Source organism: Pseudomonas sp. GCM10022186 (assembly GCF_042656385.1).
Taxonomy (GTDB): domain Bacteria; phylum Pseudomonadota; class Gammaproteobacteria; order Pseudomonadales; family Pseudomonadaceae; genus Metapseudomonas.
Genome location: NZ_JBHSOU010000071.1, coordinates 1 through 42,421 on the forward strand (window position 1 = coordinate 1; position 42,421 = coordinate 42,421).

General features: G+C 64.9%; 43 protein-coding genes, 2 tRNA genes and 1 riboswitch. Of the genes, 22 read left to right on the forward strand and 23 right to left on the reverse strand.

The annotated features are described in order from the left end of the window. Positions 1-224 (reverse strand): transposase (locus ACFPU0_RS26395; protein ID WP_377696253.1); only part of this gene is annotated, 224 nt, incomplete at its 3' end. Between the two features lie 364 nt (positions 225-588). Between ACFPU0_RS26395 and ACFPU0_RS26400 the strand changes: the two genes are divergently transcribed. Further along, positions 589-1,599, forward strand: a complete 1,011-nt coding sequence (locus tag ACFPU0_RS26400) for an alpha/beta hydrolase (protein WP_377696254.1) — start codon at positions 589-591, stop codon at positions 1,597-1,599. A gap of 657 nt (positions 1,600-2,256) precedes the next feature. On the opposite strand, the gene ychF is transcribed toward ACFPU0_RS26400, so the two are convergent. The 9 genes from ychF to ACFPU0_RS26445 all read right to left on the reverse strand — a co-directional run bounded on the left by ychF (position 2,257) and on the right by ACFPU0_RS26445 (position 9,192). Further along, positions 2,257-3,357, reverse strand: a complete 1,101-nt coding sequence (gene ychF / locus ACFPU0_RS26405; RefSeq protein WP_377696255.1) for a redox-regulated ATPase YchF — start codon at positions 3,355-3,357, stop codon at positions 2,257-2,259. A 26-nt stretch (positions 3,358-3,383) separates the two neighbouring features. Further along, the gene (gene pth, locus ACFPU0_RS26410) at positions 3,384-3,968 is read right to left on the reverse strand and encodes an aminoacyl-tRNA hydrolase (RefSeq protein ID WP_377696256.1); all 585 of its coding nucleotides are present in this window, start codon (positions 3,966-3,968) and stop codon (positions 3,384-3,386) included. A gap of 38 nt (positions 3,969-4,006) precedes the next feature. Further along, positions 4,007-4,612, reverse strand: a complete 606-nt coding sequence (locus ACFPU0_RS26415) for a 50S ribosomal protein L25/general stress protein Ctc (protein WP_377696257.1) — start codon at positions 4,610-4,612, stop codon at positions 4,007-4,009. 105 nt (positions 4,613-4,717) lie between these two features. After that, the gene (locus tag ACFPU0_RS26420; RefSeq protein WP_028629917.1) at positions 4,718-5,659 is read right to left on the reverse strand and encodes a ribose-phosphate pyrophosphokinase; all 942 of its coding nucleotides are present in this window, start codon (positions 5,657-5,659) and stop codon (positions 4,718-4,720) included. 86 nt (positions 5,660-5,745) lie between these two features. Further along, positions 5,746-5,820 (reverse strand) — tRNA-Gln (locus tag ACFPU0_RS26425). Between the two features lie 60 nt (positions 5,821-5,880). Continuing rightward, positions 5,881-5,955 (reverse strand) — tRNA-Gln (locus ACFPU0_RS26430). Positions 5,956-5,987: 32 nt separating this feature from the next. Further along, the gene (ispE, locus tag ACFPU0_RS26435; protein WP_377696258.1) at positions 5,988-6,839 is read right to left on the reverse strand and encodes a 4-(cytidine 5'-diphospho)-2-C-methyl-D-erythritol kinase; all 852 of its coding nucleotides are present in this window, start codon (positions 6,837-6,839) and stop codon (positions 5,988-5,990) included. 1 nt (position 6,840) lies between these two features. Then, a complete protein-coding gene (gene lolB / locus ACFPU0_RS26440; protein ID WP_377696259.1) occupies positions 6,841-7,458 on the reverse strand; it encodes a lipoprotein insertase outer membrane protein LolB in 618 nt (205 codons plus the stop codon). Positions 7,459-7,461: 3 nt separating this feature from the next. Then, positions 7,462-9,192 carry a tetratricopeptide repeat protein gene (locus ACFPU0_RS26445; protein ID WP_377696260.1) on the reverse strand — a complete coding sequence of 577 codons (1,731 nt, stop codon included), beginning with the start codon at positions 9,190-9,192 and terminating at the stop codon, positions 7,462-7,464. A 184-nt stretch (positions 9,193-9,376) separates the two neighbouring features. Between ACFPU0_RS26445 and hemA the strand changes: the two genes are divergently transcribed. The 6 genes from hemA (at position 9,377) to ACFPU0_RS26475 (ending at position 14,715) form a co-directional block, all read left to right on the forward strand. After that, positions 9,377-10,651: a glutamyl-tRNA reductase gene (gene hemA, locus ACFPU0_RS26450; protein ID WP_377696261.1), complete on the forward strand. Its 1,275-nt coding sequence runs from the start codon at positions 9,377-9,379 to the stop codon at positions 10,649-10,651. Beyond that, the gene (gene prfA, locus ACFPU0_RS26455) at positions 10,648-11,730 is read left to right on the forward strand and encodes a peptide chain release factor 1 (RefSeq protein ID WP_377696262.1); all 1,083 of its coding nucleotides are present in this window, start codon (positions 10,648-10,650) and stop codon (positions 11,728-11,730) included. The genes hemA and prfA overlap by 4 nt, the downstream gene beginning before the upstream one ends. Position 11,731: 1 nt before the next feature. Continuing rightward, positions 11,732-12,562 (forward strand): peptide chain release factor N(5)-glutamine methyltransferase, encoded by an 831-nt coding sequence (prmC, locus tag ACFPU0_RS26460; RefSeq protein ID WP_377696263.1) that lies wholly within the window; start codon positions 11,732-11,734, stop codon positions 12,560-12,562. Further along, positions 12,556-13,311 carry a molybdopterin-synthase adenylyltransferase MoeB gene (locus ACFPU0_RS26465; RefSeq protein ID WP_377696264.1) on the forward strand — a complete coding sequence of 252 codons (756 nt, stop codon included), beginning with the start codon at positions 12,556-12,558 and terminating at the stop codon, positions 13,309-13,311. Before prmC ends, ACFPU0_RS26465 begins: the two co-directional genes overlap by 7 nt. Next, positions 13,304-14,098, forward strand: a complete 795-nt coding sequence (gene murI, locus ACFPU0_RS26470; RefSeq protein WP_377696265.1) for a glutamate racemase — start codon at positions 13,304-13,306, stop codon at positions 14,096-14,098. The genes ACFPU0_RS26465 and murI overlap by 8 nt, the downstream gene beginning before the upstream one ends. Before the next feature lie 101 nt (positions 14,099-14,199). Further along, positions 14,200-14,715 carry an acyloxyacyl hydrolase gene (locus ACFPU0_RS26475; protein WP_377696266.1) on the forward strand — a complete coding sequence of 172 codons (516 nt, stop codon included), beginning with the start codon at positions 14,200-14,202 and terminating at the stop codon, positions 14,713-14,715. Positions 14,716-15,189: 474 nt separating this feature from the next. Here ACFPU0_RS26475 and ACFPU0_RS26480 read toward each other — a convergent pair whose 3' ends face one another. After that, positions 15,190-16,173 carry an NAD(P)/FAD-dependent oxidoreductase gene (locus ACFPU0_RS26480; protein WP_377696267.1) on the reverse strand — a complete coding sequence of 328 codons (984 nt, stop codon included), beginning with the start codon at positions 16,171-16,173 and terminating at the stop codon, positions 15,190-15,192. A 197-nt stretch (positions 16,174-16,370) separates the two neighbouring features. Between ACFPU0_RS26480 and ACFPU0_RS26485 the strand changes: the two genes are divergently transcribed. The 3 genes from ACFPU0_RS26485 (at position 16,371) to ACFPU0_RS26495 (ending at position 19,821) form a co-directional block, all read left to right on the forward strand. Continuing rightward, a complete protein-coding gene (locus tag ACFPU0_RS26485; RefSeq protein WP_377696268.1) occupies positions 16,371-17,279 on the forward strand; it encodes a TIGR01777 family oxidoreductase in 909 nt (302 codons plus the stop codon). Further along, positions 17,279-18,307 carry a ferrochelatase gene (gene hemH, locus ACFPU0_RS26490; protein WP_377696269.1) on the forward strand — a complete coding sequence of 343 codons (1,029 nt, stop codon included), beginning with the start codon at positions 17,279-17,281 and terminating at the stop codon, positions 18,305-18,307. Before ACFPU0_RS26485 ends, hemH begins: the two co-directional genes overlap by 1 nt. A gap of 146 nt (positions 18,308-18,453) precedes the next feature. After that, positions 18,454-19,821, forward strand: coding sequence for a spinster family MFS transporter (locus tag ACFPU0_RS26495; protein WP_377696270.1), 1,368 nt, complete (start codon positions 18,454-18,456; stop codon positions 19,819-19,821). Positions 19,822-19,891: 70 nt separating this feature from the next. Here ACFPU0_RS26495 and ACFPU0_RS26500 read toward each other — a convergent pair whose 3' ends face one another. Beyond that, complete coding sequence (locus ACFPU0_RS26500; protein ID WP_377696271.1) at positions 19,892-21,169, reverse strand: uracil-xanthine permease family protein; 1,278 nt, start codon at positions 21,167-21,169, stop codon at positions 19,892-19,894. A gap of 3 nt (positions 21,170-21,172) precedes the next feature. Further along, a complete protein-coding gene (gene upp / locus ACFPU0_RS26505) occupies positions 21,173-21,811 on the reverse strand; it encodes a uracil phosphoribosyltransferase (RefSeq protein ID WP_377696272.1) in 639 nt (212 codons plus the stop codon). 279 nt (positions 21,812-22,090) lie between these two features. Between upp and ACFPU0_RS26510 the strand changes: the two genes are divergently transcribed. Together ACFPU0_RS26510 and ACFPU0_RS26515 are read left to right on the forward strand one after the other, a co-directional pair. Next, a complete protein-coding gene (locus ACFPU0_RS26510; RefSeq protein WP_377696273.1) occupies positions 22,091-22,648 on the forward strand; it encodes a hypoxanthine-guanine phosphoribosyltransferase in 558 nt (185 codons plus the stop codon). Between the two features lie 3 nt (positions 22,649-22,651). Further along, positions 22,652-23,125, forward strand: coding sequence for a WbuC family cupin fold metalloprotein (locus ACFPU0_RS26515; RefSeq protein ID WP_377696274.1), 474 nt, complete (start codon positions 22,652-22,654; stop codon positions 23,123-23,125). Here the strand turns inward: ACFPU0_RS26515 and dauA are convergent. Continuing rightward, positions 23,092-24,846 (reverse strand): C4-dicarboxylic acid transporter DauA, encoded by a 1,755-nt coding sequence (gene dauA / locus ACFPU0_RS26520; protein ID WP_377696275.1) that lies wholly within the window; start codon positions 24,844-24,846, stop codon positions 23,092-23,094. The genes ACFPU0_RS26515 and dauA overlap by 34 nt on opposite strands. 128 nt (positions 24,847-24,974) lie before the next feature. On the opposite strand from dauA, the gene ACFPU0_RS26525 reads away from it, so the two are divergent. Next, the gene (locus ACFPU0_RS26525; protein ID WP_377696276.1) at positions 24,975-25,463 is read left to right on the forward strand and encodes a hypothetical protein; all 489 of its coding nucleotides are present in this window, start codon (positions 24,975-24,977) and stop codon (positions 25,461-25,463) included. Between the two features lie 64 nt (positions 25,464-25,527). Continuing rightward, positions 25,528-25,815 carry a PA4642 family protein gene (locus tag ACFPU0_RS26530; protein ID WP_377696277.1) on the forward strand — a complete coding sequence of 96 codons (288 nt, stop codon included), beginning with the start codon at positions 25,528-25,530 and terminating at the stop codon, positions 25,813-25,815. Between the two features lie 232 nt (positions 25,816-26,047). Here the strand turns inward: ACFPU0_RS26530 and mqo are convergent, their stop codons facing one another. Together mqo and ACFPU0_RS26540 are read right to left on the reverse strand one after the other, a co-directional pair. Beyond that, the gene (gene mqo, locus ACFPU0_RS26535) at positions 26,048-27,565 is read right to left on the reverse strand and encodes a malate dehydrogenase (quinone) (protein WP_377696278.1); all 1,518 of its coding nucleotides are present in this window, start codon (positions 27,563-27,565) and stop codon (positions 26,048-26,050) included. A 349-nt stretch (positions 27,566-27,914) separates the two neighbouring features. Further along, entirely contained in the window at positions 27,915-28,148 is a 234-nt protein-coding gene (locus ACFPU0_RS26540) for a hypothetical protein (protein ID WP_377696279.1), read from the reverse strand. A 177-nt stretch (positions 28,149-28,325) separates the two neighbouring features. Here ACFPU0_RS26540 and ACFPU0_RS26545 point away from each other — a divergent pair, with 177 nt between their 5' ends. Together ACFPU0_RS26545 and ACFPU0_RS26550 are read left to right on the forward strand one after the other, a co-directional pair. Further along, on the forward strand, positions 28,326-28,907 hold the full coding sequence (locus ACFPU0_RS26545) for a YajG family lipoprotein (RefSeq protein ID WP_377696280.1): 582 nt from the start codon (positions 28,326-28,328) through the stop codon (positions 28,905-28,907). Positions 28,908-29,141: 234 nt separating this feature from the next. Next, on the forward strand, positions 29,142-29,426 hold the full coding sequence (locus ACFPU0_RS26550) for a hypothetical protein (protein WP_377696281.1): 285 nt from the start codon (positions 29,142-29,144) through the stop codon (positions 29,424-29,426). 63 nt (positions 29,427-29,489) lie between these two features. Here ACFPU0_RS26550 and ACFPU0_RS26555 read toward each other — a convergent pair whose 3' ends face one another. After that, complete coding sequence (locus ACFPU0_RS26555; protein WP_377696282.1) at positions 29,490-30,653, reverse strand: 1-acyl-sn-glycerol-3-phosphate acyltransferase; 1,164 nt, start codon at positions 30,651-30,653, stop codon at positions 29,490-29,492. 105 nt (positions 30,654-30,758) lie between these two features. Between ACFPU0_RS26555 and ACFPU0_RS26560 the strand changes: the two genes are divergently transcribed. From ACFPU0_RS26560 to ACFPU0_RS26570, 3 genes are read left to right on the forward strand one after another with little or no spacing between them, the layout of a single operon-like run. Further along, entirely contained in the window at positions 30,759-30,941 is a 183-nt protein-coding gene (locus ACFPU0_RS26560) for a CPXCG motif-containing cysteine-rich protein (protein ID WP_377696283.1), read from the forward strand. Continuing rightward, positions 30,941-31,201, forward strand: a complete 261-nt coding sequence (locus ACFPU0_RS26565) for a DUF2007 domain-containing protein (protein ID WP_377696284.1) — start codon at positions 30,941-30,943, stop codon at positions 31,199-31,201. Before ACFPU0_RS26560 ends, ACFPU0_RS26565 begins: the two co-directional genes overlap by 1 nt. Positions 31,202-31,225: 24 nt before the next feature. Then, positions 31,226-31,840 carry an SOS response-associated peptidase gene (locus tag ACFPU0_RS26570; RefSeq protein ID WP_377696285.1) on the forward strand — a complete coding sequence of 205 codons (615 nt, stop codon included), beginning with the start codon at positions 31,226-31,228 and terminating at the stop codon, positions 31,838-31,840. A gap of 146 nt (positions 31,841-31,986) precedes the next feature. Here the strand turns inward: ACFPU0_RS26570 and ACFPU0_RS26575 are convergent, their stop codons facing one another. Continuing rightward, positions 31,987-34,125, reverse strand: coding sequence for a methyl-accepting chemotaxis protein (locus tag ACFPU0_RS26575; RefSeq protein WP_377696286.1), 2,139 nt, complete (start codon positions 34,123-34,125; stop codon positions 31,987-31,989). 173 nt (positions 34,126-34,298) lie between these two features. Here ACFPU0_RS26575 and ACFPU0_RS26580 point away from each other — a divergent pair, with 173 nt between their 5' ends. Then, entirely contained in the window at positions 34,299-35,117 is an 819-nt protein-coding gene (locus ACFPU0_RS26580; protein ID WP_377696287.1) for a M48 family metallopeptidase, read from the forward strand. Positions 35,118-35,357: 240 nt separating this feature from the next. Continuing rightward, a complete protein-coding gene (locus ACFPU0_RS26585; RefSeq protein WP_377696288.1) occupies positions 35,358-36,341 on the forward strand; it encodes an NAD-dependent epimerase/dehydratase family protein in 984 nt (327 codons plus the stop codon). Here the strand turns inward: ACFPU0_RS26585 and ACFPU0_RS26590 are convergent, their stop codons facing one another. The 5 genes from ACFPU0_RS26590 to ACFPU0_RS26610 form a co-directional block, all read right to left on the reverse strand. Then, on the reverse strand, positions 36,342-36,785 hold the full coding sequence (locus ACFPU0_RS26590) for a ketosteroid isomerase-related protein (protein WP_377696289.1): 444 nt from the start codon (positions 36,783-36,785) through the stop codon (positions 36,342-36,344). Positions 36,786-36,968: 183 nt separating this feature from the next. Next, positions 36,969-37,550, reverse strand: a complete 582-nt coding sequence (locus tag ACFPU0_RS26595; RefSeq protein ID WP_377696445.1) for a TMEM165/GDT1 family protein — start codon at positions 37,548-37,550, stop codon at positions 36,969-36,971. Positions 37,551-37,631: 81 nt separating this feature from the next. Next, positions 37,632-37,764, reverse strand: a riboswitch (yybP-ykoY riboswitch). A gap of 48 nt (positions 37,765-37,812) precedes the next feature. Then, on the reverse strand, positions 37,813-39,273 hold the full coding sequence (locus ACFPU0_RS26600; protein ID WP_377696446.1) for an amino acid permease: 1,461 nt from the start codon (positions 39,271-39,273) through the stop codon (positions 37,813-37,815). Positions 39,274-39,363: 90 nt separating this feature from the next. Next, positions 39,364-40,362, reverse strand: a complete 999-nt coding sequence (locus ACFPU0_RS26605) for a methyltransferase (protein WP_377696290.1) — start codon at positions 40,360-40,362, stop codon at positions 39,364-39,366. A gap of 51 nt (positions 40,363-40,413) precedes the next feature. Beyond that, a complete protein-coding gene (locus ACFPU0_RS26610) occupies positions 40,414-41,376 on the reverse strand; it encodes a 2-hydroxyacid dehydrogenase (protein ID WP_377696291.1) in 963 nt (320 codons plus the stop codon). An 82-nt stretch (positions 41,377-41,458) separates the two neighbouring features. Here ACFPU0_RS26610 and ACFPU0_RS26615 point away from each other — a divergent pair, with 82 nt between their 5' ends. Continuing rightward, positions 41,459-42,088, forward strand: a complete 630-nt coding sequence (locus ACFPU0_RS26615; RefSeq protein ID WP_377696292.1) for a LysE family translocator — start codon at positions 41,459-41,461, stop codon at positions 42,086-42,088. The last annotated feature ends 333 nt before the right edge of the window (positions 42,089-42,421 follow it).

Here is a 42,421-nt window from a genome sequence, read left to right on the forward strand (position 1 = left end):
ATGCGCAGCTCGACGTCGCCGGCGCGGGTCTGCCACCGGCGATCCCGGTAGCCGTTGCGGCTGTTGCTGCGCTCGACGCTTTTGACGCCGAAACCGGCGCCACATAGCGCCTCGACATCCAGCTCCATCATGCGCTGGGCGACGAACTGGATCATGTGCTTGAGCAGATCAGCATCTGCCCCTTTCTCGGCAAGCTCGCTCAATGCGATAGTGCTCTGGGTCATCGTGGTTTCCTTGGTTGGGGGTTAGGTCTGCAAACTCAACCTTAACCAAGAACCACGATGGCCTTCCTCTCACGCCTGACGGCGCTTCGGCTAGACCTCAGTTACACCACTTCCCGGGACACGATCGTAAACCATCCTTGTGCAATTCAATTGCGAATGGCTGGGAGGGTGAGCAATGCAAGGCGGTTGCCAAGGGCCGGAAATGAACCCCCGCTGCGCGGGTGCAGAAAGCTGGGCTGGGGCTTCTATCTTCAGTCAGGCATCGTTGTATAAGGCAGCATGTTTTTCGTTTTGTTGTGAACGTGGCAGTGCTGGTAAACTTATGAAAAATCATGCAGCCACAAACGACTCCTACCGATAAAATATGACGATCAGAATTTCAGGAAGAACTGTTGCGGTGAGCATTTTTATGCTCACATTTTTTGGGATGGCTTGGTACCTGGTGGTTGAACAAGATTTAAGAAAAATAGATGCCACATTGGGTGAAAAGCCTTTGAAGTGTTTTTTAAATGCTGGCACAGAAACCAAAAGAGAGTCTATTGAAAATAATGATCATGGGACGGTCGATTTAGTAGAAATTTCATCTTGTGGGGGAAGCGTTCGATTTTATGAGGCTATTCCAAAAAACATTACGCCTAAAACTCCTCTAGTTGTGGCGCTGCATCAAACCACAAACTTCGGAAAAGGTGAAGTTATGGGGTATGCCGGTAATTCAGATCTTTTTTACGGTAGATCATTTTACGAAGATGGCTTCATTGTTATTGCGCCGGATATTTTTTTGGCGGGCGATAATTTCAGTGAAAGCGTCGGCTATGACACAAAAAATTTTTATAAAGAATATCCTGACTGGTCCGCAACGGGTCGAATGCTTGAAGATCATAAATCTGTTGTTAGGTACGCAAGAAAGTTTAATCCCCGCTGCATGGGGGTTGTTGGTCACTCTCTTGGGGGGCATAACGCGCTGTTCCTGGCAGCCTTTGACAAAGAGATCGACGTTGTAGTGTCAAGTGGGGGCTTTACAAGCATGGCTTCAGATAAAGATGCCATACGCTGGGCAAGAGAATCCTGGTTTGTTTATATGCCATTGCTGCGGCCTTACGTCAGCAAGGGTTCCCCAAGAGTTACACCGTGGGATTTTGATGATTTGCTAAAAGCGATTTTGCCTCGATCAGTCTTGATTATTCATGGGCGAAATGATGAATCCTGGTCAAACAATTCATCGGTGCCTGATCTTGTTGCCGCAGCAAACGCTGGCATTACCTCTAGCTCTCAGGCGAAGTTGATTTTTCATGAAGGCGGGCATGAGTTTGGATGGAGGTTTCAAGATATTGCAAAAGATTTCGTGTTGCAATCTTGTGCGCGTGGCCAATTCTAATTGGTCTACAAAAACGATATTTATCTGAAAATTAATACTCAGCCTGTGCGGTCACCAAGTCGGCATCATACTCGGCCAATTCATCCGGGGTGGGGGAGCGCATGGCGGCAACATGCAGCAGGCCGTCCGCGTCCGGTTTGGATAGGGTGGTGATCGGTTCCCCGCGTTGTCATCCGTTGCAGATCGTCACGGGAAAGCCCCTGAGCCTCTTTTGGGTTAGCAGTATCAAGTTGGACTACTTCGGCGCGTCAGGGGCCGTTTCTGCGCGTTCTGGGGTTGCTCAAGGCTTCCTTTACCATTCTCTCACGGGCCAGCTAGCGGTAACGCCAAACCTTCACTCCGTTGGGCTGCACTTCGCGATACAGGCCCTTTTCGTCGGTCAGCTTGTAAGGCTTGCCCTTGGGCCTAGCGGTGCGGCATTGGGTGGGCCTCGAGGTGATCCTCGGGAACCAGTTCGTCCAGCGTCGGTGGAAACAGGCTGCTCTGCTGGCGCCCCTCTCCCTGGATGTAGCCCATAAATGACAATGCCCGTATTGATCGATACGGGCATTGTCTTCAGCTCGGCCCCGGGCTGCCAGGTTTTCACATAGTCTGATTTGCGGGGCTTTGTGGTTATTTTTGTTGTCCTTGCTTGTCCGTGAAAATCCAAGCTCCGGGTCAGACGTTGAAGCGGAAGTGCATCACGTCGCCGTCCTTGACGATGTATTCCTTGCCTTCCAGGCGCCATTTGCCGGCTTCCTTGGCGCCGTTTTCGCCCTTGAACTGGATGAAGTCGTCATAGGCGACCACTTCGGCGCGGATGAAGCCTTTTTCGAAGTCGGTGTGGATAACCGCGGCGGCCTGGGGGGCGGTGGCGCCTACGCGCACGGTCCAGGCGCGGACTTCCTTCACGCCAGCGGTGAAGTAGGTCTGCAGGTTGAGCAGGTCGTAGCCGGCGCGGATCACGCGGTTCAGGCCCGGCTCTTCGAGGCCGAGGGCTTCGAGGAACATGTCTTTCTCTTCACCGTCGTCCAGCTCGGCGATCTCGGCTTCGATCTTGTTGCACACCGGCACCACGATCGCGCCTTCTTCTTCGGCGATGGCTTTCACCACGTCCAGGTGCGGGTTGTTCTCGAAGCCGTCTTCGGCGACGTTGGCGATGTACATCACCGGCTTGCTGGTGAGCAGGTGGAAGCCGCGGACAAGGCGCTTCTCCTCGTCGCCCAGGTTTTTCAGCAGGGAGCGCGCAGGCTTGCCTTCGCTGAAGTGGGGGATGAGTTTTTCCAGCAGGGCCTTCTGGGCCAGGGCGTCCTTGTCACCACCCTTGGCGTTGCGGGCGACTTTCTGCAGCTGTTTCTCGCAGCTGTCGAGGTCGGCGAAGATCAGCTCGAGGTCGATGATCTCGATGTCGCGCTTGGGGTCGACGCTGTTGGAGACGTGGATGACGTTCTCGTCTTCGAAGCAGCGCACGACGTGGGCGATGGCGTCGGTCTCGCGGATGTTGGCGAGGAACTTGTTGCCCAGGCCTTCACCCTTGGAGGCGCCCGCCACCAGGCCGGCGATGTCGACGAATTCCATGGTGGTGGGGATCACGCGCTCAGGCTTGACGATCTCGGCCAGCGCATTGAGGCGCAGGTCGGGCATCGGGACGATGCCGCTGTTCGGCTCGATGGTGCAGAAGGGGAAGTTCTCCGCTGCAATGCCGGACTTGGTCAGGGCGTTGAACAGGGTGGACTTGCCGACGTTGGGCAGGCCGACGATGCCGCAATTGAATCCCATGGAATGTGCCTCTGCGCGGAGTGGTTTCAGGCCTTGCGACTGTGCAGCTTCTGCATGGCGCGGGTAAGGTCACCGGCGAGCAGTTCTGGCATCACGTCGAGGGCGAAATCGATGCTGGTGTCGAGCAGTTCCTGTTCACCGCGCGGGGCGCGGCCGAGAACATAGCCGGAGACCAGGCTGCTGTGCCCCGGATGGCCGATGCCAAGCCGCAGGCGATGGAACGAATTCTGGTTGCCGAGCTGGGCGATGATGTCGCGCAACCCGTTGTGGCCGCCGTGGCCGCCGCCGGTCTTGAGCTTGGCGACGCCGGGGGGCATGTCGAGTTCGTCGTGGGCCACCAGGATGGCGTCCGGAGGAATGCGGAAGAACCCAGCCAGGGCCGCCACGGACTGGCCGCTGCGGTTCATGTAGGTGGTGGGGATCAGCAGACGAACATCGCGCCCTTGATGGGAAAACTTCCCGACCAGGCCGAAGTATTTCTTGTCGAGGCTCAGGTTGACCCGTTCGCGGTCCGCCAGGCGCTCAACGAAAAGGGCCCCTGCGTTATGCCGGGTCTGGTCGTATTCGGGGCCGGGATTACCCAGGCCGACGATCAGTTGAATGGCAGTCACTACAGGGGCCCTTTATCAGGCTAATGCAGAGTAATGAATTACTCGGCTTCGCCTTCTTCCTTCACCACGCGGGAAGCATGGATGTTGGCAACTGCCAGGTCGTTGCCGTGGGCCAGGGCCACCAGCTCGACGCCTTTCGGCAGCTTGAGGTCGGACAGGTGAATGATCTGGCCGACTTCGACCTTGGCCAGGTCGACTTCGATGAACTCCGGCAGGTCTTGCGGCTGGCAGGAGACTTCGACTTCGGCGATGGTGTGGGAAACTTCGCCGCCGCCTTGCTTCACGCCAACGGAGGTGGCTTCGTTGATGAAGTGCAGGGGTACGTGGGCGGTCAGTTTCTGGCCGGCGACTACGCGCTGGAAGTCAGCGTGCAGTACGAAGCCTTTGGCCGGATGACGCTGCAGGGCCTTGATCAGAACGGTTTCGGTGGCACCGGAAACGTTCAGGGCGATCACGTGGCTGAAGGCAGCTTCGTTTTCCAGCAGCTTGGCCAGGTCTTTGGCCAGCAGGCTTACGGATTGCGGGGCTTTCTCGCCGCCGTAGACAACAGCGGGAACCAGGTTGGCGTTACGACGCAGGCGGCGGCTCGCACCTTTCCCCAGGTCGGAACGCGCTTCGGCATTCAGGGCAAACTCAGTAGTCATTACGATTCTCCAAAATAACCAAAACGCCCGTAATGCTTGCGACCAGCATCCGGGCGATTGGGCAAAAAGCCCCGCCGGAGCGGGGCGCTTTCGTCAGGGATGTCCTTAGCGGAACATCGCGCTGATCGATTCCTCATTGCTGATGCGGCGGACCGCTTCAGCCACAACCGGCGCGATATCCAGCTGGCGGATACGCGAACAGGCTTGTGCCGCAGCGGACAGCGGGATGGTGTTGGTCACCACCAGCTCATCCAGCACGGAGTTTTCGATGTTCTCGATGGCACGGCCGGACAGCACCGGGTGGGTGCAGTAGGCGTAGACCTTGGCGGCGCCGTGGTCCTTCAGGGCCTTGGCGGCATGGCCGAGGGTGCCGGCGGTGTCGACCATGTCGTCGACCAGCACGCAGGTGCGGCCTTCGACGTCGCCGATGATGTGCATGACTTCGGACTGGTTGGCCTTGGGACGACGCTTGTCGATGATGGCAAGGTCGACGCCCAGGGACTTGGCCACGGCACGGGCGCGAACCACGCCGCCGATGTCCGGGGAAACGATCATCAGGTTTTCGAAGCGCTGGTCTTCGATGTCATCGACCAGGACCGGGGAACCGTAGATGTTGTCCACCGGAATGTCGAAGAAGCCCTGGATCTGGTCGGCGTGCAGGTCGACGGTGAGCACGCGGTCGATACCGACCACGGTCAGCATGTCGGCCACTACCTTGGCGCTGATGGCCACGCGGGCGGAACGCGGGCGGCGGTCCTGGCGGGCATAGCCGAAGTAGGGGATGACCGCGGTGATGCGGGAGGCCGAGGAACGGCGGAAGGCGTCAGCCATCACCACCAGTTCCATCAGGTTATCGTTGGTCGGTGCGCAAGTCGGCTGGATCAGGAAGACGTCCTTGCCGCGGACATTTTCGTTGATTTCAGCACTGATTTCGCCGTCGGAGAACTTACCTACGGAGGCGTCGCCGAGGGGAATATGCAGTTGACGTACGACGCGACGCGCCAGATCGGGGTTGGCGTTCCCCGTGAAGACCATCATCTTGGACACGCGCAGTACCTGCCGGCTGAGGGTAGACCTGATGAATCAAAAAGCCGTTCAAAGGCCGTGGGCTTTTGAACAGCTTTTCAAGTGTATGGCAGGGGCGGCTGGATTCGAACCAACGCATGGCAGGATCAAAACCTGCTGCCTTACCGCTTGGCGACGCCCCTATGTGTATAACTCGCTCTGCAGGACCTTCGTTTCGTTGTGCGTATAACCCGTTGGGTTAATGGCAGGGGCGGCTGGATTCGAACCAACGCATGGCAGGATCAAAACCTGCTGCCTTACCGCTTGGCGACGCCCCTGTATCGTACAACCGACTGTCTTGCAGTCCTTCTCAAGCCAGACCTTGAAGCTTGCGGTGCAACATGGAGATGTTGCGCCCCTGGGCGACAAAGCTCGGCAGAGTGGCCGGAAGTTGGCGGCGAACTTTATCAGCATCGCCTCTGTTTGGGAAGCTCCCAAACACACAAGCTCCAGTGCCGGTCAATCTAGCTGATGTGAATTTATTCAACAAGATCAGCGCGTTACGAACATCCGGGTAACGCTTCTCGACCACCGGCTGGCAGTCGTTTCGACCGCCCCCCTCAAGAAGGCTGCGAACTTTAATGGGCGGAGTATCCCGTGTCAACTCGGGATCGGAGAAAACTTCTGCTGTGCTGACAAAGACTTGCGGCACGGCGACGAGGAACCAGGGCTCCGGCAGGTCCACCGGCGTCAGTCGCTCGCCGACGCCTTCGGCGAAAGCTGCGCGGCCCCGTACGAAAACCGGTACGTCGGCGCCCAGGGACAGGCCCAGGGCGGCCAGGCGATCCTCGCTCCAGCCCAGGTTCCACAGGCGGTCCAGGGCCAGCAGGGTGGTGGCGGCGTCGGAGCTGCCGCCGCCGATGCCGCCGCCCATGGGCAGGCGCTTGTCGAGCCAGATGTCGGCGCCCAGCCGGCAGCCGGACTCGGCCTGCAGCTTGCGGGCGGCGCGGACGATCAGGTTGCTGTCGTGGGGAACGCCGGGCACCTCGGTGCGCAGGTGGATCTCACCGTCCTGGCGCAGGGAGAAGCCCAGTTCGTCACCATGGTCGAGGAACTGGAAGAGGGTCTGCAGCTCGTGATAGCCATCGGCCCGGCGGCCGAGGATGTGCAACATCAGGTTGAGCTTGGCCGGCGCCGGCAGGACGAGTTGTGCGTCTTGCATGTCACTGGCCGAGCTGGCGCGGTTGCCAGTCCTTGATCACCAGGGTGACGTCGAGGTTCTCGCCGCTGAGCTTGATGCGCTCGGGCAGGGCGTAGCCGTTCTGCTTCACATAGCTCAGGTACTGCACCTGCCAGCCGTCCTGCTCCAGTTGGGCCAGGCGGCTGGCCGCGTCGAGGGTCAGGCGGCTGCGGCTGTCCGGGGCGGGCAGGCCGCGCACCCACCAGAGCAGGTGGGAGACGGGCAGGCGCCAGCCGAGCTGTTCTTCCAGCAGGGCTTCAGGGGATTCGGCCTGGTAGCGGCCCTGGTTGGCCACTTCCAGCTCGATCTTGCCCGGGCGTCCGGTCAGGCGCGCGGCGCCACGGCCGAGGGGGCCGGACAGGCGGATGTCGTAGTAGTCCTGGCGTTGCAGCCAGAACAGGGTGCCGCTGCCGGAATCCTTGGGCGCGCGGATGCCGACCTTGCCGCTGATCTGCCAGCCATCGAGGGCGCTGAGCTGGGCCTTGTGGGCCTTCCAGGTGGCCTGGTCGCCCTGGCCTTCGAGGGTTTCGTGAGGGGCGAGGGCGGCGCAGCCGGTGAGCAGGAGGAGCGCCCCGGCGGCCAGGAGATGACGTAGACGCATGGATCAGAGGGTTCCGGAGCCGGTCAGGCGTTGCAGGGTGTCACGGAGGATCGAACTGTCAGGCTGTTTCTGCAGGGCCTCGGCCCAGACCTTGCGGGCCTCGACCTGCTTGCCGCGGGCCCAGAGCACCTCGCCCAGGTGGGCGGCGACCTCGTGATCGGGGAACTCCTGCAGGGCCAGGCGCAGCAGGCGTTCGGCTTCGCCCAGGTTGCCCATGCGGTAGTTCACCCAGCCGAGGCTGTCGAGGATGGCCGGATCGTCCGGATTGAGCTGGTGGGCCTGTTCCACCAGCTTCTTGGCCTCGTCGTAGCGGGTGGTGCGGTCGGCCAGGGTGTAGCCGAGGGCGTTCAGCGCCATGGCGTTTTCCGGCTCGCGCTCGATGATGAAGCGCAGGTCCTTCTCCAATTGGGCCAGGTCGTTGCGTTTCTCGGCGAGCATGGCGCGGGTGTAGAGCAGGTTGAGGTCGTCGGGGAACTGCTGCAGGCCCTGGTGGATGACTTTCCAGGCGCGTTCCGGCTGCTGGCGCTCGGCCAGGCTCTCGGCCTCGATCAGGTAGAGCTGGATGGCGTAGTCCGGCTGGCTTTCTCGGGCCTTGGCCAGGCGTGCTTCGGCTTCATCGGCGCGGCCGCTGTCCAGGAGGATTTCCACTTGGCGCATCTGTGCTGGCAAGTAATCGTTGCCAGGGCCGACCAGGGCGTATTCGAGCAGGGAGCTGTTCTTGTCCCCACGCTTCTCGTAGATCTGGCCGAGGTTGTAATGGGCCGAGTCGACATGGCTGCCGCGGTCCACCAGTTCTTCCAGGTAGACCTGGGCTTCGTCCCAGGCTTCGCCTTCCAGGCAGACCAGCGCCAGGGAATAGCGCAGGTCGTCGTCATCGGGGAACTGCTGGACCAGGCTGGAGAATTCGGCCTTAGCTTCGTCCAGGCGGTCCTGCTCCACCAGCATGCGGGCGTAGGTCAGGCGCAGGCGCTTGTCGTCCGGGTGCTGCTTGATGGATTTCTGCAGCAGCGGCAGGGCTTCGTCGCCGCGCTTCAGGCTCTGCAGCAGGCGTGCGCGGAGCAGGATCGGGGCGATTTCCTTGTCGTTTGCGGGAATGCCTTCGAGCAGGGCGAGGGCTTCGTCGGTGCGGCCATCCTGTTGCAGCAGCACGGCCTTGCCGAATACCAGCTGGCTGTTGTTCGGGTGCTTGGCCAGAAGGCGGTCGAAGCTCTGCAGCAGGCCAGCGCGGGTATCGGCGTCGGTTTCCGCGGCGGACAGGGCGAGGAAGTCGAAATGGGTGTCGCCCTGGCCCTGGAGCACCTTCTCCATATAGGTCATGGCTTCGTCGTAGCGGCCGGCCCGGGCCAGTTGCACGGCGGCGGCGCGCTGGGCGTCGAGGTTGTCCGGGGCGTTCTTCGCCCAGATGAGCGCGGTGTCCAGTGCGGCCTGGTCGGCGCCCAGGTACTCGGCAATGCGGAAGGCGCGTTCGGCCACGCCAGGGTCCTGGGTGGCATTGGCCTGTTGCACGTAGTTGCCGAGGGCGATGTCGAAGCGGTTGCGTTGTCCGGCCAGTTCAGCCGTCAGCAGGGAATAGAGGGCTTCGCGGCTGAACGAACCATAGACCTCGGGCTTGGCGGGCGCGGAGGCCTGGTTGCCTTCCTCGACCGGCGGGGTGCCGTCCGGGGACTTGTGGGTCAAGCTCTGACAGCCGCCGAGCAGCAGCAGGGCGGTCAGCAACGCGAGGGATCTATTCATAGAGGCGGAAGGCGTCTAACCAGCGAGTGGCCCATCATGACACAAGCATTCAGGCAAGCCCATGGGGCATGTCCCGACCGGGGCGCGGCGATTCCTGTTCGAGGAGACAATTATCGGCGGTGGTTGTCGTCGCCAGGGTGAAGTAGGACAATTGCGCGCCCTCCCGTTCAGTTAGCGACCCTGCATGGCTTTCATTGCTCTTGGTATCAACCACAAGACCGCTTCGGTGGACGTCCGCGAACGTGTGGCCTTCACTCCCGAGCAGTTGGTGGAGGCCCTGCAGCAGCTGTGTCGGATCACGCCCAGCCGCGAGGCGGCCATCCTCTCCACCTGCAACCGCAGCGAGTTGTACCTGGAGCAGGATCACCCCGCCACCGATGAAGTGCTCGCCTGGCTGGCCGGCTATCACAACCTCAGCCTGGAAGAGCTGCGCGCCTGCGCCTATGTGCACCAGGACGACGACGCCGTGCGCCATATGATGCGCGTCGCTTCCGGGCTGGACTCCATGGTCCTCGGTGAGCCGCAGATTCTCGGCCAGATGAAGTCCGCCTACGCCGTGGCGCGTGAGGCCGGCACCGTCGGTCCGCTGCTCGGCCGGCTGTTCCAGGCCACTTTCAGCACCGCCAAGACGGTGCGCACCGACACCGCCATCGGCGAGAACCCGGTTTCCGTGGCCTTTGCCGCTGTCAGCCTGGCCAGGCAGATCTTCTCCGACCTGCACCGCAGCCAGGCGCTGCTGATCGGCGCCGGCGAGACCATCACCCTGGTGGCCCGCCACCTGCACGAGCAGGGCGTGAAACGCATCGTGGTCGCCAACCGTACCCTGGAGCGCGCGAGCATCCTGGCCGAGGAGTTCGGCGCCCATGCCGTGCTGCTGGCCGACATGCCCCAGGAGCTGGTCAACAGCGATATCGTCATCAGTTCCACCGCCAGCCAGCTGCCGATCCTCGGCAAGGGCGCGGTGGAGCGCGCGCTGAAGCAGCGCCGGCACAAGCCGATCTTCATGGTCGACATCGCCGTGCCCCGGGATATCGAACCCGAAGTCGGCGAACTGGACGATGTCTACCTCTATACCGTGGACGACCTGCACGAGGTGGTCGCGGAGAATCTCAAGAGCCGCCAGGGCGCGGCCCAGGCGGCCGAAGAGCTGGTGGGCGCCGGGGTCGAGGACTTCATGCAGCGCCTGCGCGAGCTGGCCGCGGTCGACGTGCTGCGTGCCTATCGCCAGCAGGCCGAGCGTCTGCGTGATGACGAGCTGGCCAAGGCCCAGCGCATGCTGCAGAACGGCAGCGCCGCCGAAGACGTGCTGGCCCAGCTCGCCCGCGGTCTGACCAACAAGCTGCTGCACGCACCCAGCGTGCAGCTGAAGAAACTCTCCGCCGACGGCCGCTTCGACGCGCTGGCCGTGGCCCAGGAACTCTTCGCCCTCGACGAGGGCCCGGATAAACGTTCGCAATGAAAGCTTCCCTGCTGAACAAGCTCGACCTCCTCCAGGATCGCTACGAGGAACTCACCGCCCTGCTCGGCGATGCCGAAGTCATCAGTGACCAAGGCAAGTTCCGCGCCTATTCCAAGGAGTTCGCCGAAGTCGAGCCGGTGATCCTGGCCTTCCGCGAGTTCCGCAAGGTGCAGGGCGACCTCGAAGGCGCCCAGGCCCTGCTCAAGGACAGCGATCCGGACCTGCGCGAGATGGCCGAGGAAGAAGTGGCCCAGGCCCGCGAACAGTTGGTGGGGCTGGAGGACCGCCTGCAGCGCATGCTGCTGCCCAAGGACCCCAACGACGGCCGCAACGTCTTCCTGGAAGTCCGTGCCGGCACCGGTGGCGACGAGGCGGCGATCTTCTCCGGCGACCTGTTCCGCATGTATTCCCGCTACGCCGAGCGCCAGGGCTGGCGCGTCGAGATCCTCTCCGAGAACGAGGGCGAGCACGGCGGCTACAAGGAAGTGATCGCCCGGGTCGAGGGCGACAACGTCTACGCCAAGCTCAAGTTCGAGTCCGGCGCGCACCGCGTGCAGCGGGTGCCGGAAACCGAGTCCCAGGGCCGCATCCACACCTCCGCCTGCACCGTCGCCGTGCTGCCGGAGCCGGACGAACAGGCCGCCATCGAGATCAACCCCGCCGACCTGCGGGTGGACACCTACCGCGCCTCCGGCGCCGGTGGCCAGCACGTGAACAAGACCGATTCGGCGGTGCGCATCACCCACATCCCGTCGGGCATCGTCGTCGAGTGCCAGGAAGAGCGTTCCCAGCACAAGAACCGCGCCAAGGCCATGGCCTGGCTGGCAGCCAAGCTGAACGACCAGCAGGAGGCCGCCGCGCACAAGGAAATGTCCGATACCCGCCGCCTGCTGGTGGGCTCCGGCGATCGTTCCGAGCGCATCCGCACCTACAACTATCCACAGGGCCGGGTCACCGACCACCGCATCAACCTCACCCTCTACGCCCTGGACGACATCATGGCCGGCGGCGTGGAAGCGGTGATCGAGCCGCTGCTCGCCGAATACCAGGCCGACCAGCTGGCGGCACTGGGGGATTGACGTGACCATCATCGCCAGCCTTCTGGGCGAAGCCCGCCTGCCGGATTCGCCCACCTCGCGCCTGGATGCCGAGCTGCTACTGGCAGCTGCGCTCGGCAAGCCGCGCAGTTTCCTGCATACCTGGCCGGAGCGCGTGGTCTCCAGCGAAGTGGCCGAACGCTACGCCAGCTACCTGGCGCGCCGCCGTAGTGGCGAGCCGGTTGCCTATATCCTCGGTCACCAGGGCTTCTGGAGCCTGGACCTGGAAGTGGCGCCGGACACCCTGATCCCGCGCCCGGATACCGAACTGCTGGTAGAGACCGCCCTGGCCCTGTTGCCGGCGAGCCCCGCCGAGGTGCTCGACCTGGGCACCGGCACCGGCGCCATCGCCTTGGCGCTCGCCTGCGAGCGACTGGCCTGGAAGGTCACCGGCGTCGACCGGGTTTCCGCCGCCGTGCAGCTGGCCGAGCGCAATCGCGCGCGGCTCAAGCTGAACAATGCGCAATTCGTGGAAAGCCACTGGTTCTCCGCCCTGGACGAGCAGCGCTTCGCCATGATCGTCAGCAATCCGCCCTACATTCCGGCCAAGGACCCGCACCTGGCCGAGGGCGACGTGCGCTTCGAACCCGCCAGTGCCCTGGTGGCTGGCGCCGATGGACTGGACGACATCCGCCAGATCATCCAGGACGCACCGCGGCACCTGGTCGCCGGCGGCTGGTTGCTGCTGGAACATGGTTACGACCAGGCCCCTGCGGTACGCGACCTGTTGGTCCGCCAGGGCTTCGCCCGGGTGGAGAGCCGTCGCGACCTGGGTGGCCACGAACGAATTTCCCTTGGGCAATGGCCATGCTGAGTGATCAGGAACTCCTTCGCTACAGCCGGCAGATCCTCCTGCCGCAGATCGATGTCGACGGCCAGCTGCGCCTGAAGCAGGGGCGCGTGCTGATCGTCGGTCTCGGCGGCCTGGGCTCGCCGGTATCCCTCTACCTGGCGGCTGCCGGTGTGGGCGAGCTGCACCTGGCGGACTTCGACAGCGTCGATCTGACCAACCTGCAGCGGCAGATCGTCCACGACAGCAGCAGCGTGGGGCGGAGCAAGGTCGACTCGGCCATGGCGCGCCTCGCCGCGCTGAACCCGGAAGTGCGTCTGGTGCCCGTCACCCGCGCGCTGGACGAGGATTCGCTGGCCGCCGCGGTGGCCGCCGTGGACCTGGTGCTTGATTGCACCGACAACTTCGGCACCCGCGAGGCAGTCAATGCGGCCTGCGTGGCCGCCGGCAAGCCGCTGGTGTCTGGCGCCGCGATCCGCCTCGAAGGCCAGCTCTCGGTGTTCGACCCGCGCCGTGACGACAGCCCCTGCTACCACTGCCTCTATGGCCATGGCAGCGAGGCCGAACTGACCTGCAGCGAGGCCGGTGTGGTGGGCCCGCTGGTGGGGCTGGTGGGCAGCCTGCAGGCCCTGGAGGCACTGAAGCTGCTGGCCGGCTTCGGCGAGCCCCTGGTTGGCCGCCTGTTGCTGGTCGACGCCCTGGGCACGCGCTTTCGCGAACTGCGGGTCAAGCGCGACCCGGCCTGTGAAGTCTGTGGGGCCCGGCATGCCTGATGCGGCGCCGGTAGGCGTCTTCGACTCGGGCGTGGGTGGTGTCTCCGTGTTACGGGAGATCCGCGCGCTGCTCCCCAATGAGTCCCTGCTCTACGTAGCCGACAGCGGCCATGTGCCCTATGGCGAGAAGAGTGCCGACTTCATCCGCGAGCGCAGCCAGCACATCGCCGAATTCCTTCTCGGCCAGGGCGCCAAGGCCCTGGTGCTGGCCTGCAACACCGCCACCGTGGCCGCCGTGGCCGACCTGCGCGAGCGTTATCCACAGCTGCCCATCGTCGGCATGGAGCCGGCGGTGAAGCCGGCCGCCGCCGCGACCCACAGTGGCGTGGTGGGCGTGCTGGCGACCACCGGGACGCTGAAGAGCGCCAAGTTCGCCGCCTTGCTGGACCGCTTCGCCGGTGATGTGCGGGTCATCACCCAGCCCTGTCCGGGGCTGGTGGAGCGCATCGAGGCCGGGGACCTGATGGGCAGGGATACCCGCAAGCTGCTGGCGGGTTACGTCGAACCCTTGCTGGCGGAAGGCTGCGACACGCTGATACTCGGCTGCACCCATTACCCTTTCCTGCGCCCGCTGCTGCACCAGTTGGTGCCGCATTCCGTCAGCCTGATCGATACCGGCGCCGCGGTCGCTCGCCAATTGCAGCGTTTGCTGGATGCGCGGGGGCTGCTGGCGGAAGGCGCCGCCTCACCCTGCCGCTTCTGGTCCAGCGGTGATGCGGCGGCGATGCAGGAGATATTGCCTACACTCTGGGGAGAATCTGTCCGGGTGGACAAGTTTACCGGCTGATGGAACAGTCCAGAGATTTCTTTCCCCGATAAAAAAGCTAACTATAATCGCTGACAGGTATTAAACATTTCTGTCAGCACTTCAGAAAAAGGATTGCTTTCATGAAGAAGTTCTTCTGCTGGGCCGCAGCAGCAGCCATGTCCATCGGCCAGGTGGTGTCCGCCCAGGCCGCGGCTGTTTCCCTGGATATCGGCCAGACGGGCGAGTCCACCATGGTCTATCGCCTGGGCACCCAGTTCGACTTCTCCAGCAGCTGGTTCCAGAGCGACGTAGGCCGCCTGACCGGCTACTGGGATGCTGCCTACACCTACTGGGAAGGGGACGAGACCTCCAGCAACCACAGCCTGTCCTTCTCTCCGGTATTCGTCTACGAGTTCGCCGGCGAAAGCGTGAAGCCCTACGTCGAAGCCGGTATCGGCGTGGCCGTGTTCGAAAACACCGATCTGGAAGACAACGACCTGGGCTCCTCCTTCCAGTTCGAAGACCGCCTGGGCCTGGGCCTGCGCTTCGCCAACCAGGAAGTCGGCCTGCGTGCGATGCATTACTCCAATGCCGGCATCAAGCAGCCGAACGATGGCATCGAAACCTACACCCTGCACTATCGCCTGTCTTTCTGAGGCGGCGCTGCACGAAAGGAACCGGGCCTTGCGCCCGGTTTTTTATCGGCCGCCGACCGGGGCCGGATAGCCGTCCACCATGCGCAGGGCCGCATGCAGGGACTGGCGGGGGACAATACGCCGGCTGCGATGCCCAGTCAGGCCAGGGGCCGGGGTGTCGGCAGGCAACTGGGCATGGACATGAGGCGTTTGCCTCGACACGACTTATACGGGCTCTGCTTCTTATTTGGATTTGAGGGGATCACAGGTAGGAACCTATACAGATCAAATAGCTTGTACAGGTTTTCGGCAGGCGCTGATCAGTGTCTGCTGCTTCGCAAGTGGCGGGGGAGAGCGGCCAGTCGAGGCACCGCTTCGAGTTGTATGGCGGGAACGAAGATGAGCCGGCTGACGAGGGCGGATCGTTCGCGGTTGGACGGCCGGAGGGCCGTCCATTTCGACAGCAGCAGCTGGCGCGGGTCAGCTGCTGCGCGGTTACAGGTGTTCGAGCAGGCGGCGGGCGGCTTCCTGGCCGCTGAGCCAGGCACCTTCCACGCGGCCGGACAGGCACCAGTCGCCGCAGGCGTAGAGGCCGAGGTCGGCATCGGCAAGGGCGCCCCACTGGTGCGCCTGGCTGGGACGTGCGTAGAGCCAGCGATGGGCCAGGCTGAAATTCGGCGCGGGTACGGCGCAGCCGATGATCTCGGCGAAGGCGCCATGGAGTTGTTCGATCACTGCTTCCTTGGGCATGTCCAGATGCTGCTTGCTCCAGGCGCTGCTCGCGTGCAGGACCCAGGTATCCAGGCTGGATTCGCGGCCGGGCTTGGAGCGGTTGCGGGCCAGCCAGTCCAGCGGGCTGTCCTGCAGGAAGCAGCCTTCGACGCGGGTATCCAGCGGTTCGCTGAAGCCCAGGGCCACGGCCCAGGTCGGTTCCATGGCGACGCTGGCGGCGGCGCCGGCCAGTTTGGGGGCTGCGGCCAGCAGGGCGGTGGCCTGGGGTGCCGGGGTGGCGACTATCACATGGCTGAAGGGGCCGTGGCTGAGCCCTTCGGCATCCTGCAGGCCCCAGTGGCGCTCACCGCGGAAGACCTCGGTGATGCGGCAGGCGAAGTTCACCGGCAGCGCACCCAGAAGGGCGCGAGTGATGGCGCTCATGCGCGGTGTTCCGACCCAGCGGATCTGCTCGTCGGGGGAGGGCAGGAGCCGGCCTTCGCTGTAGTTGTAGAGACTTGGCGACCACTCGGCCACCCAGCCCCGGTCGCGCCATTGCTGCACCACTTCGGCGAAGCGGCGATCGCGGGCGGTGAAGTATTGCGCGCCAAGATCCACGGAGCCGGCATCGCTGCGCTTGCTGGCCATGCGTCCGCCACTCCCGCGGCTCTTGTCGAAGAGTTCCACATTCTGCCCAGCCGCATTCAGCGCCTGGGCGGCGGAGAGGCCGGATATGCCGGTACCGATGATGGCGATAGGTGCACTCATGGTCTACCTCGTTACCTATGGCTACAGGCTACGCTTTAGACAAGACCTGTACAATATTCAAGCTCTGTATAGGTCGTTCGGTTCCAATCGCGGACTTCTGTGTTTCTGACGGTGCGTGGCCCAAACAAGGGCACGTCGAATCGTCATAAACCAGACTAGGGCGATATCCGCACTTAGCGCCATGCGAGGAGGATGCCATGCACATATTGCTGACCGGCGGTACTGGTCTGATTGGTCGGGCGCTCTGTCAGCGCTGGTTGGCCGATGGGCATCAGCTCACCGTGCTGAGCCGTCGGCCACAGAGTGTCGCCAGCCTGTGCGGTCGCGCGGTGCGCGGTATCGGTCAGTTCGCCGACTATGGCGACGAGCCGTTGGACGCCATCGTCAACCTGGCCGGCGAACCCATTGCCGACCGCCCCTGGAGCAACAAGCGCAAGGCACTGCTTTGGGGCAGCCGCATCACCCTGACCGAGCAACTGCTGGAATGGCTGGGCAAGCGCGACCAGATGCCGCAAGTGCTGCTCAACGGCTCGGCCGTGGGCTGGTACGGGGACGCTGGCGAGCGCGAGTTGACCGAGGAATCGCCTCCTGTCACCGACGACTTCGCCAGCCAGCTCTGCGTGGCCTGGGAGGAAACCGCACTACGGGCCGAGGCACTCGGCATCCGTGTGGTGCTCATCCGCACCGGTCTGGTGCTGGCGCGGGACGGCGGTTTTCTCAAGCGCCTGGTGCCGCCCTTTCGCCTGGGGCTGGGCGGTCCCCTGGGCAATGGCCGGCAATGGATGTCCTGGGTGCACCTGGACGATCAAATCGCCTTGATGGATTTTCTCTTGCGGCGGGAAGACGCTCGCGGTCCCTATAATGCGTGCTCGCCGCAGCCGGTACGCAACGGCGATTTCGCCCGCAGCCTGGGGCGCGCGCTGGGCCGGCCGGCCATCATGCCGGCGCCGGCCTTCGTCCTGCGCGTACTGTTGGGTGAGCTGGCCGGCCTGTTGCTGGGTGGCCAGCGTGCGGTGCCGGCGCGCCTGCAGGCGGCGGGATTCACCTTTGCATTCACCGATCTGGACACGGCGCTCGGCGACTTGCTGATGCCTAAGGATGTTTGATGACTGATCACGCACTGCTGCTGGTCAACCTGGGCTCCCCGGCTTCCACCAAGGTGGAGGATGTGCGGAGCTACCTCGATCAGTTCCTGATGGACCCCTACGTGGTCGACCTGCCCTGGCCCCTGCGGCGCCTGCTGGTTTCGCTGATCCTGATCAAGCGCCCGGCGCAGTCGGCCCATGCCTATTCCTCCATCTGGTGGCCGGAGGGCTCGCCGCTGATCGTCCTCAGCCGCCAGTTGCAGGGGGCCATGGCCCCGCATTGGCCGCACGGGCCGGTGGAGCTGGCGATGCGCTACGGCGAACCCTCCATCGAAGGCGCCTTGCGCAAGCTGGCCGGCCAGGGCGTCAAGCGGGTGACCCTGGCGCCGCTCTATCCGCAGTTCGCGGAGAGCACCACCACCACCGCCATCGAGGAAGCGCGCCGGGTGGTTCGCGAGCTGGGCTTGAAGCTGCAGGTGTCGGTGCTGGCGCCCTTCTTCGCCGAACCGGACTACCTGGATGCCCTGGTGGCCAGCGCCAAGCCCTATCTGGAGCAGGACTTCGACCACCTGCTGCTGAGCTTCCACGGCCTGCCGGAACGGCATATCCGCAAGCTGGTGAAAGGTATAGAACCGCAGCATGACCTGCGCGCGCGGGACAGCCGCGGAGTCAGCGACGAGGTCCTGGCGGTCTGCTACCGCAGCCAGTGCCAGCGGACCGCCGAAGCCTTCGCCGAGCGCGCCGGGCTCCAGCCCGGGCAATGGTCGGTGTCCTTCCAGTCGCGGCTGGGCCGGGACAAGTGGATCGAACCCTACACCGAGACCCGCCTCGACGAACTGGCGAAGCAGGGGGTGAAGAAGCTGCTGGTGATGTGCCCGGCCTTCGTCGCCGACTGCATCGAGACGCTGGAGGAAATCGGCCAGCGTGGCAGCGAACAGTTCCAGGAGGCTGGTGGCCAGGAGCTGGTGCTGGTGCCCTGCATGAACAGCCATCCGCAATGGGTGTCTGCCCTGGCACGCCTGTGCGAGACGGCGGTGCGGCCGCTGTGATTCCTGTCCTTTATCAATCGGAGGACACGCTGCGCATTCACCTCGCCTATATGACGCGCTTTCCGGTATTCAGGCCACCCATGGCCACCTAAGCTGGGTTCTCCTTCAACCGTCGTGCGCCGCACCGGCGGCGCCGAGGAGAGCCCATGCAGAACAAGAACAATGGCTACCCCTCGAGCCTGTGTGCCTGGACCACCGTCGCCATTCTGATGGTGGCCTACGTGCTGTCCTTCATCGACAGGCAGATCCTCAACCTGCTGGTGGAACCCATCCGCCGCGACCTCGCCATCAGCGATACGCAGATGAGCCTGCTGATGGGGCTGTCCTTCGCTCTTTTCTATACCGTCTGCGGCATTCCCCTCGGGCGCCTGGCAGACAGCCGCAGCCGTCGCGGGCTGATCGCCTTTGGCGTGCTGTTCTGGAGTGCGGCCACCGCGGCCTGTGGCATGGCCAGGCTCTACTGGCAGTTCCTGCTCTGCCGCATCGGTGTCGGCATGGGCGAGGCGGCCCTGTCTCCAGCGGCCTATTCGCTGATCGCCGACAGCTTTCCCAAGGAGCGTCGGGCCACGGCGATCAGCGTCTATTCGATGGGTGTCTATCTCGGTTCCGGGCTGGCCTTCCTGCTGGGCGGGCTGGTGATCAAGTTCGCCTCCGCCCAGGGCGACGTCCATCTGCCGCTGCTGGGCGAAGTAAGGCCCTGGCAGCTGATCTTCCTGGCCCTGGGCGCTGCTGGCGCGCTCTTCACCCTGCTCATGCTGGCGGTGCGCGAACCCCAGCGGCGTGGCATCGGCGCCGGCGTGGTGGTGCCCTTGGCGGAGGTCGGCCGTTACCTGCGCAGCAACCGGCGTACCGTGGTCTGCCACAACTTCGGCTTCGCCGGCCTGGCTTTCGCCGGCTATGGCAGCGCGGCCTGGATCCCGACCTTCTACATTCGCACCCATGGCTGGGACGCCGGCCAGGTGGGCATGATCTACGGCAGCCTGGTGGCGGTTTTCGGCTGCCTCGGCATCGTCTTCGGGGGGCGCCTGGCGGACTGGATGGCCAGGCGCGGGCGTGCGGATGCCAACATGCGCGTCGGCCTGTTCGCCGCCCTGGGGGCGTTGCCTCTGGTGGTGCTGTTTCCGCTGCTGGACGACGCCTTCTGGGTGACGGTGCTGATGGCGCCCACGGTGTTCTGCCTGAGCATGCCCTTCGGTGTGGCGCCGGCGGCTATCCAGGAGATCATGCCCAACTCCATGCGCGGCCAGGCCTCGGCGGTCTATCTCTTCGTCATCACCCTGATCGGACTGGGAATAGGTCCTACGGCCGTGGCGCTGGTGACCGACTACCTGTTCGCCGACGACAAGGCCCTGCGCTACTCGCTGCTGATCGTCACCAGCCTGGCGGTGAGCAGTTCGGTGGTGCTGCTGGGGATGGGGCTCAAACCCTATCGCGAGAGCTTGCAGCGGCTTCAGAAATGGGGCGTGGAGTCGCAGGACGATGTCCTGCCCCAGGAGGTGCAGCTCTCTTCGTAATTGGATGGGTCGGGCGGCTCCCCTGACAAGAAACAGCCCCGCGGGTGCGGGGCTGTTTCATGGAGCCGGTTCAGATCTGCGGGGCATCGTCCGGGCTGCGGTGCTTCCAGGTTTCATGGCCCGGCAGCAGCAGGTTGAGGGCGATGGCGACTATGGCGCAGAGGGCGATGCCCTTCAGGCCGAAGTCATCCTGGCCGGTGCCGGTGCCCACCAGCATGCCGCCGATGCCGAATACCAGGGTCACGGAGACGATCACCAGGTTGCGCGCCTCGGCCAGGTCGATCTTGTGGCGGATCATGGTGTTCATGCCCACTGCGGCGATGGAGCCGAACAGCAGGCAGAGGATGCCGCCCATGACCGGTACCGGGATGCTCTGCAGGATGGCGCCGAACTTGCCGATGAAGGCCAGGCCGATGGCGAACACGGCCGCCCAGGTCATGATCTTCGGGTTGTAGTTCTTGGTCAGCATCACCGCGCCGGTCACTTCGGCGTAGGTGGTGTTGGGCGGACCACCGAACAGGCCGGCGGCCGAAGTGGCCAGGCCGTCGCCCAGCAGGGTGCGGTGCAGGCCAGGCTTTTTCAGGTAGTCGCGACCGGTCACGCTGCCCACCGCGATCACCCCGCCGATATGCTCGATGGCCGGGGCCAGCGCCACGGGGACGATGAACAGGATGGCCTGCAGGTTGAATTCGGGGGCGGTGAAGTTGGGCAGTTCGAGCCAGGGGGCGGCCGCGATCTTCGCGGTGTCCACTACGCCGAACCAGAAGGATAGGGCGAAGCCCACGATCACGCCGGAAATGATCGGCACCAGGCGGAAGATGCCCTTGCCGAACACCGCCACTATCAGGGTAGTCAGCAGCGCCGGCATGGAAATCCACATGGCGGTGGAGTAGGGGATCAGCTCGCTGCCGTCCCCGGCCTTGCCCATGGCCATGTTGGCGGCGATGGGCGCCATGGCCAGGCCGATGGAGATGATCACCGGGCCGATCACCACCGGCGGCAGCAGGCGGTCGATGAAGCCGGTGCCCTTGAGCTTCACCGCCAGGCCCAGGAAGGTGTAGACGAAGCCTGCCGCCACCACGCCGCCCATGGTCGCGGCCAGGCCGAACTGGCCCTTGGCGAGGATGATCGGGGTGATGAAAGCGAAGCTGGAGGCCAGGAACACCGGCACCTGGCGGCCGGTGACCGACTGGAACAGCAGGGTGCCGAGGCCGGCGGTGAACAAGGCAACGTTGGGGTCCAGCCCGGTGATCAGTGGCATCAGCACCAGGGCGCCGAAGGCCACGAAGAGCATCTGGGCGCCGGAAAGGATCTGGCGCCAGAGCGGGTCCTTGAATTCGTCGCTCATCGATCAGGTGTCCTTCTGCTTGGTGCCGAAGATCTTGTCGCCGGCATCCCCCAGGCCCGGAATGATATAGCCGTGCTCGTTGAGCTTCTGATCGATGGACGCGGTGTAGATCATCACGTCCGGATGGGCGTCGTTCACCGCCTTGATGCCTTCGGGTGCGGCGACCAGCACCATGGCGCGGATTTCCTTGCAGCCGGCGCGTTTGAGCAGGTCGATGGTGGCGACCATGGAACCGCCGGTGGCCAGCATCGGATCGATGATCAGCGCCAGGCGCTCGTCAATCTCCGGCGCCAGCTTCTCCAGGTAGGTGTGGGCTTCCAGGGTTTCCTCGTTGCGCGCCACGCCCACGGCGCTGACCTTGGCACCCGGGATCAGGCTGAGCACGCCGTCGAGCATGCCGATGCCGGCCCGCAGGATGGGCACCACGGTGATCTTCTTGCCGGCGATCTTCTCTACCTGCACGGTGCCGGCCCAGCCCTGGATTTCGTAGCTCTCCAGGGGCAGGTCGTTGGTCGCTTCGTAGGTCAGCAGGGCGCCGACTTCCTGTGCCAGTTCGCGGAAGTTCTTGGTGCTGATGTCGGCGCGGCGCATCAGGCCGAGCTTGTGGCGGATCAGCGGATGGCGGATCTCACGGATAGGCATGGGAGGGGTCTCCGGCGGGCTGGCAAAAAAATTGCGTTAGCTTAATCCATTGACTACAGGCTGTGCTGAACTGACTGGCGGGTCCTGGCTGTCATGTCGCGCCAACGCAAGGAACTGTCCCCCAGCGGAGCAAGCCTGCTGCAGTATGGTCGACACTCGTCCGTCAGGGCTTGCTCCGGGGCAGGCGGATGAGTACCTTTGCCGACTTTTATCTTGACGCCCCGTTCAAGTTTCCTGCGGGAACCGCGCATGTTCCCCGTCGAACCCAGAGGAATTGCCATGTCCGCCGATCTCGTACACATCCGCCAGGTGATGGCCGAAGCCGATTGCCTGTACACCGAAGCCCAGGTCGAGGCGGCCATCGCCCAGGTCGCCGAAGCCATCAACGGCGAGCTGGCCGAGCGCAACCCGGTGGTCTTCTGCGTGATGAACGGCGGCCTGATCTTCGCCGGCAAACTGCTGCCCAAGCTGGGCTTCCCGCTGGAGCTGTCCTACCTGCACGCCACCCGCTACCGCAACGAAACCAGCGGCGGCGAGCTGTTCTGGAAGGCCAAGCCGGAAATCTCCTTCATCGACCGCGACGTGCTGATCATCGACGACATCCTCGACGAGGGGCACACCCTGGCGGCCATCATCGACTTCTGCAACCACGCCGGCGCCGCCCACGTGCACACCGCCGTGCTGATCGACAAGACCCATGACCGCAAGGCGCGCCCGGACCTGAAGGCCGACTACGTGGGCCTGCCCTGCGAAGATCGCTACATCTTCGGTTACGGCATGGACTACAAGGGCTACTGGCGCAACGCCGCGGGCATCTACGCGGTCAAGGGGCTCTGAGCCATGAGCGCGCCGCGTTTCCTCGATCAGGCGCTGTTCGCCGAACTGGCCGGGAAGGCTGCGGCGAGCCCGCGCAAGCGCCAGCACCACAACTTCCACGCCATGGAAGAGCCCTGCCACCGCCTGGCGGTGGGGCTGCAGCCCGAGACCTATATCCCGCCGCATCGCCATCTCTCCCCTGACAAGGCGGAAGGCCTGCTGGTGCTGAAAGGCCGCCTCGGCCTGCTGATCTTCGACGAGGACGGCAAGGTCACCGATAAGCGCGAGCTGGTGGCCGGCGGCGACTGCGTGGGCGTCGACCTGCCGCCGGGTGTGTTCCACGCCCTGGTGGTGCTGGAGCCGGACAGCCTGCTCTTCGAATGCAAGGCCGGCCCCTACCGCCCCGTGGGCGAGGGCGAGCAGCCGGCCTGGGCACCCCGCGAGGGCGAGCCCGGCGCAGCCGACTATCTCGCCTGGATGCGTTCGCTGTTCTCTTGATGCTGGTCGCCCTCCAGCCACTGGAGCGCCTTGACCCGTGCCTGTTCCAGCGATTGCACATAGGCCAGACGGCCAGTCTCGCGGTGGACGCCGGCGCGGCGCAGTTTCAGCCGCACACGCGGTGAGGTGCCTACCAGCACCAGTCCTATGCCCTGGCGACCGTAGTCGTGGAGCAGGTTCTCCAGGGCAGCCAGCGCCGTCATGTCCAGCATGGGCACGGCGCCCATCTCGACTATCACGACCTTCACCTCCGGGTTGAAGCGGCGCAGCACGCTCAGTGCCTTCTCCGCGGCGCCGAAGAACAGTGGCCCGCGAATGACATAGGCCAGCACCTGCTCGGGCAGCTCGCGCAGGGCCTCATGGAAGTGGCGGGGCAGGGGCGCCGCATCGGTGAGGTCGCTCATCCGCTTGATGAAGAGGCCGGCAGCCATCAGCAGGCCAACGCCCACCGCCAGCACCATGTCGAACAGCACGGTCAGCAGCAGGCAGGTGAGCAGCACCAGCACATCGTTGCCTGGTGCTATGCGCAGGGTGTGCGCCACATGGCGTGCTTCGCTCATGTTCCAGGCCACCATCAGCAGCAGTGCCGCCAGGGCGGCCATGGGCAGGTAGCTGAACAGCGGCGCCAGATACAGCATGGCCAGCAGCACCATGCCGGCATGGATGATGGCGGCGATGGGCGAACGGGCCCCGGCGCGCACGTTCGCAGCACTGCGGGCAATGGCCGCGGTAGCGGTGATGCCGCCGAACAGCGGGGCCACCAGGTTGCCCAGGCCCTGGCCGAGCAGTTCGGCATTGGGATCGTGGCGCGTGCCGGCCATGCCGTCGGCCACTACGGCGCAAAGCAGCGATTCGATGGCGCCGAGCATGGCGATGGCGAAGGCCGGGGCCAGCAGTTGGCGGATCAGCTCGAAGGACAGGCCCAGAGGCTGGCCATCCGGGCCGGGGAGCTGCCAGGGCCAGGCGAAGTCCGGCAGGAAGGGCGGGATGCCGGGATGGCTGACGCCGTCCAGCACATAACTGAAGCGCTCGCCAAGGGTGGCGACCGGGACGTCCAGCGCCTCCAGCAGCAGGCCGAGCAAGGCGCCCAGGGTCAGGGCCACCAGGTGCCCTGGCACCTTTTTCACCAGGCGCGGCCAGATCAACAGCACGGCGAAGCTCGCGACCGCCACCAGGGCATCGCCCAGGTGCGTAGTGGGCAGCGCCTCGGCCAGCAGGCGCAGCTGGTCCACATAGTTCTGCGGCGGCTGGGACAGCTGCAGGCCGAGCAGGTCCTTGACCTGCAGGGTGGCGATGACGATGCCGATACCGGCAGTGAAGCCCAGGGTCACCGGATAGGGGATGAACTGGATAAGGCGACCCAGGCGTGCGAGGCCCATGGCGATGAGGATGACGCCGGCCATCAGGGTGCACAGCAGCAGCCCGCCCACGCCGAATTGCTGGGTGATGGGCAGGAGGATCACCACGAAGGCCGCGGTGGGGCCGCAGATGTTGAAGCGCGAGCCGCCGGTGAGGGCGATCAGCGGGGCAGCCAGCAGCACGGTGTAGAGGCCGTGCTGCGGAGCCACGCCGACGGCGATGGCCAGCGCCATGGCCAGGGGAATGGCGATGATGCCGACCGTGACCCCGGCGGCGACGTCCCCTCGCAGGGCGTTCAGGGAATAGCCCTCGCGCAGGGTCTGACGCAAGGCCGAGAACAGGGGAGGCAGGTATCGAGACATGGTCACTCCTGTGGCAGAGGCCTGGAGTATAGGGGGCTGGCTGGGGGGCGGTAAGCCGGCGAGGGTCGAATGCCTGTGTCCGAAAGGCCCGTGCTAGAGTGTGCGCCCGCCCGATTCCGGAGTTGCCGATGCCTGTTCCCTTGCGTCTCGGGGCCTGCCTGGCCCTGTTCCTGAGCCTGCCGCTGGGCGCCGCCGAAAACGCCCCCATGCATGCCCGTTTCCTGCCGCCGGACGACCTGTCGCTGCGCCAGGAACAGCCCGATCAGCAGCAACTGATCCAGATCACCGAGTATTCCGTGGTGCTGGGCAGCCAGCGCCAGTCCAACCAGCAGCCGATCCCGATCAGTTCTCCCGCCCTGCTGCGTCTGAAGGGCAAGCCCCTGAGCAAGGGGGCCGATGTGCGTCAGGTGGTGATCCAGTTCGAGGTCGAGGGCAAGAGCCTGAAGAAGCCGAGCTACGACCCGCAGAGCCGGGTGCTGAGCCTGAACTACCCGCTGGCGCAGTACGCGGCGGTGCTCGACCTGTTGCGCAACGGGCCGGTCTACTGCCAGTTTCTCAGCTACCCCAATGGCCATGTCTGGGCCGATCTGCACAGCGGCGCGGTACGCCTGCGTTGAGCGCGAAGGCCGGCCGGAGGTAAACTGCCCGCCCCCGTGATACCCGGCCCGAGAGAAGTGAGCGATGCGTAAAGACAAGAAACAGGTGATTGGCGAAGAAATCTCCGATGACTCGATCAAGCTGTTCCTCGCGGTCGAGCCGGCCGATGCCACGCCGCCTTCGCTGCACAAGCTGATCAAGGCCTACCGTGGTCTGCGCATCGATGACTTCGAGCGTTTCGTGACCTTCTTCGTCGCGGCAGGTTATGACCTCAACGCCAGGGACGAGAAGGGCAACGACTTCATCGCCCTGATCCAGGACCAGCGCCAGGCCGAGCCCTACATCGAAGTGATCAAGGCCGCCCGCGGCTGATCCCTTACGCTGCTGAAAGAGCCCGCCAGAGTGCGGGCTTTTTTGTGGGCGAGTTCGGTAGGGTGGATATCGCTTTTCATATCCACCATCGAAGCCGGGTCGGACCGCGATGGTGGATCGATGAAGCGTGATCCACCCTACGACAGGAGCGCTCCGCCCATCCTTTTCCTGAGGACGAGGAACCATAAAAAACCGCCCCGAAGGGCGGTTTCTCTCAGCGCGCTGCCGAGGCTCAGGCGATGCTCTGGGCTGCGGTGCCGACGCTGGTCAGGCCCAGGCGATCGTCGGAGCGGGCGCTGACCTCGCGGTACAGGGCCGCATCGCTTTCCAGGGCCTTTTCCCGTGCCGGGAAGATTTCCTTCAGCTTGGCCGTCCACTGCTCGGAACGGGCCTGCTCGGCGAAGCAGCGCTCGATCAGGTTGAGCATGATGGAGACGGTGACCGACGCGCCCGGGGACGCGCCAAGCAGGCAGGCGATGCTGCCGTCGGCGGCGGAAACCAGCTCGGTGCCGAACTGCAGGACACCGCCTTTCTTGGCGTCCTTCTTGATGATCTGCACACGCTGGCCGGCCACTTCCAGGCGCCAGTCGGCCGGGTTCAGTTCCGGATAGAACTTGCGCAGGGCGTCCAGGCGCTGGTCCTGGGACTGCATGACTTCCTTCACCAGGTAACGGGTCAGGTCCATGTTGTCCCGGGCCACGGCCAACATCGGGCCGAGGTTGCTCGGACGCACCGACAGCGGCAGGTCGAGGAAGGAACCGTGCTTGAGGAACTTGGTGGTGAAGCCGGCGTAGGGTCCGAACAGCAGGGATTTCTTGCCGTCCACCACGCGGGTGTCCAGGTGCGGCACGGACATCGGCGGGGCGCCGACTTCGGCCTGGCTGTAGACCTTGGCCTGGTGCTGCTTGACCACTTCGGGGTTGTCGCAGCGCAGCCACTGGCCGCTCACCGGGAAGCCGCCGAAGCCCTTGCCTTCCTCGATGCCGGAGAGCTGCAGCAGCGGCAGCGCGCCACCGCCGGCGCCGAGGAACACGAAGCGCGCGGACACTTCGCGGCTGGCGCCGCTCTGGGTGTTCTTGATGTTGACTTTCCAGCCGTCGTCGGTACGGGTCAGGTCGGTGACCTTCTGGAAGTAGCTGACACGGGTGCCCGAAAGGCTGGCGAGGTACTGCAGCAGCTGGTTGGTGACCGCGCCGAAGTTGACGTCGGTACCGTTCATGGCACGGGTCGCGGCGATCTTCTCGGATGCGTCGCGGCCCTTCATCATCAACGGCGCCCATTTGGCCATGGTGGCGCGGTCTTCGGTGTATTCCATCTCGCTGAAGGCATGGTGCTGGCGGAGCAGCTCGAAGCGCTTCTTGAGGAAGGCGATGTCCTCGTCACCGCGTACGAAGGAGAGGTGCGGGACAGGGTTGATGAAAGTCTTGGGCGAGCCGAAGGCGCTCTTGCCGCTCATGTATGCCCAGAACTGCTTGGAGACCTCGAACTGGGCGTTGATGTTGACGGCCTTCTTGATGTCGATGGAACCATCGGCCGCCTGGGGCGTGTAGTTCAGCTCGCACAGGCCGGCGTGGCCGGTGCCCGCGTTATTCCAGGGGTTGGAGCTCTCGATGGCTCCTGACTCGCGGAGTTCCGCGATCTCCAGCTTGATGCCGGGATCGAGTTCTTTAAGCAGTACCGCCAGCGTAGCGCTCATGATGCCGGCCCCGACCAGCAACACGTCCACTGCTTCGTAATCGTCTTGCGCCATTTGCTCGCCACTCTCTCGTGAAGTAGTGAAAAACCGTCTTCTCACGCTCTTTTGGAGTCGTGAACCTCAAAAGGATCGCCTACCGCCGGGCAGGCCGCGTCCATCTGCGTGCGTATTACGCATGCGTCCCTGCAAAAGCGTTTGCATTTCGGGCGGAAGGATGCGGCGAGCCATCAAGTGGCTGCGCGATAAAGTGGACGGCTCTCTGTGGGGCTGTGCGGGTGCTCAAGCAGGCGCGAGGAGCGGTGTTGCGAGGCCCGATCAGGAGACGACCTTATAATCGGGGGGCGATTATAACGATGAAATGGGGCGAATAGGACGCCTGGTGTGACTTTTCTTCGTCCACCGGTCAGGCTGCCAACGCACGGCGCCGTGCAGGCTGTCCGACGACCGGTGCGACACGGGCACTGCCGGGGAGGGGTTGGCCGATCCAGGCCAGGCGGGATTCAGTCACTTCGACCCAGTTGCCGCCGGCCGGGGATTCGCTCCCCTGGTGCAGGCCACGGCAAACGCCGGTAGCGTCCAGCAGGGCGAAACTGCGGCATTGACGGCGGCGGGCGAACAGGGGCCAGAAGAGGAACATCGGTGCGACTCCAGAAGTGGCCAGCCCTTTATCCCACGCAGGCGTGACAGGGGGATGACAGGAACCGCGTTATCGGGTGGCTGTCTGACATTGCATGAGGTGCTGGCGCTCTGTCAGTACCCTTGCCGGCTGGTTATACTGCCGGCCGTTTTGCCTTCATTCCTGGAGAGATAAAGCATGCTGAAACGCTCGTTGCTTGGCCTGCTGGCCGCCCTCAGCCTGACCCTGGTCGGCTGTGCCCTCAGCCCGCAGCAACTCAGCCCGCAACCCAAGCTCACCGGTCCGCTGACCCCGGTCGGCCAAGGCCAGCCGGTGGTGGTGCGCGTCGCCGATGGTCGTCCGTCCCCAGTGCTCGGCACCCGTGGTGGCATCTACGCCGAAACCAGTGCCATCAGCGTGCAAAGCCAGGACATCCTGCCGCGCCTGCAGGCCGAGGCCGAGGCCGCCGTGCGCCTGTTGGGCTTCACCCCGTCGCCGAACGCCTACAACGCGCCTCAGCTGACCCTGACCCTGGCCGACCTGAAGTACCAGTCGCCGAAGGAAACCTATGTCACCGAGGCCAATATCAGCGCCAGCTTCCGCGTCGACGTGCAGAACAGCTCGCGCCGCTACAGCGGCAAGTACGGCGCCTCGCTGAACCAGCGCTTCGGCACCGCGCCGAACCAGCAGACCAACACCAAGTTGGTCAGCGATGTCCTGAGCGACGCCCTGACCCGCGCCTTCAAGGACCCGACCATCGGCCAGCTGCTGGCCCAGTAAGGCGTCTCGGCATGAAGAAGCCCGGCCTCGCGCCGGGCTTTTTCGTTCCTGCGCGAGCGTATCCTTCTGCCAAGGGAGGACATTCGTGCAACGGCATTCGTCGGAACGACCGCCCGGTCAGGAGCCGTATTCGGTACACTCTGCGCCGTCGAACGAACCGCCCCGGACCAGGGCGGACAGATCCTTGTCTTGCAGGTTGAGTGCACGGCCGCACCGCCTGAAGCGGAGTTGAAGATGTCGCTGCAGGCGCTTTGGGCCATGTTTCTGGCCCACCCCGCACAGGTCGTGAATGGCCTGGCCCTGTTCTTTGCATGTGCCGGAGCCTGGGTGCTGCTGGCCACCCGGCTGCGTGAGCAGCGTTCCATTGCCCGTCTGGCCGCCGACAGCGAGCTGGAAGAGGTCGACGGCCCCTCGGTCCAGGATGAGTCGGCCCAGCGCCTGAACCGCTTCTTCTATGCCTTCGGTCATTTCAGCCTGGCGATAGCCCTCGGCGTGTCCTGGGCCAGTACCCAGCTCTGACGGCATCCGGCGAGAAAGAAAAACGGCGACCCCTGGGTCGCCGTTTTGCATTTCAGTGTCAGATCAAAGCGGCAGGCCGGCCTTGATCCTGTATTGATTGCGCACCGGAGTGGCGTACTGCTGGATCAGGTACGGGCGCTGTTCCGCCGGGCAGGCGTCGAGGCGCTTCTGCCACTGGGACTGGGCGCGGGCCAGTTCGTCGGCGCCAAACACCTCGGCCGCCGTCGGGACGGCCAGCTCGGGATCGCGCTCGCCCCACATGGCATAGGCCAGGTAGTGCACGGGAAACAGGCGATAGCCGCCGAGGATCTGCCTGTCGATCTCCTGGGCGAGTTGTTTGGCGTCTTCGCTGGCGCTGCCGATCTCGCTGCCGAAGGCGATGTGCACCCGGCCCTTGTAGCCGGTTATGCCCAGGGCGATGCTGGTGTCGTCCTCGCCCGGGGCCTTGGTGTAGCCGCCGGTGCTGGCGCGGATCTGCAGCTCGCGGGCCTTGGCCAGGTCGCAGGGGTCGTACTCGTAGCTGATGGATACCGGGATCAGGTGCAGATCGCGGATCACATCGGCGAAGGGTTCGTCCTTGCGGCTCATGTGGAACATCTTGAGGATCGCCGAATCGGTGCGGTCGTCACCGTCCTTGGCGCGGCCTTCGGCCTGGGCGATCCAGATCGACTGGCCGTCCACCCGGATCGAGTGGTTGATGTAGGCCGAGAGCAGCTGGAAGGCTGCCAGCTTCTCGCGGCGCCCGGCCAGGTTGCGGTGCACGATGAAGCTCTTGTTCAGGCGCATCAGATCGCTGACGAAGGGCTTCTGCAGCAGGTTGTCGCCAATGGCGATGCGTGGCGTCGGCAGGCCTGCGTGGTACACGGCGTAGTTGACGAAGGCCGGGTCCATCACGATGTCGCGGTGGTTGGCCAGGAACAGGTAAGCGGTGCCGGGCTTCAGTCGCTCCACGCCGGAGTAGGTCACGCCATCGGTGGCACGCCCGATCGTGTTGTCCACATAGGGCTCGATACGGTCCTGCAGCTTGGCCACCGAGTCGATGCTGGCGAACTCCCGGCGCAGCCGATGAGCTATAACAGGCTTGAGGAGCCAGCCCAGCGGGCCCGCCAGTTTCGGGAAACGGTAGCGGGTGAGGGTGCCGAGGAAGGCGTCGTCGGCGAACAGGCGCGCCAGCACCGTCGAGACCTCGGCATCGTCATAGGGTCGGATGGCTTCAAATTCGCCCATTGGTCACTCTTGTTCTGGAATCGGCTGGGTTAGGGGATGGAGGCCCCGTCATGCGAGGCGTCAAATAGACCGGCGATTATACAGGCAAGTCACACGGGAGGCGGGATGCTGGAAACAGAGGACTACCAATGCCCCTATTGCGGCGAGCCGGCCGAAGCCGTGCTCGACCTGTCCGGTGGCGACCAGCAATACATCGAGGACTGCCCGGTATGCTGCCGGCCCATCCTGTTCCTGCTCCGCACCGACGGGCAGGACTGGAGCCTGGAGGTTCGCCGGGAGGATGACTGATGCGGCGCATCTATGAACCGAGGGACCTGATCGAAGCCGAACTGCTGTTGGGCATGCTCGCCAGCGAGGGGGTGGAGGCGCACCTCGCCGGCGGCCACCTGCTGGGCGGTATCGGTGAGCTGCCGGTGTTCGGGCTGCTCGGCCTGCTGGTGGAGGATGAGGACGCCGAGCGCGCCAGCGGGCTGATCGCCGCGTACAATGCGGCCCAACCCATGCCGGGTGAAGAGCCTGACAGCTACCCTGGCACACTGCTCTGCTGATTCCCGACCCGAACTGGCCATCCCATGTCTGGACGTTTCGCCCTGTTTCGCTGGTCGCCCGCCATGGCGGCCCTTCCTGGTTTTCCCGCAGATCACCAGCCGCACTGGAACCTGGCCCCCGGGGGGCGGGTGTTGATGCTGCGGGAGCTGGACGGCCAGCGCCGCGCCGACATGGCCCGCTGGGGCCTGACGCCGGCCTGGCTCACCGACCTGTCGAAAACGCCCGCCCACGCCCGGGTCGAGACCCTGGCGGACCAGCCGATGTTCCGCGAGGCGTTCCGCTCACGGCGCTGCCTGATCCCGGCCAACGGCTTCTATGAATGGCGCGGTGTGCGCAAGCGGCCCTACTGGATCAGCGCCGAGGGCGGCACCCTGTACTTCGCCGCGTTGTGGGAGTCCTACCCCGCGGGCGACGTGGAGTACCTGAGCCTGGCCATGGTCACCCAGCCCGTCGCCGATCTGCGCCGCCCCCTGGTGCTGGACGAGGAGGGTCAGCGAATCTGGCTGTCGGCCGATTCGACACCGATGCAGCTGCTCGAACTCCTGGCCCGGCCCGGCCAGCAGCTGCGCGAACGCGCCCTGGCGAACCTGGTGAACGATCCGAAGCTGGATGGCCCGGAGTGCCTGACGCCGGCTTGAGTGCTGCTCGCTGCCTGTAGGGGCGAATTCATTCGCCAAGCAGGCCGAAGGTCTGCCCTATGAGGTTGAGAGGGGCAGCTGCGCTGCCCTTGGCGATTGAAATCGCCCCTACAAGAAGAAGCCCCTCGTGAGAGGGGCTACCGGTCTTACACCTTGAACTGATTGATCAGCCGCCGCTGCTGCTCGGCCAGCCTGGTCAGCTCGGCGCTGGCCTGGGAGGCTTCGTCGGCGCCTCCGGCGACCTCATTGGCCACCTGGCCGATGTTGATCACATTGCGGTTGATGTCCTCGGCCACCGCGCTCTGCTCCTCGGCGGCGCTGGCGATCTGGGTGTTCATGTCGTTGATCACCGACACCGCCTGGGTGATGGACTCCAGCGCATGTGCGGCCTCCTTGGCGTGCTGCACGCTGGCGTCGGTCTTGTCCTGGCTGTCCTGCATCACTTTCACCACTTCGCGGGTGCCGTGCTGCAGCTGCTGGATCATGGACTGGATTTCTTCGGTGGCCTGCTGGGTCTTCTGCGCCAGGTTGCGCACTTCATCGGCTACTACCGCAAAGCCGCGGCCCTGCTCGCCCGCGCGCGCCGCCTCGATGGCCGCGTTCAGCGCCAGCAGGTTGGTCTGCTCGGCGATGCCGCGGATGGCGACCAGGATGGCGTTGATGTTCTCGCTGTCCTTGGCCAGGGTCTGCACCACGGCCACGGCGCGACCGATCTCGGTGGCCAGGGCGGTGATGGCTTCGGCGGTGCCGTGGACGATGCGCTTGCCGTGGTTGGCCGCGTGGTCCGCGTGGCTGGCCGCTTCCGCCGCATGGGTGGCGTTGCGGGCCACGTCCTGGGCGGTGGCGGTCATCTCGTGGACCGCGGTGGCCACCAGTTCGATCTCCGCCAGCTGCTTCTGCACGCCCTGGTTGGTGCGAATGGCGATGTCGGCGGTGTGCTCGGAGGAATCGCTGACCTTCTGCACCGAGGTCACCACCTGGCTGATCATCGACTGCAGCTTGCCGAGGAAGGTGTTGAAGCCTCCGGCGATGGCGCCCATTTCGTCGGCGCGGCTGTTGCGCAGGCGCTGGGTCAGATCGCCGTCGCCCTTGGCGATGTCGTCGAGCATGCCGACCATCTGCCGCAGCGGGCGGGCGATGCCGTAGCCGACGAACCAGATCACCAGCAAGCCCAGGCCGGCGACCAGCAGGCCCACCAGGGTCATGCCGAAGATGTCGGCATCGCGCTGGGCATGCAGGTCGGCCTGCAGTTGCCCCAGTTCCTTCATCGCCGCCTCCACCGGCAGCTGGATCAGCAAGACCCAGCGTGCGTCGGTGTCGCCGATGCCGAAGGGCAGCATCAGCTCGATGCGCTGGCTGGCCTGGTCGATGCGATAGGCCGGCTGGTCGCCGGAAAGGCCGCGCAAGCTGTCCAGGGTGCTGGCGTCGAACACTTTGGCCGCTTCCTCGCCCAGTTTGGAGCTGTCCCTGGAGTAGGCCACCAGGCGGTGGTTGCTGGCGATCAGGGCCAGGTCGCCGGCGCCCTGGTAGAGCTGCTGGTCGGCTTTGCCGAGCAGGTCCTGGATGAAGTTCAGGGAAAAGTCGGCGCCGCTGATGCCGCGGAACTCGCCATTGACCAGGATGGGGGCGGTGAAGGAAGAAAGGATCAGGACCTTGCCGCCGACGTCATAGGGGGCGGGGTCGATGGCGCAAGGCTTCTTGCGCTCCTTCGGACAGAGGTAGTACTCGCCCTCGCGCACGCCGGTGTCGAGCAGCTTCTCGCTTGCCATGAAGCCGATGGCGTCCTGGCCAAGGCTGCCGTCCGCGTTGCGGAACCACCAGGGCAGGAAGCGCCCGCTGCCGTCGTGGCCGTTGCCCTTCTGACCGGCGTAACTGGCATCCATGCCGTCGATGGCGCCGGGTTCCCAGCCGATGTAGCTGCCGTTCAGCTTGGGGTTGCGTTCGGTGGTCTGGCGCACCAGGTTGTTCAACTGCTCGCGGCTGATGCTCAGCCTGGGCTGGCCGGCGTCGTCGGTTTCGCCCAGCAGGCTGTTGAGATTGGCCATGTTCTTGGCGATGCCCAGCGGCAGCTCCAGCTCGCGCTGGATCTGGCTGACCTGGGAACCGGCCAGGGCCACGAGGCGCTCCTTGATGACCTGTTCGAGCAATGCCTGGGTCCGCTGCTGCACCAGTTCCTGGCTGCGGGCACCGGAAAACAGTGCGTACAGCACCAGGGCCGCGACCACGGCCAGCACGCTGGCACCTGCCAAGGCGGCGATGGAGAATTGGATGGACCTGAACTTCATGGGGGCTCCGGATCGAGAGAATTGCACCTGTGCTTCCTGTATCGGCAGCGAGGTGAAATTTCCTGAGCCGGGCATGCAGTTAAACGCGCCGCCGGCTTGTCTACATGCGACGTGGTTGCCGGGGTTCCGGACCAACCGTAGCATTACCGACCTCGCAAGAATGGAGAGCCACCATGGCCAAGCTGTTTTACCTGTCCGGGCTGACCGCGGCCCTGCTCCTGGCAGGATGCCAGGCCGTCAACACCACCAGCGGCGGAGCAGTGGGCGTCGACCGCCAGCAGTACATGTTCAGCATGCTGTCGACCTCCGAGCTCAACCAGATGTATGCCCAGTCCTACCAGCAGACCCTGAGCGAGGCCTCCCAGAAGGGCGTGCTGGACAAGAGCAGCGCCAACGCGCGTCGGGTCGACGCCATCGCCAAGCGCCTGATCGCCCAGACCCCGGCGTTCCGTCCGGATGCCGCGCAGTGGGCCTGGGAAGCCAATGTGATCGACAGCGACGACCTCAACGCCAACTGCGGTCCGGGCGGCAAGATCATCGTCTTCAGCGGCCTGATCGAGAAACTCAAGCTCACCGATGACGAACTGGCGGCGGTGATGGGCCACGAAATCGCCCACGCCCTGCGCGAACACAGCCGCGAGGCCATGTCCAAGGCCTATGGGGTGCAGATGGCCAGCCAGATCGGCTCGGCGCTGGGCGTCGGCCAGTTGGGCCTGGGCGTGGCCAACACCGGCGTCGAATACCTGATGACCCTGCCCAACAGCCGTTCCAACGAAAACGAGGCGGACCTGATCGGCCTGGAGCTGGCGGCCCGCGCCGGCTACGACCCGAACGCCGCCATCACTCTCTGGCAGAAGATGGAACAGGCGGGTGGCGGCGCTCCGCCGGAGTTCATGAGCACCCACCCCTCGTCCGGTTCGCGCATGGCGTCGCTGAAGGCGGCCATCCCGAAAGTGATGCCGCTATACCAGCAGGCCAAGGGGCAACACTAGGCTCTGTACGAAAACTGGCTGCGCTCGCCCATGCGTCGTTAAAAATCGGTTCGGAATGCTCATTAACAGCACGTTAACTCCGCTTCCTCACCGATTTTTGCCTAGCCAGGCCATCGCTCGCCGACTTTTCGTACAGACCCATGGTCGCCAATCCTGGCATCCCGGCAACCCGCGTTCTAGACTGCTCGCCGCTACCCCGCCGTGTCGGGGTGGCGAATCTCCAGCGGATGAGGAGTCGCAGTGAAAATCGCCGTACTTGGAGCAACCGGCCTGCTCGGCCACCATGCGGCCCGCGCGGTGAAGGCCGCAGGGCACCAACTGGTGCTGATCCACCGGCCGTCGTCACGGATGGAACGGCTGGCTTACCTCGAAGCCGAGTGCCGGCCTGCGGAGCTGCTGGATCACGCGGGCCTCACCCGCGCCCTCGGTGGCCTGGATGGGGTGATCTTCTGTGCCGCGGGCTACCCGAAGCGCCCGCGCCGCTGGCAGGAGGAAGTCGCCAGCACCCTCGACCAGACCAACCATTTCTACGCTGCCTGCCTTGCCGCCCACATCCCGCGCATCCTCTACACCGGTGCCGCCATCGCCCTGCCGCAGCACCCCGAGGGCCTGCCTGGCCATGAGGGACTGTTCTACGAAGGGATGCCGCGCTGGAAGAACCCCTACCTGCTGAGCAAGTGGGCGCTGGACGAACAGGCCCGCGAACAGGCCCGCAGCGGCCTGCCGGTGATCATCGGGATTCCCGGCATGTGCCTGGGCGAGTTCGACTCGGTGCCCAGCACCGGCCGCCTGGTGATTGCCATGGCCGAGGGCTGGATGACCCACTACGTGCCTGGCCGGCGCAACCTGGTGGATGCCGCCGATGCCGGGCGCGGCCTGTTGCTGGCGCTGGAGAAGGGGCGGGTGGGCGAACGTTACCTGCTCACCGGGCAGAATATCGAGATGGCCGAGCTGACCGAACGCATCGCTGCGCTGCTCGGCGTACCGCCGCCGCAACCCATGCCCCTGGCGCTGGCCAGGGGCATGGCCGCCATCGGGCGCTTGCGCTACCGGCTCTCAGGCGAACCGCCGAAGCTGGATGACACCGCCATCGCGGTGATGGCCGGAGGGCAGTTCCTCGATGGCAGCAAGGCGCGCCACGAGCTGGGCTATGTCGCCGAGACGCCGCTGGAGGTCACGCTGGAACGCACCATCGGCTGGTTCAGGAGCAATGGCTACCTCTGATCAGGGCAGGGTTTTCTCGGCCAGGTGCCGGGTGGAAAGCCCCAGTTGGGCGCGGAAGCTTTCCATGTCGAACATGGTGCAGATTTCCTGCACCTCCCCCAGGCTGTTGATGGTCCAGAAAGCCATCGCCGAGATGCTGAGCACCTTGTCACTGGGCGGATAGCCCAGGGCCGGTTTCTGGATGCTGCCGATCAGGGTGCACCAGGTCACCACCTTGTCGCCTTCGGCGATGCATTCCTCCACCACCACCTCCAGGTCGGGCATGGCTTCGCGGATGTTCTGCACCATCCGGCAATAGGCGGCGCTGTTGAAGGGACTGCTGATGAAGGAACTCTTGTAGAGGAAGTCCTTGCTCTGCAGCTGCTCGGCCAGGGCCAGGCGGCCCTTGTTCCACGACAGTTCGATGTGCTGGCGAACCAGCCGTTTCATATCGTCCAGTGACACGATGCGCTCCCTTGCGCCTGGGATCAGTGCGTCACTTTACCAGTACGATCGTCCCAGCCATTGGCCGAAATGCCGCCGGTGGCGGCAATTTCGTTGCCTGCAGGATGGGGCGGGTGGCGTTCCGCGATACCCATCGGTCGTGCGCAATGATGGGTATCGCTTCGCTCAACCGCATCCGACAGCTCAGAGCACCCCGCCGAGATTCAGGGCTTCGTATACCGCATAGGTCGCCAGGGCGGCGAAGGCGGCTGCGGCCAGGCGGCGGATCAGCGCCAGTGGCAGGCGGTCGGCGGCGAAGTTGCCGGCCAGCACCACGGGCACGTTGGCGATCAGCATGCCGAGGGTGGTGCCCATCACCACCATCACGAAATGCGGGTACTGGGCGGCCAGCATGACGGTGGCGACCTGGGTCTTGTCGCCCATCTCGGCGAGGAAGAAAGCGATCAGGGTGGTGACGAAGGGGCCATATTTCTTCAGTCCGGACTCTTCGTCGTCGTCCAGCTTGTCCGGCACCAGGGTCCAGGCGGCCACGGCGGCGAAGGAGGCGGCGAGGACCCAGCTCAGGCTGGCGGCGGAGAAGAAGCTGGCGACCCAGGCGCCGACGGCGCCGGCGGCGAAGTGGTTGGCCAGGGTGGCGGCGACTATGCCCCAGATGATCGGCCAGGGCTTGCGGAAGCGGGCGGCGAGGAGCAGCGCGAGCAGCTGCGTCTTGTCGCCGATTTCGGCGAGGGCGACGATCAGTGTCGGGACGAAGAGGGATTCCAGCATCGGGGTTCCTACGGGGGCGGGTCGACTGATCACCATGACACGTACAGCCTGCCCGCCCCGGGTCAGGATGTTCGTGTCATAGGTCTTGTCAAACCGCTGGCCTGTCCATGCAGGCTCTGGGTCGCATGCGCCATGGTCTGCGGACCAAGTGTGTTGACGCACGCCGGGCGAGCTGGGCGCTCGCGGGAGACTACTCCCCTAGGACGGGGCGCATTGTGCACAAGCCGGGTGGCCCCGGCAAGCGCGACTTGTCGTGCGGTCAGCTGTCGCCGCCGTGCACGTCCATCTCCTTGTAGCTCACCAGGCGGCTGCCCTTCTTCATCCGATAGCCCAGCCAGATGGCGAGGAACAGCGGCAGGCTGATGTAGCTGGCGGCCAGGCCCGCCCAGTCGATGCGCTCGCCGACGAAGGCCTGGTAGTTCTGCCCGAGGGTGATCGCCAGGCACAGGCTGAAGGCGAACAGCGGGCCGAAGGGGAACAGCTTGGCACGGTAGGGCAGGTCCTCCAGGCGGCCGCCCTGGGCCAGGTAGCCCTTGCGGAAACGGTAGTGGGAGATGGCGATGCCCAGCCAGGCGATGAAGCCGCACATGCCCGAGGTGTTCAACAGCCAGGTGTAGAGGGTGCTGTCGCCGACGATGGAGGTGAAGAAGCACAGCGCGCCCACCAGGGTGGTGGCGTAGAGCGCATTGCGCGGCACCCCGCTGGCGGACAGGCGGGAGAACAGCTTCGGTGCCTTGCCGGCCAGCGCCAGGTTGTAAAGCATGCGGGTGGAGGCGTACATGCCCGAATTGCCAGCGGAGAGGATGGCGGTGAGGATCACCGCGTTCATCACGCTGGCTGCGGCGGCGAAGCCGGCACGCTCGAAGAGCAGGGTGAAGGGTGAAACACTGATGTCGCTGGCATCGTTCTTCAGCAGGTTCGGCTCGGTGTAGGGAATCAGCATGCCGATCACGAAGATGGCCAGGATGTAGAACATCAGGATGCGCCAGAACACCTGGCGGATGGCGATGGGGATGTTCTTCCTGGGGTTTTCCGACTCGCCGGCGGTGATGCCGATCAACTCGGTGCCCTGGAAGGAGAAGCCGGCGATCATCGCCACCCCGACCATGGCCTGCAGGCCGCCGACGAAGGGGGCGTCGCCCAGGGTGAAGTTGCGCAAGCCGGGGGACTCGATGCCACCCATGATGCCGAAGATGGTGGCCAGCCCGATGCCGATGAACACCACCACCGCGACCACCTTGATCAGGGCGAACCAGAATTCGCTTTCGCCGAAGCCCTTCACCGAAATGACGTTGAGCAGGAACATCAGCCCGAGGAACAGGGCGCTCCAGTAGATGCCGGGTACGTCCGGCAACCAGAAACTCATGATCAGCTGCGCCGCCACCAGTTCGGCGGCGATGGTCACCGCCCAGTTGTACCAGTAGTTCCAGCCCAGGGCGAAACCGAAGCCGTCGTCGACGAAGCGGCTGCCATAGGTGCTGAACGAGCCGGAAACCGGAATGTGCGCGGCCATTTCGCCGAGGCTGGTCATGAGGAAGTAGACCATCAGTCCGATCAGTGCATAGGCGAGCAGGGCACCGCCGGGGCCGGCACTGGCGACGGTGGCCCCGGAGGCGACGAAGAGGCCGGTACCGATGGAGCCGCCAATGGCGATCATGTTCAGGTGGCGGGGTTTCAGCGAGCGGTGCAGGCCCTCTTGTGGAGGTGCGGCGCTGGCAATGTTCAGATCGGTCACGAAAAAACTCCAGGTATGCCCGTCGGCGACGGGCATGGATGGTTCAGCTTGGATGGGGCGATGGCGCGCGCCGGGTCAGCCCCGGCGCGCGCTGTAGATGCGGAAGCCGTCGCCTTCGGCGAGGGTGCGACAGGGGCCCAGGTGGCGTTCGATCAGCGGTGGGTACTTGAGGAAGCTGTTGGCCACCAGGCGCAGCTCGCCACCGGGCACCAGGTGCTGGCGCGCCTCGCGCAGCAGGTCCTCGCTGGCCTGGTAGTCGGTGTGCACGCCCTGGTGGAAGGGCGGGTTGCTGACGATGGCCGCCAAGTCCCCGGGGGCGCCGTGGATGCCGTCGGCGGCAATCACTTCGCCCTCCAGGCCGTTGGCGGCCAGGGTCAGGCGGCTGCTGGCGACGGCGAAGGCGTCCACGTCCAGGAGCGTCAGGCGGCTCTGTGGATAACGCCGCTTGAGCACCGCGCCTAGTACCCCGGCGCCACAGCCGAAGTCCAGCAGGTGGCCGCCGGGCAGGCCGTCCAGCTGCTGCAGGAGCAGCGCGCTGCCGCGGTCCAGGCGGCCATGGCTGAAGACGCCGGGCAGGCTGACCACCTCCAGCGGGCCGTCGGCCAGGTCCAGGCGGTAGCGCTGGGCCAGGCTTTCCAGGTCGGGCGTGGCGGGGGCCTGATCGATGCTCACCTGCCACAGCTGGCAGTGCCGCGCGCTGTCCAGCTTGCGTGGCTTGCCGAGCACGGCCAGTTGCTTGGCGGCCCGCTCGATGCCGCCGCGCTTCTCGCCCACCAGGAACAGCTCGCCACCCGGCAGCCGGGCGGCCAGGGCGGCCAGCAGGTAGTCGGTCAGCTCGCGGGACTTGGGCAGGAAGAGAACGGCTACGGCGAAGCTGGCCTCCGGCGGCGTCGTGCCGAAATGGCTGCGCCCGGCGAAGCGGCTCTCGAGGGCCGCGTGCTCACCGGCGTGCCAACTCCAGCCGCTGGCCTGGGGCAGGGTGCCGAGCAGGTCATCGGCTGGCAGTCCGGCCAGCAGCACCGGGCATTGGAACAGGTCGGGCTGTCGAAGCAGGACTTCGCTGCGTGGGTCCATCTGAAGAAGATCCTGATAAAAGCAGCGAATTTTATCAGGATCTTGTATGAACTAGCTGACAACTCTGACAGGCGATGCCTTCAACCAAGCGCGGCCATTCTCTGCGAGCTGCAGGACGATGCGTTGCCGCGCCTCTCGGCTGCCCCAGGCACTGTGCGGGGTGACGATCAGGCGCGGGATATCGGCGGCCAGCAGCGGATTGCCATTCCGTGGCGGTTCCTGGGTCAGCACATCGGTGGCGGCGCCCCCCAGGTGGCCGCTGCGCAGGGCGTCGGCCAGGGCCTGTTCGTTCACCAGGCCGCCGCGGGCGGTGTTCACCAGCAGGGCGCCGGGTTTCATCAGCGCCAGTTCGGCGGCGCCGATCATGTCGCGGGTCTCTTCGTTGAGCGGGCAGTGCAGGGTCAGGGCGTCCACCTGGGGCAGCAGTTCCCGCAGCGGCAGGCGATCGGCGCGGGGTGGGCGGCCCGGCAGCTGACCGAGCAGCACGCGCATGCCGAAGGCTTCGGCCAGGCGCGCCACGGCGCTGCCCAGCTCGCCATGGCCCAGCAGGCCGAGGGTCTTGCCTTCCAGTTCGAAGATGGGGAAGTCCAGCAGGCAGAACTGGCTGGCCTGCTGCCAGCGGCCGGCCCGCACGGCGGCATGGTAGTCCGGCAGGCTGGTGGCCAGGGCGAGCAGCAGCATCAGGGTGTGCTGCGCCACCGAAGGCGTGCCGTAGGCCTGGCAGTTGCATACGGTGATGCCATGGGCGCGGGCCGCCTCCAGGTCGATGTTGTTGGTACCGGTGGCGGCGACCAGGATCAGTTTGAGCCCGGGGTTGGCGGCGATGGCGTCGTCGTCGATACGCACCTTGTTGCTGATGGCCACCTGGGCACCACGCAGGCGCTCGGCGACCTGTTCGGGGGCGGTATGCGGATGCAGCTGCAGCTCGCCAAAGGCCTGCCGTAGCGGGGTCAGGTCGAGGTCGCCGAGATCGAGGGAGTCGTGGTCGAGGAAGACGGCGCGGCTGCTGTTCATGCGGGGCTGTACCTTTTGCGAGTCCGGTGGAAGGCGTAAGGTTGCCAGCCTACCAGAGCAAATCGACCCGATCGGAGGTTACATGTACTGGACGGAATTCCTCACCGTCGCCCTGATCCACCTGCTGGCCGTGGCCAGCCCGGGCCCGGACTTCGCCATAGTGGTGCGCGAGAGCGTGGCCCACGGGCGTCGCGCCGGTACCTGGACAGCGCTGGGCGTGGGCACGGGCATCTTCGTGCATGTGGCCTATTCGCTGCTGGGCATCGGCCTGATCGTGTCCCAGTCGATCATGCTGTTCAACGCGCTGAAATGGGCGGCGGCGGCCTACCTGCTGTACATCGGCATCAAGGCCCTGCGTGCCAGGCCGGCCGACCCGGTAGCCGCCGAAGCGGCCCTCATGGCCGGCGAGCGTAGCCCGCGCGGGGCCTTCGTCACCGGCTTCGTCACCAATGGCCTGAACCCCAAGGCGACCCTGTTCTTCCTCTCCCTGTTCACCGTGGTGATCAATCCGCATACGCCGCTGGCGGTGCAGGCCGGCTATGGCCTCTACCTGGCCTGCGCCACCGCCGCCTGGTTCAGCCTGGTGGCCCTGCTGTTCAGCCAGCGCCGGGTGCGCGCCGGCTTCGCTCGCCTGGGACACTGGTTCGACCGGCTGATGGGCGCGGTGCTGGTGGGGCTGGGGATCAAGTTGGCCTTTACCGAGCTCAGGTAGCTGGCCCTTCCCACAGTTATTGCTTCTCCAGTTCGTAGGGTGGAAATCGCTTTTCATTTCCACCATTTGGCGCCTGGGCGTGCCGCGAATGGTGGACCGGTAGAGCGTGGTCCACCCTACGTAACTGGCGAGGCCTGACGAGGCGGCTTGTGTAGGGTGGAAATCGCTTTTCATTGCCACCATTTGGCGCCTGGGCGTGCCGCGCATGGTGGACCGATGAAGCGTGGTTCACCCTACGTAACTGGCGAGGCCTGACGAGGCGGCTTGTGTAGGGTGGAAATCGCTTTTCATTTCCACCATTTGGCGCCTGGGCGTGCCGCGAACGGTGGACCG

Excerpts from the sequence above, each read along its gene's own strand:
- ACFPU0_RS26400 (WP_377696254.1), top strand. The coding sequence starts at position 589 with ATGACGATCAGAATTTCAGGAAGAACTGTTGCGGTGAGCATTTTTATG.
- ychF (WP_377696255.1), bottom strand. The coding sequence starts at position 3,357 with ATGGGATTCAATTGCGGCATCGTCGGCCTGCCCAACGTCGGCAAGTCC.
- ACFPU0_RS26415 (WP_377696257.1), bottom strand. The coding sequence starts at position 4,612 with ATGACTACTGAGTTTGCCCTGAATGCCGAAGCGCGTTCCGACCTGGGG.
- ispE (WP_377696258.1), bottom strand. The coding sequence starts at position 6,839 with ATGCAAGACGCACAACTCGTCCTGCCGGCGCCGGCCAAGCTCAACCTG.
- lolB (WP_377696259.1), bottom strand. The coding sequence starts at position 7,458 with ATGCGTCTACGTCATCTCCTGGCCGCCGGGGCGCTCCTCCTGCTCACC.
- ACFPU0_RS26445 (WP_377696260.1), bottom strand. The coding sequence starts at position 9,192 with ATGAATAGATCCCTCGCGTTGCTGACCGCCCTGCTGCTGCTCGGCGGC.
- hemA (WP_377696261.1), top strand. The coding sequence starts at position 9,377 with ATGGCTTTCATTGCTCTTGGTATCAACCACAAGACCGCTTCGGTGGAC.
- prfA (WP_377696262.1), top strand. The coding sequence starts at position 10,648 with ATGAAAGCTTCCCTGCTGAACAAGCTCGACCTCCTCCAGGATCGCTAC.
- ACFPU0_RS26465 (WP_377696264.1), top strand. The coding sequence starts at position 12,556 with ATGCTGAGTGATCAGGAACTCCTTCGCTACAGCCGGCAGATCCTCCTG.
- murI (WP_377696265.1), top strand. The coding sequence starts at position 13,304 with ATGCCTGATGCGGCGCCGGTAGGCGTCTTCGACTCGGGCGTGGGTGGT.
- ACFPU0_RS26475 (WP_377696266.1), top strand. The coding sequence starts at position 14,200 with ATGAAGAAGTTCTTCTGCTGGGCCGCAGCAGCAGCCATGTCCATCGGC.
- ACFPU0_RS26480 (WP_377696267.1), bottom strand. The coding sequence starts at position 16,173 with ATGAGTGCACCTATCGCCATCATCGGTACCGGCATATCCGGCCTCTCC.
- ACFPU0_RS26485 (WP_377696268.1), top strand. The coding sequence starts at position 16,371 with ATGCACATATTGCTGACCGGCGGTACTGGTCTGATTGGTCGGGCGCTC.
- hemH (WP_377696269.1), top strand. The coding sequence starts at position 17,279 with ATGACTGATCACGCACTGCTGCTGGTCAACCTGGGCTCCCCGGCTTCC.
- ACFPU0_RS26495 (WP_377696270.1), top strand. The coding sequence starts at position 18,454 with ATGCAGAACAAGAACAATGGCTACCCCTCGAGCCTGTGTGCCTGGACC.
- ACFPU0_RS26500 (WP_377696271.1), bottom strand. The coding sequence starts at position 21,169 with ATGAGCGACGAATTCAAGGACCCGCTCTGGCGCCAGATCCTTTCCGGC.
- upp (WP_377696272.1), bottom strand. The coding sequence starts at position 21,811 with ATGCCTATCCGTGAGATCCGCCATCCGCTGATCCGCCACAAGCTCGGC.
- ACFPU0_RS26510 (WP_377696273.1), top strand. The coding sequence starts at position 22,091 with ATGTCCGCCGATCTCGTACACATCCGCCAGGTGATGGCCGAAGCCGAT.
- ACFPU0_RS26515 (WP_377696274.1), top strand. The coding sequence starts at position 22,652 with ATGAGCGCGCCGCGTTTCCTCGATCAGGCGCTGTTCGCCGAACTGGCC.
- dauA (WP_377696275.1), bottom strand. The coding sequence starts at position 24,846 with ATGTCTCGATACCTGCCTCCCCTGTTCTCGGCCTTGCGTCAGACCCTG.
- ACFPU0_RS26525 (WP_377696276.1), top strand. The coding sequence starts at position 24,975 with ATGCCTGTTCCCTTGCGTCTCGGGGCCTGCCTGGCCCTGTTCCTGAGC.
- ACFPU0_RS26530 (WP_377696277.1), top strand. The coding sequence starts at position 25,528 with ATGCGTAAAGACAAGAAACAGGTGATTGGCGAAGAAATCTCCGATGAC.
- mqo (WP_377696278.1), bottom strand. The coding sequence starts at position 27,565 with ATGGCGCAAGACGATTACGAAGCAGTGGACGTGTTGCTGGTCGGGGCC.
- ACFPU0_RS26540 (WP_377696279.1), bottom strand. The coding sequence starts at position 28,148 with ATGTTCCTCTTCTGGCCCCTGTTCGCCCGCCGCCGTCAATGCCGCAGT.
- ACFPU0_RS26545 (WP_377696280.1), top strand. The coding sequence starts at position 28,326 with ATGCTGAAACGCTCGTTGCTTGGCCTGCTGGCCGCCCTCAGCCTGACC.
- ACFPU0_RS26550 (WP_377696281.1), top strand. The coding sequence starts at position 29,142 with ATGTCGCTGCAGGCGCTTTGGGCCATGTTTCTGGCCCACCCCGCACAG.
- ACFPU0_RS26555 (WP_377696282.1), bottom strand. The coding sequence starts at position 30,653 with ATGGGCGAATTTGAAGCCATCCGACCCTATGACGATGCCGAGGTCTCG.
- ACFPU0_RS26560 (WP_377696283.1), top strand. The coding sequence starts at position 30,759 with ATGCTGGAAACAGAGGACTACCAATGCCCCTATTGCGGCGAGCCGGCC.
- ACFPU0_RS26565 (WP_377696284.1), top strand. The coding sequence starts at position 30,941 with ATGCGGCGCATCTATGAACCGAGGGACCTGATCGAAGCCGAACTGCTG.
- ACFPU0_RS26570 (WP_377696285.1), top strand. The coding sequence starts at position 31,226 with ATGTCTGGACGTTTCGCCCTGTTTCGCTGGTCGCCCGCCATGGCGGCC.
- ACFPU0_RS26575 (WP_377696286.1), bottom strand. The coding sequence starts at position 34,125 with ATGAAGTTCAGGTCCATCCAATTCTCCATCGCCGCCTTGGCAGGTGCC.
- ACFPU0_RS26580 (WP_377696287.1), top strand. The coding sequence starts at position 34,299 with ATGGCCAAGCTGTTTTACCTGTCCGGGCTGACCGCGGCCCTGCTCCTG.
- ACFPU0_RS26605 (WP_377696290.1), bottom strand. The coding sequence starts at position 40,362 with ATGGACCCACGCAGCGAAGTCCTGCTTCGACAGCCCGACCTGTTCCAA.
- ACFPU0_RS26610 (WP_377696291.1), bottom strand. The coding sequence starts at position 41,376 with ATGAACAGCAGCCGCGCCGTCTTCCTCGACCACGACTCCCTCGATCTC.
- ACFPU0_RS26615 (WP_377696292.1), top strand. The coding sequence starts at position 41,459 with ATGTACTGGACGGAATTCCTCACCGTCGCCCTGATCCACCTGCTGGCC.